The organism is Vibrio neptunius (assembly GCF_000967495.1).
Taxonomy (GTDB): domain Bacteria; phylum Pseudomonadota; class Gammaproteobacteria; order Enterobacterales; family Vibrionaceae; genus Vibrio; species Vibrio neptunius.
In genome coordinates, this window is the sequence record NZ_JXXU01000001.1 from 172421 (window position 1) to 230091 (window position 57671).

Sequence of the window (57671 nt, forward strand, 5' to 3'; positions counted from 1 at the left end):
ATTGACAAGCTCTACAACCTGCTGAATGTAGATAACCAATTTGCATTCAACTCAACAGAAGTGAACCCAAAATACATGGGGCACCTTGCCCAGGCAGCCAACATTTTGCGAGAGCACAAGTCACTAAACCTGACCGTTACTGGCCATGCAGACTCGGTTGGAGATGAACTTCAGAACCAAAAATTAGCGATGGGTAGAGCAAAACAAGTGAAACGCTACCTAACTATTTTTGGTCTGGAACCAAGAAGGATCGAGGCTAAATCTCTTGGCGAATCTTTACCTCTTTTTGAAGGAGAATCCGACGGAGTTCGACTCACCAATCGAAGGGTCAGCATTGAAGTTGTGGAAACCAACGAGCTAGCAGAGAACAAGTTGAATGGAGGTTATTATCATGTGGATTAAACTCATATTAATTACCCTAGCCTGCTTATTTTCTTTTTCTGCTAACGCTGAGTTAGAACGCGTTCAAATCGGCGACATGATTCAGGTTAATCTGCCGGGCGAAGAAACGTTAAACAAGGGCTTCCAAGTCGATAAACGCGGTAGAATCAACTTACCTGAAGTTGGCGCTCTGTACGTGGCAGGATACACAGAAAACCAACTCCAACAATCAGTACTAAACGCCCTCAGTAAAGTATATCGAGATCTGTCTACTGCATCGGTTTATATCTCAGAACAGCAAGTGCTTATCTCTATTCAGGGATATGTAAACTCTCCCGGTGAGTATACTTTATCAAAAAGTGCTGATGTTCAAATGGCTATCCATGCCGCTGGTGGTTTACGCTCGGGTGCCCAGTTAAACAACTTGCTTCTTAAGCGTGGAAAGGAAAAGTTTCCTTTCAATTACAAAAGCTTTTTGGACACAGGCGATGAGACTCTGCTGCCTAAGCTTAAATCTTTGGATACCATATTTGTCCCGGCTTCACCTCTGGTGGGTAACATTGAGCAGCAGTTTGATGCCAGTAAGCTAGCCAATTCGGGTGATAGCGGAGACAACAGAACCGCGATTAAGGTATTCGGTGAAGTCAACGCACCGGGTTCCTTCACCTTCAAAAATACGGCAGATTTAGTCGATATTCTAATGCGTGCTGGTGGAGTAACCCGATACGCTTCCGTTGAGCAGATCCGTGTCATCAGCAATAACAAGCCTCAAATTTTTAACCTGAAAGAGTATCTCGACAGTGGTGACACATCACTTCTTCCTGTCCTTCAACCGGGTACCACGATTTTCGTCCCTAAACAGGAAGAAGAAATCCGTGCAGGTTCAAACGTTATCTACATCATGGGTGAAGTAAAGAGCCCAGGCGCTTATGAGGGCAAAAAAGGCGCTTCGTTTATGGATATTCTGGCCAATGCAGGCGGACCAACCCGTTACGCAGAATCCCGTCAAATTCGCCTCATCAAGGCAAACGGACAAGTCATCAAGTTTGATTTAACGGCTTACACAGAAGGTTTAACCACCAAAGCGCCACCTCAAATCAACCCAGGTGACGCTATATTTGTGCCTGAAAAAACCGACATGAACGAGAAATCGTGGTTAAAGATCTCACCAGACCGCGCTGTCAACGTCATCGGTGAAGTCGTTCGGCCAGGACGTATAGAGTGGTCTGATGAAATGGACATGATGCATCTTCTGGCGCATGTGGGTGGGCCAACTCTGCGGGCTGATACATCAAAAATAGAGGTGGTGACACCCAACGGCAAAATGGAGACATTCAACCTAGACGAGTTTATCATCAACGGAGCACCTATGTCGGAACTGCCTACTATCAGCGCCGGTACCATCATTCGCATCCATGATTTGCCACAAGATCCTTCTGACAATAAATCACAGTGGGTACGCCAAAGTTCTGATGCCTCTATCTATGTCTTCGGTCAAGTCAACGCTCCGGGTCGCTATCGTTTTACAAAAGAAATGCATTTTCTGGATATTCTGTCTGCAGCCGATGGCCCAACTAAAGATGCCGACATTCATAACATCAAAATTACTCACAGAGACAAAACTTACTCAAAGGTCAGCAAACTTAATCTGTCCCTTTATTTCGAAACTGGGGATGAGAGCCTGCTACCAAAAGTGACAATGGGTGACACAATCTACATCCCAGAGAAAGACAAAATTTGGCTGGATACCAGTAAAGAGTCAACAGTTCGCGTGCTTGGCGCAGTGAACAGCCCTGGGCGCTATGTGTTTGATGACAACATGACCATTCTTGACATTCTTGCAGAAGCTGGAGGGCCATCGGAACGAGCCTATTTAGAAAAAATTTCAATCGTCAACATGTCCTGTTGCCAAGGTCAAGCTCGTACTTTTGACCTCGTAGACTTCAGCAAAACAGCTAACATTTACAAACTTCCCGTGCTACGTGCAGGTGACACAATTTACATTCCAGACCGTAGCGAGAGCATCCTTGAAAGAGCGCGAGTAGGCCTTGAAGACATCCTACGATTGACAACCACCATTGTATTAATAGGAGCGTTGTAATGATTATTCCTGCTACATTGACAGAGGTAGAGCAGATCTACCTCGCGGCTGAATTGGCCGAGGCACGTTCTGTGTGTCTCACTGGGTGCAACTCAGGTGACGGCGTCACGTCCATTGCTTCCGCTTTGGCTGAGCGCTACTTACTCGGCGGACATAAAACCCTTCTGGTGGATCTAAACTTGTTTCATCCGGCATTTGAGCCCGCACTCTCCGTTACCGATCAAGGCGATGATATAGGTGTGTTGCTGGAACACAAATCTTCCCACCAACTTTTCACCGGTTTACCTGTCCCGGAGCAAACGTCGACTCTCCTCGCTTACAAAGATCCGAGTGTGTTGAGTGGTTCCGTTGATAAATGGCTGCAGCACTACGATAGAGTCATTTGTGACACCTCACCTTTACTTCATGTAAACCGCGGAAACATTCCCGCTCAGGTCGTTGCAAGTGCGTGTGACCAAACCGTATTGGTCGTCATGGGTGGGAAAACGTCGACTGGTCAAATTCAAAAATCGCAACAACTACTCCAAAGCCCGAAGATCTCATTATTAGGTTCCATTTTGAACTTAAAGAACCAAGCGACATTGGGGCAAGAAATGGCAAGAGAAATCCGAAGATTAAGGTTTATCCCCCAATCATGGAGAGAAAAATGGGCGCAAAAACTGGTTACTAACGAGTTTCTCGCTCACTCTGCCTAAGGATTGATTATGAAAAACTTTTCTTACTTTGCTCTACTAACATCCCTTTCTGTGCCCTTGCATGCTGAGCCCATTACTTTCGGTGTTGTTCCCCAGCACTCTGCGAGCAAGCTTGCTAAACAATGGGCGCCGATCATCGAATACCTCTCCGCGGCAACAGGGAAAAAGATTCTATTTAGCACAGCATCAGACATTCCAACGTTTGAAAAACGTTTGAAAAATGGTGAGTATGACATCGCTTATATGAACCCCTACCATTACACTGTATTCAGCGAAACAACAGGGTACAGCGCGATTGCAAAAGCCAAAGACAAACAACTCAAAGGCATCATTGTTGTCCGCACAGACAGTGATATTTCCCGACCTGAAGACCTGAATAATGCTCAGCTGGCCTTCCCCTCACCGGCAGCTTTTGCAGCAACTGTATTGACTCAAGCTTATCTGCAACAGAACCAGATAACGTTTGAGCCATCTTACGTATCTTCTCATGATTCAGTCTACTTAGCGGTTGCGAAAGGCTTCTTCCCTGCAGGGGGAGGAATCATAAGAACCTACATGGCGTTACCCGAGGAAACTCGGCAGAAACTGACTCCGATTTGGACCACCAAAGGCTATACCCCTCACGCCATCGCCGTTCATCCCAACCTAAATAACGAGGTAAAAGACAAACTTCAGCAAGCGCTTATGGGATTTGGCGTTTCCCCTGAAGGGTTAGCACATCTAGAGGCACTTAAACTGAAAGGTTTTGTATCAGCACAAGATAGCGATTGGAACGACGTTAGAGCACTCAACATTAAATTATTGGATTAGTCAGGGGGGACCCGCTATGTCATTTAGAATGAAAACCATACTTGGGATCGCCTTTATTGAGGTCATTATGCTCGTCGTACTCACGGTCAGCGCGATGAGCTTTCTCTCCAACTCTAATGAAAAACAACTCATCCAACGAGCGAACTCGACCGCTTCCATGTTCGCACATGCGGCAAAGGATGCAATGATAGCCACTGACATTGCCACCTTGGATGACTTGGTAAAGGAGTTTATGACCATCGAGGACATCGCTTACATAAGGGTGATGCGGGGTGACCAAGAACTATCATGTGATGGTGATAAAGCCCTACTCCAGAGAACGATGTCCGTTGATTACACTTTAGGTTCCGTCAATGATGGAATTTTCGACACTCAGGTGCCAGTTATAAATGGAGGGGCAAACTACGGCACGATAGATATTGGTTTCGAAATCTCCGCAATCAATTCCATGTTAACTAGCGCTCAAAAAGCAATAATAGCGATTGCTTCTGTCGAAGTGATCTTGGTCGCCATATTCTCGTTTTTCCTAGGTACCTATCTAACCCGAAGCCTAGTAAAGCTCATCGAGGCAGCCAATACAGTCAGTGAACAAGGACCAGGATTCCGACTTAACGATCAATCGAAAGACGAGCTGGGGGACGTCGCGCGAGCCTTTGACGATATGTCTGTAAAACTCGAAAAAAGCTATCATGACCTCAAACACGCTCGATTCGAAGCCGAACAGGCAAACGTTTCGAAAAGCCGTTTTTTAGCGTCGATGTCACATGAAATCCGCACACCGATGAACGGCGTTTTGGGCATTTTGAACATTCTTGAAGAGTCTCGACTCACTCGAGAACAGAAGAAACTAGTCAACACAGCAACAGAGTCAGGTCAGTTTCTCCTCAGTATCATCAATGATATTCTGGATTTCACAAGAATGGAGTCCAACACATTGCGATTAGAGCACAAGCCATTCAATTTTCGCCAATGCGTAGAAAATGTTGTTGAAACATTTAAACCATCTGCAAAAATTCGCTGTCTTGATTTGCACTGTATTCTTGACGGCTCAGTGCCTGCAAATGTTCAAGGCGATGAAAACCGCGTTAAACAAATCCTTCACAACTTGATTGGCAACGCTCTGAAGTTTACCAAAGAAGGTAGCGTTACGATTCAAGTCAGCACTGAGATCGTCGAAGGGAATCAAGTCAAGATCGTGTGCAGAGTCATTGATACTGGCGTCGGAATAAACCGTAGCGCAATGGACTATCTATTTGACGAATTCACTATGGTCGATCAAACCTATTCAAGGAGTCAGGAGGGCTCTGGATTGGGGCTCGCGATATGCAAGCGTCTTTGTGAACTCATGGACGGGAACATTGAGGCCGAGAGCACACCATTAATGGGCAGCACTTTCTCCTTTTCAATCAAACTTGAACTCGCAGACCAGCTTATTTGTTCCACTCACCAAAATCAAAGCCACAACAAACTACAGGTATCTGATGCGAGTATTCTAGTGGCAGAAGACAACAAAGCGAATCAATTGGTGATAAGCGAAATGTTCAAACGTATCGGTGTCTCAATGGATATTGCCGAAAATGGCCTGCGCGCTTTAGAGATGGTCGAACAGTACCACTACGACCTTATTTTTATGGATATATCGATGCCAGAAATGGACGGTATGGAAACCTGTAAAAACATACGTTCAATGGCTGATGAAAAAGTTCGTCACATCCCCATCATTGCATTGACTGCCCATTCTCTATCCGGGGATAAAGAGCAGTTCCTCGATGCAGGGATGGACGACTATTTGTCAAAACCGATTCGTTTGTCACAACTAATTGAAAAAATTAATCTATTCTTAAGTGATGGTGCGAACAACTCTGCTGAAAAATCTGATAATTTAGAGCAGGAATCGCAAATTCTCGAACAAACCGTTAGCAATCATCCTATGAATCAGAACACACAAGTGGATTTAGAACTCGTCGACGAAGAAGTTTTAGAGCAAATGATAGAAGACACCAGTGCTGATGTTCTCCCAATGCTGATCGATCATTACATACAGGAGTCTAACGCACGCTTGGTTAAGATATATCAAGCAATGGAAGAGCGAGATAAAGAAACCCTCGAGTTTGAAAGCCATACATTGGGCAGTTCTTCTCTGGCACTGGGTAATCGAGTATTGTCTAATCTTGCACGAAAGATTGAGTGCATGTGTTTAGAGAATCATGAACAACAAGCATTTGAACTCTCTGAAGAACTCAAAGAGCTGGCTGAAAAATCACTAGCTGCTCTTGAATACAGAAAAACGCTGGGCTTCATCGAACCAGCTGGCTAGATACAACAAGGTAACGTCACATGAGAGCAAAAGTACTACTTATTGAAGACTCCACTTCTCTGGCAGTCCTTTACAAACAGTACGTAAAAGATGAAGCGTTTGACCTGTTTCATGTTGAAACGGGTCGTGATGCTAAGGCATTCATAGAACGAAACGTACCCCAGCTTGTGATTTTGGACCTCAAGCTTCCGGACATGAATGGCGAAGATATCTTGGACTGGATTAACGAGCACCAAGTGCCGACCTCTGTCGTCGTTGCAACCGCACACGGCTCAGTAGATATCGCGGTAAGCTTGCTCCAGAAGGGAGCGAAAGACTTTCTCGAAAAGCCAATTCAGGCTGACCGCCTCAAAACGTCGATAAACCTTCATTTACAACAAGCCAAACTCGAGCACCTAGTCGAAGATATCGAAGCGAAATTCGATAGAAATCGTTTCCATGGATTCATTGGTTCCTGCCTGCCCATGCAGGGCGTATACAAAATCATCGACTCTGTTGCTCCAACATCAGCGAGCGTCTTTATCATAGGAGAAAGCGGTACCGGTAAAGAAGTGTGCGCGGAAGCGATCCACAAAGAAAGTAAACGAAACGATAAGCCTTTTATTGCCATCAATTGTGGTGCCATCCCTAAAGATCTGATGGAAAGCGAAATTTTTGGCCATGTCAAAGGGGCATTCACAGGTGCGACTACCGACAGAAAGGGAGCGGCATCGTTAGCGCATGGTGGAACACTTTTTCTTGATGAACTATGCGAGATGGAACTCGAAATGCAGAAAAAACTGCTGCGATTCTTGCAAACGGGTACTTTTACTCCGCTTGGTGGTTCAAAAGAAATGAAGGTCGACGTGCGTATCATTTGTGCGACCAACCGTGACCCATTGTTAGAAGTCGAAGAAGGACGATTCCGTGAAGACTTGTACTACCGTGTTCATGTTGTGCCGATTGAGATGCCACCATTAAGAGAGCGCGGAACTGATGTCGCCACACTTGCAACACATTTCCTTAAGTTGTTCGCCAAAGAAGATGGTAAAAAGTTTAATGGTATCAACCGGGATGCTGAGTCTTTGCTTAAGCACTATTCCTGGCCGGGTAATGTGAGGCAACTGCAGAATGTTATTCGTAACATAGTCGTTCTCAATGACGAAACAAAGCTCTCTGTAGCTCATCTACCTGAACAGATATCCAAAAGTAATAAAACCACTAAGCCCAAAGTGCAAGCATCGATGAGCTACAAAGCCCCTGCGCCAACTGAACCTGTTACAGCGATAGACACGCCTATACCTGTTTCCAATGCACAGCCTGAAAATCTCGACACACAAAATACCGCGCCAATAACGATACGCCCGATGTGGCAGATTGAAAGAGAAACCATTCAGCAGGCAATTGATTTTTGCGATGGTAACGTCCTCAATGCCGCGGTGTTACTCGAGTTAAGTCCATCAACTGTATATCGTAAAAAGCAAGCATGGGAAGCAGAAGAAGATGAGCAGCAATACGCCGATTAACGTATGGCTTGTCATTGATAGTCTAACGTTTGGAGGGATCGAAACCTATGTGCTTGAGCTTGCTAAGGGGCTCAAGCAACACGAAGTGAACGTCGAGGTACTCCTAGTAAAACGTTATCATCGGCACTCTGCCCTAGTCGAAAAGTTGGATAAAGTATCCATCCCTTACCGTTACTTATCTGACCTATCTTTTCTCCCTTTGCTCGCTCTTATCCAAAAAATCAGGCGATCGTCACCGACGCTTATTCATGCGCATGGGTATAAAGCAAGCTTACTGTCTAAATGTGCACGTGTTTTTACAGGCGTGAAACAAGTCACCACTTACCACGCAGGTGAAACACCAACAGGTAAAGTATGGTTCTATGATTTTGTCGACCGATACACCGCTTTTGTTTCTACACTATCGCTTGTCGTGAGTGAGAAAGTAAGTCACAAAATTCCCACAACTACCCTTAGGGTGAACAATTTCATGGACGATTCAAAATCCAGTCTAAGCAACGGAGAACAAATCGCTTTTGTCGGTCGATTGAGTCATGAAAAAGGACCAGATAGGTTTCTTCAGTGTGCTAAAAGTCACCCAGATTTATCCTTTCATATCTACGGCTCTGGCCCTTTAGAATTAGAAATATCCCAATTAGCGCCACAAAATGTTCAACTGCACGGCCATCAAGATGATATGGACGTCGTATGGGATCAAATACATGTGCTCATTATTTGTTCTCGATTTGAAGGCTTACCTATGGCAGCTCTTGAAGCAATGTCAAGAGGGTGTATTGTCATAGCGTTAGACGTTGGCGACCTACCAAAGCTTATTATCAACGGTAAAAATGGTTTTTTAGTCGAGACAACAGAGCAAATCACTCATGTACTACACGATTTAGAGCTGCTAACCAACGAAGAAAAACTGAAAATTTCCGAACAAGCCATTTACACAGTTCGAAACCGATACTCCTCCTCTGCCATCATTCCTAAATTGCTAAAACTCTATAAGGAATCTGGTCGTCAATCTGCTTCTCATATTGAGAAAAATACCTTTTAAAAATAGTGCTCTTTATTTTTCTAGCTTATTCATATAGTTAGATTACCTTAGAACTTGGCATCTCAATTGCGTTGTCCCTTAATAAAATGGCATAGGGGAATAGCAATGAAGAAAAAAATACTGTTTGTTCACTACGGTAATGACTGGATTCGTGGCAGTGAACAATGCCTCATTGACCTTATGGAACAATGTTCCAACCAAGGGTTCGCGGTACACCTTTGGACCAATAATTCTTCATTACACCGTTACGCTTTACGCAATAGTATCGCCTCCCAAGCCGACACATTCCCTATTCTACTCGGGTGGCTGGCCCCCAGATTCGACTTTCTTGGATGGGGCTACTTAGTTCGAAAAGCCTGCAAAATCCTTACAAAAGAACGTATCGACATCGTTCATGTCAATAGCGGAGCTCCTTGTCAATGGATGGTCCTAGCGGCTCGAATCAAACAAGTACCTATGGTGACCCAGCTCCACAGCCCCTACCCGGCTAGAGATCGAATGACATTAGGGTTGCACTTATCGCCACACATCATCTCCGTGAGTGAGTATGTCGCCAGTCAACTCAAATCAGAAGGGTACCCAAGTGCACATTTGTCAGTGATTCACAATGGACTGCACGTTGACAAGCTTGGCCAACAACCGATGATTGAAACAAAAAAAGCTCTGGGGATCAATGACAATGATTTCTTGTACGCGACCGTTGGTTCCCTCATTCATCGTAAAGGCATCGACCGGATTCTTGTCGCGTTGAGACACCTGAACTTCGAATATCCTAACACCCATCTTGTAGTGATTGGAGACGGCCCACTAAGAAACGAACTTGAGAAGCACGCCAAACATTTATACCTAGAAAACAGAGTGCATTTTGTCGGTGAGCAACGCAATGTTGTGGGTTGGTTGAAAGGTTGTGATGCCTTCGTCAGTGGAGCGAGAAGTGAAGCTTTTGGACTTGTTATTGCCGAAGCAGCTATTGCTCAAATTCCCGTTGTCGCACCTTTTGAAGGTGGTATCCCAGAGTTTGTTCAACACGGCAAGACAGGAATTCTCTACCCAAACAGCGGAGTGGGTCCATTGAGTAAGGCCATGCGAGTATTAGTGGACAACCCTGACTTTGGACAACAGCTCGCCAGTCATGCCAGTCAACACATTGCAACCAAATTTAATGTTTCGCTTTCAAGCCGTCGCATCATCGGTGTTTACAAGAAAATTATGCTATCCCACCAACCCTCATTCTCTTTCTGGCGCACATTTATCCCACTAAAAACCTATTTGGCGAAGCGCATAGCGATGGGAGGTCAGCATGGCTAATTCAAACGTGACTAAAACACTTGTCTTCGACCCAATAACATTCAAGGGCGGTTCAAAAATTGCCACTGTAGAGGCGTTAAGTTTGTGCAGAGCAGATATCAACCAATTCGTTATCGTCACAGCAGATGTCGATTACTGGAATAGCACGAAACTTGTAGCATCGCACTCAGTTGATATCGTTGCATTACCGCTGATTAAACCTTTGGCTAAGCAGCATTATGGGCTCTTATATTGGCTAAACCAGTGTTATATTGCCCTTTGCCTTCTCTTTATCTTAGTCAAGTATAAGGGCATTGAAAGAGCCATCGGTGCATCTGGGCCTGGTATGGACATGGCACTTTACATTGTAAAGTGGTTAAAAAACATTGAAATAGTTCAATTTATCCATGGCCACATTGGCAATTCAAGATCTATTGGCTATTGCTTAACCGTAGCTGACAACGTGTTTTACTTGCCGTCCTGCAGACCGAGTATTTCTTCAGCGCTGAGCACTTACTTGGAAAGTAAAACGTCCATAAAAGACTCTGGCTCTGTTGTCAACATGTACCTGATGTCCCCCAAATACCATACCTTCGTTAATGGTTTACCCGTAGACAGATGGCCAACACGCTGCCAAATAGATTTTCCCGTCTGCTTTTGGGCAGCATCTTTGCTCAAATGGAAAGGACTGGATTTGTTTGTTGGGGCACTTAAACACGCTGCAACCATAAAGCCAATCGCATCTAACATCTGCTACATCAGACCCGTTGATACTGCGATTCCGACAAGTACCGCTCCGGTTGTGCTCAAACACACCAACTGGTACCAAGATCCTCAAGAGCTCGATACGATTCGAAGCCAATCCAATATCTTTGTTTCCACCAGCCATCAAGAGCCGTTTGGTTTGTCCATTCTAGAAGCGTTGGCAGCAGGAATGTGCGTGGTAATTCCTCAAGATGGTTCGTACTGGGACGAACAGTTGACACACAATCTCAACTGTATCAAGTATGTAGCTGGTGACGCTGCTTCGTTATCTGACGCCCTGATATATGTCGTGAAAAATCGCGACATTTTCAAACGCTGTATAGATAACGGATTAAAGATAGCCCAAGAGTACAGAGCCGAACAACACTACTTCGACTTCGTCAAGATCATCGATCCTAATCCCTACATCAAACTATCTCGTGAACCTAACCCTCAGAGCCACTAAGGAAGTTGTTATGCGACATAAAATTTTGCAGTGGTTGAAACAAGACAATGTCACCAGCATCATGCTTTATGCTGTAAGCCTACTTATGATGAAGGGCGCATCACTCTTCATGCTGCCCCTGATGACCAGTTACTTAACACCATCGCAATTTGGCCACCTTGAACTACTGTCTATTACTACGGTTTTTTTTAGTCTGTTGGTTGGTTTAGCAATGCACGAAAACCTGTATCGATTCATCGGTACCGAAAAGAATGAAGCGCTTCGTTTCTCTAGAGCGCGCGAATTGTACTCCAGCTCTCTGTTCACATCCTTTGTAATAGTCGGGTTATTGGCAGCTGGTTATTTGGCAATATCCCCAACGGCTTGGACCATCAATACTGAACAAATGGTGCTGCTTGCGGTAGTGATAACCGTCGAGGCGCCCCTTGCAATCTGCTTAGCGTGGTTAAGACTAAACAACAAAGCCGTCACCTTTTTTAAGATAAGCTGTGTCACTTTGTTGATCCAAGTCTCACTGGTGATTTTGATACTCACCAGCAAACCAGACGTCACCTTACTCTTTAGTGTTGGCGTTCTATGTGCCCTAATTCAGATAACGTACCTCCATTGTCACAACAAGTTTTCTTTTAAGCTGCCAACTCTTATCCAGTACAAAGGCTACATCCAATACTCGTTGCCATTGATGCTATCAGCAGCGGTCGCATTTGGGCTTTCTGGTGCTGAACGATGGATCATCGCTGAAGCACACTCGTTGGAGAGCTTAGGTATCTATGCGGTTGCTGCTAAGTTTTCTCTCGCTTTAGGGATACTGATCCAGCCATTCCACATGTGGTGGATGCCAAAGCGCTTTGAAGTCCTAGAGACTCATGGTAAAGAAACCGCCGCCAAAAACACCCAACTTGGTATTATCGGTTTGTGCATGTTGAGTGTCATTGTTATGTGGGTCAGCCAATGTTTTATCGTTCTCACTCTGCCGACGGGTTATCAATCAGCGGGTCAACTTGTTGTCCTGTGTATTGTGATTATGTTGCTCAAGGAAATGGTAGAAATGCTCAATATCGGTGTCTTGTATGCTAAGCAGACAAGTAAACTTTTTGCCATCAACGCAGCTGCGACAACAGTAGCACTGATCATCGCTTGGCTGAATAGAGAGGCTGGTGTTGCCGCTATCTTGCTCAGTTTGTGTATGGGCCAGCTTATTCGTCTTGTTCTCATCTACCGCCTAAGCCAGTCACTGTGCCATGTTCCCTATCGACATGGTGCATTGTTAAGTTTTGTTCTAATTAGTGCTGTATTCACGATCAGTGGGTGGTTCAATCATTCTTTGGAAACAGCAGGACTCATGCTTGTGCTTCAACCTTTAGCGCTTATCGCACTACTCCACAAGCTAAAATTCATTGCTCTGACTGCAAACGTTGCACAAAAGGTTCGTCGCCACAATCAATTGGAGCGACCGTTATGATACAAGCAGATAAGCTTTTTCCAGCCGTTATCACCTCAGGGGTGTGTCTATTTGTCGCGCTTATCTGGAAGCTCATCCCTCACCCTGCCCTAGCCATTGTGCTCTGCATGATGCCTCTTGGAATACTCTTCGTTCTCAACCAGACTTTTTGGTTGGTCAGCTTGTTCGTCCTATTTTCATTTTTCAGAATTCACGAAGCCATCCCAGCCCTCTACTCGCTCAAGATCCCTTTGCTACTTTCAGTTGGCGCATTGAGTGCTCTTTTGTGGCACAGCTTAATCAGCAAAAGTCTTCAGATGTTCTGGCATCAGAGCTTAACTTGGTTTGCAGTGTTTTGGCTATTGGTCCTCGTCGGTGCAATCTTGTCCTCCAACCCAGGTTTGGCCATTACCTACTTCAAATCAATCTATTGGAAAATTATCGTCATGACTCTGGCCATCGCATGGCTCGTGAATAGCGTTCTAAATGTCAAACGCATCAGTATCCTCATTGTGTTAGCAGGAAGCCTAATCGCACTTGTTGCGCTATCGAATTCGATCAACGGTATAGGCCTAGTCGAAGGAACACGTGTCACCATCGGTCGCCAGCTTGGCTCAGTTTTGGGTGACCCAAATGACTTGTCACTAGTACTTATGTTTCCCCTCGCCTTTGCCATCAGTTTAATGACAACAAAACATCTTGGCAGCGTTCGAATTCTCGGTTTAGTCGCGACGATATTGGCATTGAGTGCTGTTATCGCCACCCAAAGCCGAGGTGGATTGCTCGGTTCAATCGCGGTATTTGGAATATTCGGCTTACGTATTATACGTTCCAAGTTTCTGCTCGCTTTGATTGGAACCGTCGGCTTACTTATTCTGTTTGCAGCTGCGGGGATTTCGGACAGACAATCAGGCGGTGCTGCTGAAGAAGGCATTGATGCTTCCGCCATGGGCAGACTCTATGCTTGGGAAGCCGCTTTCGGTATGGCTGTCGCCAACCCGTTAACAGGCGTTGGATTGAACAACTTTTACGCCAATTACTTTTTCTATAGCCCTCATTGGGACGGACTAAATCATGCCGTGCATTCTACCTGGTTTGGTGTACTCGCAGAAACGGGCTTCCTTGGCCTTATTGTATTTATTGGGTGTATCTATTCACTGGTAAAGACAAGCAAACAAACGCTATCACTTTTAGATGCTGTGCCAGATAAATACTCCCCTTACCTTCATGCGACTGCAGCAGCCGTATATGCTGGCATCATGGGAACCATAGTATCAGGCACATTCCTCACTCAAGGCTTTACTTGGCCAATTTACATTCTTGCCGCTCTATGTATCGCCCTGAATCGTATTGTTCAAAACCATTCTCAAAATGAGAATACGCCAAAAACTGAATAAATTAATATCTAAACCTCTGTTTTATAATCAGTTAATTTTTGGCACGTTCCGTGTAACACCTCCAAGGTAAACATTCAAAGTTGGAGGCCGTTATGCTGGCGACACACATTAACGAAGTCAAAATTTGGCTCAAAGAGAATCCAAACCCCATTTATCGCAAATTGTTTGTCATTTTGAAAAACATTCGCGCCTGCGATCTCCCAACCCCAACTATCTTCAACAAGACTATCTGTTTTATATACACAGGCGTTCAATCCCTTTTCGCCAATATGATGCGAGTATTAATTCATACTCCTGCCTTTAAAGGGCGTCTGACTCAATTTGGCAAGCGACTTTATCTGTTTGGTGGTGTACCACTCGTCACTGGCCCCCTGAAGATTTATTTAGGTAACGATTGTAGGATTTCAGGCCACAGTACCTTTAGCGGCCGCACTCAATCATTAGAGACAGAACTTATCATCGGCAGTAACGTCGATATCGGTTGGCAAACCACCATTGCGGTTGGTCGGCGCATCGTCATCGGCGATAATGTGAGAATGGCCGGAAGAGCGTTTCTTTTTGGGTATTCAGGCCATTCGCTACACGCCGAAAAAAGGGCATTGGGTGCAGGTGACAGCGAAAAGGACGTGGGCAACATCACTTTACATAAAGATGTTTGGCTAGGTACAAATGTCACTGTTTGCCCAAACGTTACAATCGGCCAAGGTACCATTGTGGCGGCTGGTAGTGTCGTAACGAAAAGCCTTCCTCCATTCGTTGTTGCTGCTGGCAACCCCGCCAAAGTGGTACGTAAACTCTCGCGTAAGGAGATGGCATAATGCGTGACTTAATCGTATTTGGCGAAGACTTCGGAGGCTTGCCTTCAAGTACACAGCATATCGTTTCTCGACTCGCCACTGATCGGAAAGTGCTGTGGGTTAACTCAATCGGCCTGCGTCAGCCTAAGTTTAATAAAAAAGACTTAGTTCGTGCTTTCGCCAAGCTCCTCGGCCAAGGCAAACAAGGCTACTCGTCTAGCAACGAGCGACTAAGTACTAATATTACGGTCGTGAACTTAAAAACCATCCCTGCTCCAAAATCTTCGTGGGCAAGGGAAATCGCAAAGTCCATGCTACTCACTCAACTCAAACCTATTATCGAAAAGCTGGGGCTAACCAAACCAATCTTGTGGACTTCTCTTCCGACTGCAGCAGATTTATGTGGCAACCTAGATGAAGCTGCAGTTGTGTATTATTGTGGCGATGATTTCAACTCGCTTGCTGGTGTTGATCACGAGACAGTGAGTAGTCATGAGAGAAAACTGGCTGAGAAAGCGCATCTTATCTTGGGTGCAAGCAAGGAAATCTGCAAAAAGTTCGACGCGACAAAGACCGCTTACATCCCTCATGGCGTAGACTATGAATTATTTAACACCTCAATAAGCCGTGCCCGAGACCTCCCTTTAAATGGCAAGCCTATCGCTGGTTTTTACGGCAGTATATCCCAATGGCTGGACTATTCATTGATCGCTCAAGTCTGTTTAGATAACCCACACTGGAACTTCGTTTTTATCGGACCGTTGGAGCTAAACCACAATCCTCTGCCGAATTTCCCAAATGTATTTTATTTAGGCCCAAAACCACACTGTGAGTTACCTAGCTATAGCCAACACTGGGATGCTAGCATGCTGCCTTTCTTGTTCAATGATCAGATTCAAGCTTGTAGTCCATTAAAATTGATGGAGTATCTTGCAACTGGAACACCGGTTGTCACGACACCGTTTCCAGCGCTTGCTCCTTATCGTTCACACGTCAGAATTGCCAACAACGCCACAGAATTTAGCCAATCACTCAACAAGGTTCTCAGTCAAGGTAACACTGATACCAAGATTGTTCGTCGCGACAGCTGGGATGCTCGAAGTCGAGTTGTTAACCAGCTTCTGGAGTCACTATGAATGAACTGAAACTGCGCTTTATCATTATACTTAATGCCGCTTGGAGACAAAGGTACGTGATTGTTTTACCGATGCTGTTGATGCCTTTTGCTGGATATTTCGTCGGTAAAATGGCTCCAGAGAAATACGTATCCCACACCAGTATGCTGATTCAGGAAACGGCAAAAATGAATCCTTTTCTGGAGGATATCGCGGTTTCCACCATGCTAAAAGAGCGTTTAGCCGCCCTGAGTACCTTACTCAAAAGTCGGCACATTTTAAAATCCGTCGCCAAAGAACGCGGGATGATTAACGATTCAATGTCCCCTTTTCAAGTGGATCAAGTCATCGCCGAACTTGCAGCGAGTTTAACGGTGACTCAGCCAGGCAAAGACTTTCTTAAAATTCAACTATCGTCTAAACAACCTCAGGGTATGAAAGAGCTATTAGAATCGGTAAGCGAACACTTTATAGAGCAAATGTTGGCTCCGGAACGCTCATCGATCAAAGATTCAAGCGAGTTTCTTACCATGCATATTGATAAGCGAAGAGAGGAGCTCGATTTAGCGGAAACAGCACTTGCTGATTTTAAGAACAAAAATGCTTCTGTCACACCTGAAATGCAGAGCCAGAGTCTGGCCAGACTAGCCAGCCTAAAGCAAAACCTGGCCGAGAAAGAGGCCGAACTTTCTGGGGTTGAGCGTAGTTTGGGCTCACTCGATCAACAACTATCAAAAACCAACCCTGTGGTTGGCAAAATTGAAGACCAAATCATCGAGATTCGTAGTGAGCTAACTTTGCTAAGAGCAAAATACACTGATAGTCACAGCGCTGTGCTCGGTAAACAGAGGGAGCTCCGCAGACTCGAGAACGAACGTTCCGAACTACTCAAAGTTGAACAACCAAATATCAGTAGCGAACAACTATGGGATATTGCGAGCAGTAATACTTTGTCCGAGATTGGAGAAATTCAACCTTTACTCGTTACCCAGCTACATAGCCTTCAGTTAGTGCGAGGTAGATTTGAATCCTTGAGCGAAGAAACCAAAAGCCTACGTAAAATGATTGCAGAACTTGAGCAACAAGCGAATCGCTTTGGTGACAAAGCAAAAGATATGTTCCAGCTACAAAGAGACGTTCAAATCAAGAGACAACTCTATGATGAGCTGATTCAAAGGTATGAAATGGCTCAGCTTACCGGCTCACTGGGCATCTTTGAGCAAAACAAGCGAGTCAAGATCATTGATTTGCCTTATACACCAAGCTCACCTGCCAACCTTCCCATAGTCATATTTATTGTCGCTGGGTTCGTCGCTGGTATTGGCCTTGGCTGCGGTATTGCCACACTTATTGAGCTCTTTGACACTTCAGTTCGAAGCGCGAGTGAGTTGCAGTCTCTAACAGGCAAGCAGGTGATCACTGCAATTCCTAAAATAAAACCGTTTCAATCATAACGAATCTCAAAATAAAACACCTCACACATAAAAACTTAACACACTGTTATATAAGAACATTTTTTTGGCACAGGTTATGCAATTTCTAGTTTAAACCATCGCACACCAAGGAAATCGCATGATCAGTCAACCGAAAACAACCATTCATGTTGTTCAGCATTTGGCACCAGGCGGATTGGAAACATTGGCTATCAACATGCTCAAGTTCGCTCAATCAGACGAAGATGTTTTCCTGATAAGCCTCGAAGGAAGTCGCTGCGAAACATTGGCAAACTGGCCTAGCTTAAACAGTGTTGCAGATAAACTTATCTTTCTAACTAAGAGACCTGGCTTTGATTTCGAGGCGATATCTAAACTGCGTAAACTTTTCAAACAGATGAAACCGAGAGTCGTTCACACACACCACATTGGGCCTCTAATTTATGGAGCGACTGCAGCTAAACTTGCAGGTGTTCAGCACATAGTCCACACAGAACACGACGCTTGGCATCTTAACAACCCAAAACATCTTATTTTGCAAAGACTTGCCTTAAAACTATCCCGTCCCAATCTGGTGGCAGATGCGGGGCTAGTTAAAGAGAAATTAGATGAGAAGCTTAACTATGCCAATATCACTTTAATAAAAAACGGCATAGACTGTGAAAGATTCAAACCGGGATCTCAGGCACAGGCTCGCGGTGAGCTTGGACTACCTGCGCATGGAAAAATCATAGGCTCCGCTGGGCGCCTCGAAAAAGTAAAAGGTCACGATACCCTTCTCAAGGCACTCCCTCTCATTGATAGCAATGTGATTCTCGCTATTGCTGGCATAGGAAGCCAAAAGGACGCATTAACACGACTGGCTGAAGATTTATCTATCTCTCATCAAGTGCGATTTCTTGATTTGGTCGACGACATGCCAGCCTTTTATCGGGCTCTCGATGTGTTTTGTATGCCATCAAGGTGTGAAGGTTTCCCCCTTGCTCCACTGGAAGCTCAAGCGTGTGGCGTTCCTACAGTCGCGACAAACGTTGGTGGTACCAATGAAACCTTATGTCCTATAACAAGTCAGCTTGCCCAAGCAGAAAATAGTAGTGAGCTTGCTTTGAAGCTATCCCAAATGTTGCTTGAGTCCCCTCAATCCTCACCACGCCAGTTTGTTGTCAACAATAATGACATTCGAAAAATGGTGGATGCCTATAGAGCAATAACACAGGAGGAATACGCATGATTGATCTGACTATTGGAATTTTCTTCACAATCTGTGCTGGACTCATCATCTATCACCATGTCGGCTATCCGCTTGTACTTGCTTGGTATTCTAAGCGCCACCCTGTGGAAGAAGTAAAGCCAATAGAACGTGGTTACAAGAGTGCTCGTTCAGATAGACAATGTGCTGACATTACCATTCTTGTTCCTGCATATAACGAGGAACAGTGGATCGCAGACAAAATTCGCAACTTAGCCTGTCTGGACTACCCGAAAGAGCACTATCAAGTCATCATTGCTTGCGATGGTTGTACCGACAATACTGCTCAAGTGGCTCAGGACACGATTCAAGAAGCCTTTTGCTGTGATACACATTTCGAAATTCGAGTCTTCGAACAGAACCGCGGCAAGGTCGCACTCGTGAATGAGCAGATGTTAACAATATCAAGCGACATTACTGCATTGAGCGATGTGTCAGCTCTGATTTCTGTCGATGCCCTGCTGGTCGCCAACCAGCACTTCAAAGATAAAACTGTTGGTGCTGTAAACGGACATTACCAGTTACTTTCTAAGGGCAGTGAAGGTGAAAGCAAATACTGGCAATACCAAAGCAGAATGAAACTGCATGAGGCGAGTTTGGGTAACACACTTGGCGCTCATGGTGCTTTCTATTTGTTCAGAACTCACTTGTTTGAACCGCTCAAGCAAAACGTTATCAACGACGATTTCATTATTCCGATGGAGATTATTCGTAAAGGATATCGAGTCGATTATGACAAGGACATGATTGCATTAGAGCTTGAAGCAACCAATACCGACAACGATTTTAAACGTCGACTCAGAATTTCTGCTGGCAACATGCAACAAGCACTGCATTTGGCGGAATTGTTTTTGCCACGATACAAAGGCGTCGCTTTTGCCTTCTTTTCAGGCAAAGGTTTAAGGCTGATAACACCGTACCTCATGATTATGTGTCTGGTGCTTTCTGTCGTACTTATTCACCACCCAATATTTTTAATCGGAACCATTGCACAACTCGCTGTTTACTCAATTGCGATTATGGGGCATTTGTTCCCATACATATTTAGCCATAAATACTGTCAGTTAATCACATACATAGTAGCAGGACACTTTGCCAACCTAATTGGTGGCTTACGCTATTTGTTCGGTTTCGAAGCCACTCGTTGGACAAGAATTCAATAATAAGGAGCATCTTATGAGCAACGTATCTTCTTTATATTCAATCTGGTTAGCAAAACGTATCTTCGATTTTCTATGCGCTGTAATCGGGCTTTTGATGCTGTCACCTATCTTGCCCGCGATTGCCTTAGCCATAAAAATCGACTCCAAAGGCCCTATTTTCTATAAGCAGCTACGTGTGGGTAAATCAACACCAGAACAAATGATGTTTTTTGAAATCATTAAGTTTCGTACCATGTATGTCGATGCAGAAACGCGTACAGGTGCAGTCTGGGCGACAGAGAACGATCCAAGAATTACTCCAGTCGGTCGTTTCCTGAGAAAGACACGCCTAGATGAGATCCCGCAGTTGTTTAACGTCATCCGAGGCGACATGTCATTAATTGGCCCACGCCCTGAACGCCCTAGCTTTTATAACAAGCTAGAAACGGCCATCCCTTACTTTGCTGACCGTACCTATGGAGTAATGCCAGGCATCACTGGGTTGGCGCAAGTTAATCAAGGTTATGACACCTGCATCGATGACGTTCGCAGAAAAGTCGGTTTTGACCATAGTTATGCCTTATCACTGCGTTCGCTGAAATCTTGGATTGTGATGGATGTCAGCATCATTACCAAAACACTCATCGTCATGGTTGACGGACGGGGACGATAAATTAACAATCACAGGAGAGCTTTCCCGCTCTCCTTTTTCTTTATGGTATAAAAAATCGCCAATTCGATTAGTTGTGAAGCAAACAGTTTAAAAACCAATAATTTGCTCTTGCACGACTCAAAAAGTCTCGGTAATATCCATCTCGTTCTTAAGGAATGGGTCCGTAGCTCAGTTGGTTAGAGTACTACCTTGACATGGTAGGGGTCGGCGATTCGAGTTCGCCCGGACCCACCACTCCTCGCATTTTAATGCAATAAGAACAAAAAATTTGGGTCCGTAGCTCAGTTGGTTAGAGTACTACCTTGACATGGTAGGGGTCGGCGATTCGAGTTCGCCCGGACCCACCAAATTTACAACAAAGCCCGCTTATTGCGGGCTTTGTTGTTTTTGCAGATAGCTCATTAGATTGAGTTAATCTAATGCGCTTCTTCTAGCCTTTTTTCATTGTCGAGTAATGTAAACTCACGGCTAGAACGCTCAACCGTGTTCTGATATCCATCATAAGAACACTCTCCAATATCGTTTCGCGGGCATATGGAAACATGATTCTTATCGATCATCTCTATTCCACAGTTCGGACAATATCTATCCATGGCAACCTCCTGACGTTGTTTACCTTATGTATACAGGTCATATCCTGCACTAGATACTCTAGCCAATGTTAGCATCGAAGCCAAAGAGTCTGCTATCGGGATCACCGCTTTATACACTCTATTACACTATTGCCTGCATTTATTCTTATGGTTGCACAACAAACATGATTTGAAGCACAAGCTAACTTTCGATTGCAAACTCGGGCTTGGCTTGTAACGTTCTTGCAATATAGACAATGATCAAGAGGTTCACGATCAGTACTGCCACTCCAACTATCCCCGGATGATAAATCAGACCATACACTTCAAATGGCACGTAGATGACGCAGCCGATCAATGCTAACCATTCTGTCCAGCGAAATCCTTTCCACAACCCATAAGCCTCTACCCACCGAATAGCAGTGTACACCAATGCACCCAACATCAACCATGGAACATTTCCCTGAGGAAATCGGCCTATGGCCTCTATAAATACACCAGGCCAATGGTGCGCTGGATTTAAATGAGCATGCAATACCAGAGATTCAGCCCACTGCTGCAAATCTTTCCCGGCTAAAAGGTGTAACCCCAATGCAACCACTAAAGACAATAGCCCTTTCAGCGCTTCGAGAATCGCAATCAGTTTTAACCCAGGCTTCACTTGTACTTGCATCTATCTCAACGTCCTCTCGTCATCCGCTCTCATACATTACCCAACAAAAAGTAACACGTTGATAAATTGCTTCATGAAGATTGTGTCAATTTTTCAATTTGACACAACTAGCTTAATCACGCACAGAAAAAGAAAGGAGGCCTAATATGATAGGCCATTCGATTTGGCTACTCTAATAAGGATTAGATGCTACGACACTCTGCTGGGTAAATGTTGGAAATCCAGCGGGTCGCCATTGATTAATGTGAGTCAAAAATGAGCTGTCTTTCACTTTGATTGATGCTGAACCGTAGTCAAAACTATTAAGTTTATTGCGCATGGCTTCATTAGAAAGACCGTCGCCAGCAAGTTCGTACCAAGAAGTAATTGTTGGGGTAACAAAACGCCCATAATGATTTTCTGCAATCTCGTTGTCTTTAGCGAAACGAATACAGTGCGTCAGAATACCATCTTTGTGGTAAACCACTTTAAGATGCTGGGCCTCCATTGGTAATTGCTCTCTTGGCCGAGTGTCCATATCTCCATGACAACTCACTGAGCCATATGCTACAGCGCCATCAATTGTCCAGACGATCACCGACTCCCAATCATGGCGATGGCCACCTAACCCAATCCCCGGAATTGCCTGATCTTTTTCATAATAGGTATCATAGGCATGAGCGCAATACTCCTGCCCATCATTTCCTTGCATGCACGCGTAACGGTGAAGAGTATTTGAGATATCGAGAAAACCGGCATCTCTGCAATTTCCATTGAGTGCACCAGATGGTTTCAGACCTGGGTTCATTTCTCCATAACGACTGATACCCGCTGCGGGATAGCAGCCATCTCCATCCCAATCAAAAATAGGGACCTGACTCGATATATCCATTAAACTAGGCAGTGCTTCATCTAATCGCGGTAACTCCGCTGCACTAAGAGAAGTAGCAGCAATGAATAAAGCGATTGTTATGGTTTTTTTCATATAAGCCTCTGGAGCAACGTCGTGTAAAGTGGTGCTTTTGCAACCAGAACAAACATAGGCATGATAAGAGTTAATCGCCACAACTCTCTCTCAATTCTTTAATTCTTCATATTTGTGCAACAACTTCTAGTTCATAAAGTGGATTGTTATCTGTCAGCAGCTCCATAAACAAAAAGGCCGCAACACTTAATGTTACGGCCTCTATCGTCAGTATGACGCTTTACGCCTCTTCAACGACTTTCTCTGCTTCGATGTTCGCATATAGTGAGTCAACTATCTCTTTAGAACGAACGGCAAGTACTGAAAGCAAAGTATCGCTCAGACCATGCGATGACTCGCAACAACCTTGAAGGAAAACATTCACTTTACATGATTCCTGCATAGGTAGACGATAATGGCGCTCAACCTGTTTGTCCGACATTAGTGGTTCTAGTTTGTTCAACATTTGATTGAACTGGTCATAACGATAGCCAGTGGCAAGGACAACCGCATCGTAATCGTGCCAATTTTGCTCGCTATGAATGCGATCATTAAAACGGAGTGCAATCTTACCTTCTTTCTGCCCGATTTCTTGAATATCATGACAGCGTAGATGTTGGTGCTTGCCCTTGCCAGTTACGCGCTGAAGATATAGACGCTCATAAATCGCGCTAAGCTCTTCTGTATCGACCACTGAATAGTTTGTGCCATTGAAACGAGAAAGGATGGTTTTACGCTCTTCATCAGTGCTCTTGTATACGTGATCGGTAAACTCAGGGTCAAAAATCTCGTTTACGAATGCACTGTCATCAGCTGGATGTAAGGCAAAGTTACGGTTGACTAAGTGTACTTCACCGTCTTCATAACGGTTTGTCAAATCAACGAAAATCTCGGCAGCACTTTGACCAGCACCCACAACCGCAATCTTAGGTGTCTCTGTACCAGCATTAAACTGTTCACGCCACACCTTATATTTCGAGGAATGGATCACCTTCTCGTCATTCAAGCCATTAAACAGCTCCGGAAGTTTCGGCATCCCGCCCATACCAATCAGAAGGTTTTTCGCCACACGTACGGTTTGTTTACCGTTAATATCCGTTGAGACAACGCGAACTTTGGTAATTTCGCCATCGACTTCAATCGGCTCGATATCGACAACGCGTTGACCGTAGGTCACGACTGAATCAAACTGATTTGCAACCCAAGTCAGATAGTCATTAAATTCCACACGTGAAGGATGAAGAGAACCCAAGTTGATAAATGAACTCAAGCGGTCGTGTGAATGTAGGTAGTTTACAAAGGTATATGGGCTGGTTGGATTGCGCAAAGTTACCAAATCTTTCAAACAAGAAATCTGCATTCGAGTGCCATCTAGCAACATGCCACCATGCCATTCGAAATGAGATTTTTGCTCTAAGAAGCAGTAGCTTAACTCTTGGTTCTGCGCCGTTTCTTCCAACGCAATCGCAATTGACAGGTTAGCAGGGCCAAAGCCCACGCCAAGCACATCATATTCCTTAATCTGGTCTGTCATTTTTGTAACCTCATGTTTTTCCGTTGAGCTCTCTGGCTCTCTATCCCCAAGACACCCTAAACAGGACTGCGATACTAAAAGCAATCGCTAAAAAAGGTATCTCTCAACTGACACATTAGAGCCGCCCTCTTATGAGGGAAGTCGAATTCTTTTAGTTTGGCGAAGCCAAATTTCTGCAGGTAACCAATCATTTTAGCGTTATCTGCTCTAGGCTCGCTGACGATTTTCTCTGTCCGAGGATCGGACAGGTAAAGGAAGTGGCATACTGAAGGAAGCCAAGCCGCTACCTTATGACTGCCGCGGTGATGCTCTTCACCAACCAGCATGTGAATACCACGATCGTAATCGCCTGCTGAATAATACGGCGCGATGCGATCTTCTTTTGTCCAATAGGCTTCGATGTAAGCAAAGGGTTCGTTATTTAGGCACACGATCAATAGCTGATTCTTATCATTGACCAACTGCTCTTCTAAATAAGCTTTATGCTCATCTAAAGTACCTGTTTGCTCCCAAAACGCAGCCACTCGTTCACTGTTTTGCCATCTGGAAAACAGCTCAGCATGCTGCTCTACCTCAAGACCAACAAGAGACAGCGTCTGCTCTAGCTCAGGAATGTAACGGCTGTACAACTCGCCTTTTTGCGGTCTTGGACGTAGAGGATGATAGCCATTAGAGGCAAGTATCTGCTTATGTGGAATCACGCGACGCTGCTGTTTTAGCCAAAGCTCTGGCAACTGCAGTAACGCTTCTCGCCAAACCAAGCGAATACCTTCTCGGGTGACATGAGTGATGTCGTTTAATGATGAGAAAGTAAACTCGCCAAGGTCAATACAACGTATATCCGTTCGGTGTTCAAGCATAAGGACACAAGCTTGAACCTCTTCCTTATCGTTGATGGCACTGCTGGTCACACGCCAATAACCATCACTTTCCTTGCTCAGTGTTAACTGACCACTTGGCATCTCAACGCAACATGTATCCCCTTGTTGCTGAACACTCTGCCCAAAGGGCAGAGTGTTGAGGGTATCGCTATTACCAGTCATAGCTCAGGCTCGCGATAATATTGCGGCGGTCACCGTAGTAACACCAAGTATTGCTCGTACAGGTTGCTATGTACTCTTTGTCAAAAATGTTTTTTGCTGCAACCTGAAACTTATAGTCATCAATTCGGTAGCTAACCGTTGCATCGTAAAGTGTATAAGAAGGGACTGTGTTTACGTTATCATTGTCAGCATATGTGTCATCTATATAACGCAAACCACCACCGATACTAAGGCCTTCAAGGGTACCACCAAAGAACTGGTATTTAGCCCAAGCCGAAGCTGTAGTATCAGCCACTTGCTGGGGTTGATTTCCTATTATGGCCGAGTTTGTATCATCTTTGATTTCAGAATCAACGTAAGATAAATTACCAATCAAAGTAAGAGCTTGAGTCACATTCGCTACTGCACCAAGTTCCATACCTCGATTACGTATTTCACCGATTTGCTTGATTTCTGAATTAACCGATTGGACAACATCCTTTTTAGTGGCTTCGTAGACAGAAAAGTTAAAGTAACCATCAAAGCTTCTCGGTTGATACTTCACACCTGCTTCGATTGCTTCGCCCCGTTCTGGTTTAGCCGCTTGATTGTCCACTGTCTTAATAACTGGCTCAAAAGATTGAGCGTAAGTCACATATGGAGTGAAGCCATTGTTCATAACGTAGGCAACGGCCGCACTAGAGGTCCATTCTTCGTAATCAGCTTTGTAAGTTTTTCCTGTGGACTGGTTGCTATCTTCGTTTGACGTGTCGTCATATCGTAGACCTGCTTGGAACACCCAGTTGTGATACTTAATCTGATCTTGTACGTAGAAACCAAGCTGGCTGTTCTTAGTACTTGTTGTTTCCATATCGTCTTCGGTGACTTGGGTGACACCGTTAAGCAATACAACATTATTTGTATAACTAGGGTTGAAGATATTGAACGTTGGGTCAGGTATGCTCCCTACGCCAGGTAAAGTTTTAGATTCATTACCATTAGCTATAGTTGGATTGTTTGCAAACGTTTTGCTGTCTATATCTATACTCTGATAATCAATTCCTGTTAGTAAAGTATGGCTAAAATCACCAGTTTTAAACTCATAAACTAACCTATTATCAATATTGAAAGCATCAGACTGCCCTTTTTCAATAGATGCACCTCGTGAAATAGTTTGGCGTGATCCCGTGGGGTCCAATAGAGCACCGATATTAAGGCCTTGGAAAGTAGCATCCGCTGAATAGCCAGCAAAAAACATCTGACGTAAATCAATATCCATTCGACTATAGCGAGCAGATTGACCAAAACTCAAAGCGCTATTGAACTGGTGCTCGAACTCATAACCCAAGGATAACTGTTCACGTTCAAACTTTTCCCAGTCTGGGTTGCCAAGGGCCACATCATCAGCAATATTACCGTTAGGATTGCTTGTCAATGTTCCTTCCATTGGCAAAAACTGCAGATATGGATCAGAATCATCTTTTTGATAACTAGTTAAAAAAGTAATGCTACTGCTGTCGTTAATGTTCCAAGCTAAAGATGGAGCTATTAAAATACGCTCGGCATCGACGTTGTCCACTTTAGTTCCATTCTTGCGACCCATAGCGACTAGACGAAAAGCAAGATCTTCATTTAGTTCACGGTTAACGTCTAAGCTAATCTGAGTTCTGTCATATGAGCCATACTCAACGGCCACTTGACCTGAACCGCCATCAAATTGAGGACGCTTGCTTACCGTATTGATCAACCCACCCGGTGGGTTTTGTCCGTACAAAACAGAGGCAGGGCCACGCAGAATTTCAACTCGCTCCAGAGCAAACGGGTCAATTTGCCAACTGTAGAAACCTGCTGAATATAGACGTGTTCCATCTTGGTAAAGACCATTATTCGCTTGCTGAAATCCTCGAACAACAAACCAATCTTGCTTGTTATCCTCACCATAGAAGTTAGCTTGGATACCCGGGGTGTATTGAAGAGCGTCTGAGATGCTGATTGACGCGCGATCATCCATTTGTTCGCGAGTAACGACCGAAACCGCTCGTGGCGTTTCATGGATAGCTAAATCTGTTTTGGTGGCTGTACGACTTTTTTGTCCAAGATAACTGAAATCTGGGCCTACGGCACTATCGTGCTCCTGACCAACTACCACTACTGTTTCATCTTCCGCTGCGTTAACTACGCCAGCAGACAGAGCGAACGCTACTGCCAAACAAGCTGGGCTCAGCATAAACTGCCGATTCATGTCTTTCTCCTTAACTTTCGGTTTTACCGAATATTATATTAATAATTATGATAACCATTATCATTAGCATTACGAATGCGAGTGGATTTTAACGACTTTTACAGAAAAATGGAATCTATAAATTAGTCGTTATGGTTCTATAATGTATTGATTATTAATAAGTGGCGTAATTTCTCGATCAGTACACTGTCTTGCACTATTCCTAAATGATCCGTATCCAACACTTCGTTGCTTAACTGAGCGTTAACTTTGGAAAATTCCGAACTCAGCAGCTTGTGTCGACCTAGAGGCTGTCCAGCCCAATATGCAGTTAGCTGGGTATTAATTTTAGGTAACTGATACTCGTGACATAGCGATCTCATGTGCTGCTCTACCGCCCAGCTATACAGCATTTGCTGTGCACTTTCAGACAGATAGTGATCAAAGTTTTGTGACGCTAACCAAGATGAAAATACGCTTGGCCAATTGTCAGGTGTTGATTGGTCAAATCCTGCAAGACAGGTTTGCTTTTGCCCTTCCGATAACTTACCCAAGAGCAATTCTAAGTGCTCGATCAGCTTGGCTTTTGCTGCCGGTGATTCCCATTGGTCTTCTGCGATTTCAGTACCTGGAACATAGCAGTCCAACAGCCCGAGGAAAGCAACACTTTCACCAGCAGCTTCGAGACGAGCTGCGATTTCTTGACAGAGCGCGCCGCCAAGCGACCAACCAATCAATGTGTAAGGCCCTGATGGCTGTATTTGACGAATAGTCGCGCAATAAGTATCAGCCATTGCGCTAAACGAAATGTCAAAGCGATTTGGATAAACGAAGCTCTGAGACTGAACACCATAAACGGTGCGTTTGCCCGCCAATGCTTGAGCTAATTTTTGATAACCAACTGTTCGGCCCGTCACCGGATGAATACAGAATACAGGTAAAATCCCGTCAACATCGGTATTAAGCTTCTCGATCAATTTGAGGTCAGCTTTGGCTGCTATCGCTTCGCCTTTTTGGGATTTTGGTGCCGAGTGTACCAATTCAAGCTTTTCTTTCCATTTAGTCGCTTTAGTCTCGATATCTGATTGCGAATAATGACTAGTTGCATATTCAAAATCAGCGCTCAATACACCATCCACAACTTGGGCATTGATGACCAAAGGCGTCAACATAGTATTATCATCTGCTTGATCACGCGAGTTTGACGACACTGGTTGACACCAATGAGCAAAACTATTGCCTTGATACTGGCCTAGGTAATTGAAGGTTATCTGCGCAGTTTGTTCTTGAGGCTCATCCTCTAAGTAGCGCAGCCCATAGCCAATGCCTGAGTCTTGGTTCAATAGCGCCATACGCTCGGCGATATCGTCTCGAGAATCTGAGGTATTCAAAGTCATAGGATATAGGCTCGTCATCCAGCCCACCATGCGGCTGAGATCTAACCCTTCATAGACAGACTCGTCACGACCATGACTTTCTAGATATACGCTTTGACCATCTTCTTTGCTTCCCATAATTGCTGTCAAAGCAGAGACAAGTTCAACTGTGATATTTTCACAGCTCAGTAAAGCTGACGTCACCTCTCGGCTTAGCTCAACCTTTTGTGAGCGCTTGTTGCCATAGATTGCTTTAGCCTGTGTATCTTCCGCATGCAAAGCTTGTTGATCCCAAACTGCTTTTCTAGCTTTGCCTTGTTCTGTTAATGACCATTTGTTGAGGCTATCCACTGCCATATCCAAAGAGGTGTAAACAGGCGGTAGGTCAACTGTTTTCGTTGAATTTTCGTCACTAGAAAGCGTTTGCTGATAAGCACGCCATAAGTCATCCATCAGGACTCGCCACGAAACGCCATCTACAGCCAGATGATGAATTACAATCATCAAGCGAGATTTCTGCCTGTCAATTCGAGCATAGCCTGCCTGAATCAGTCGGCCTTCTCCAATATCAAGGCTTGTTTGCAACTCGTGAGCAAACACTTCGAATGCTTCTAAGCTGTCTAGCTGAGTTTTCCATAGAAGATCATGGGAAACATGCTCTACGTATTGCTGCTGCCATTTACCTTCAGTTTGAGAAAACGACAATCTTAACGCGGGGTGGTGCTCCACTAACCCTTTAAGCGCAGTAACCAGTGCCTGAATATCCATATCCTGCTTCAACTCAACACACACATGCTGGTTCCAGTGATTTGGCTGAGCAAAGTTTTGCGCCATGAAATGAGCCTGAATTGGCATCAGACCAAATGGTTGTTTTGGTAACTCTCTTTGCTCTTGCTCAACTGCTGCTTCAAGTACTTGTGCTAACTCGCTCAGTACTGGCGCTTGGAATACTTGCTTTGGAGATACGTTGAGACCTGCCAGTTTTAATTTGCTCACTAGCTGAAGGCTTAATATAGAATCCCCACCTAACGCAAAGAAGCTATCTTCTCGGCTGACAGAATTAATACCCAGTAGCTCTTGCCAAATCTCCGCAAGGAGAGTTTCTTTCTCACCCTCCGGTGGCAAACCTTGCAACAGCTCAGATTTGAATTCTGGTTCCGGCAGCGCTTTTCTATCGACCTTACCTGCTGGAGTTAACGGCAATTCTTCTAGCACCACGAGGTGCGCTGGCACCATATACTCAGGCAGATGTTCGGCAAGCTCAGATAATATCGAAACGCTATCAGCCTTATTTGCATCAGCGCCATGCAGATACCCCACAAGGTGGGTCATAGAACCATGACGATGCGCCGCAACCACACATGTCTCAACGCCGGATATTTGCTGAAGCCTTGATTCTATCTCACCCAGTTCAATTCTGAATCCACGGATTTTTATCTGTTGGTCAACACGGCCAAAATATTCCATGACACCGTCTTCCCGCCAACGAACTAGGTCACCAGTGCGATACATACGCTCACCATTATTGGTAAATGGATCCGGCATAAATCGTTCTGAGGTCATATCTGGCTTATCCAGATACCCGCGTGCCAGGCCGACTTCTTCACCAATATACAACTCCCCTACTGCACCTTCGGCAACTTGGTTAAGCAAACCATCTAACACATAAAGCCTACGAGCCCCAACAGGTTGACCGATAGGTGCATAGGCACTGGTCAGCTTATCCTGTGGGTAAGCACGCCAGATCATTGGTGTCACTACGGTTTCCGTCGGCCCATAGCCGTTGATAATACGTGGTGGGTTTACAACAGATTGCAAGCGGTCATAGGTTTCACGAGTAAAGGCTTCACCACCCAAAGTCCAAGAACGTACATTCAATTGAGGCTGAGTCGTCTCAATCCAGTCCAATAAAGGCCCGACATAACTTGGAGGGAAACAGGCTATCGTAATCCCTTCCTGCTTGAGGACATCACAGGTCTTCTCCGCACTCCACAGTTGCTGATCGCGAATCACTAAACGAGAGCCAAATGCCAATGGCACTGTCCAGCGCTCTACCGCCCCATCAAAACTGATCGAAGCAAAGTGAAGCTCAACGTCATCTTGCGTCATCCCATACTGAGCCCCAATCGTCTGCACATGCATACTCAGGCCATCATGGGCAATCGCGACGCCTTTAGGTTTACCCGTCGACCCTGATGTGTAGATGATGTAAGCCAACTGCTCCGGCAAGAGTTCTACTTCTGGCTTGGCTTTTGAGAGACCTTGCCAATCTAGCTCATCCATATAAAGCGGTGAAACAGAAGAGGTCTGATCCGAATGGGAGAGGACGTGTGAATCAATCTCATCCCAACGTGAGCGCAATGATTGCTCGCTGATAACCAAGCTCGCAGCAGAATCCTCGATCATGTAAGCCAATCGGTCGGTCGGATAATCAGGGTCAAGCGGTAGAAACGCCCCACCGGCCTTCATAATGGCGATCATCGCTATGATCATATCGTTGCCGCGCTTAAAAAGAACGCCCACAGCTTGATCGCGAACGACACCCTGCTCTACCAACTGATTCGCCAGCTGGTTCGATTTTTCTTCCAGCTGTTTAAACGAGACACTTTGCTGGCCGTGTTTTAATGCAATGGCTGACGGTTGCTCAATACCCTGGAGGTCGAATAACTCAGTGACGGGTTGATAACGCCACTCACCTTCTGGCTGCGACAGTTGCGATAATCTGGCGAGCTGAGCCTCATCCAGTGAGTTAAGCGCAGCCAACGGTGTATTCAGGTTTTGTTCTGCTTGCGAGACCAACAGATTCAGAGTGCTAGTAAGCGAAACCATCATCTGGGGATCGATACGATCTTTGGCATAGGTTAGCGTTACCTGAGTACCCCTCGAAGATTCCAACACATCCAAAGCAACATCAAACAGTGCGAAGTTGCCTTTTAGCGCCAGCGGTTTTGCCGCTAGACCCGGAGCAAACTCGACTGACTCGGTTTGATTGACCTGATGATTAAACAACACTTGAAAGTAAGGCGTTTCGCCAACCAACCTTTCCGCCAACAATGAAGAAACCACACGATCAAATGGCAATAGCTGGTGTTGCTGAATCTCCAGCACTTTGCTGTGAGCTCTAGTCATTATTTGACCAAAGCTCTGCTCAGGTTTTAAGTCTTGCGCAACCACATTAGTGTTTACGAAAAAGCCAATAACGTCAGATACTTCTGGTCGGGCGCGGTTAGCCATTGGCATACCAATATTGATATCGTGACGCCCTGTCAACTTGAACAGCGCAGCCTGCCAAATGGCTAGCCAGAAGCTCGAAGTGGTGACGTTATTTTGCCTTGCAAGGCGTGCAATGCGTTCAGAAACATTACTATCAAATTTAAGGCTTTCCTGCTGTGCTTCTCGGCGCTGATTAGGTGCAATATCGCCTGTCCACTCAAACAGTTTCTGTGGCTGCTTATCACCTAACTCTTGCTGCCAGAATTGAAGATCCTCATCCCCTTTGCCCGCTTTTAGTAGTGCATCCTGCCAGACAGAAAAGTCACTGTACTGGATGCTCAATGGCTCTAGAGACGCCCCCTGATAGGCGGTGACCAAGTCCTGCATAAACAATCCAATAGACCAGCCGTCAGACACAATATGATGCATCACAATGATCACATGAGTTTTATCTTCAGATGCGCGAATACACGCCATTCGCACCGGCATCTCATGAAGCAAATCAAATGGCTTGGCAATAAATTCTGATGTCCATTCGCCTAGCTGGTTTTCCGTTAAGTGTCTGCCGTCTTTAAGCTCAAAGTGAGCAATACAGTGCTGGTCAACATGCTGCTTCGGCTCACCTTGGTCCGAAACAACAAAGCGCGTTCTTAGCGCGTGGTGTTTACTCATGACTTCAGCAAGCGCCAGTTCCATTTTATCGGTAGAGAGCTCACCAGTTAGCTCAAAACCACCACTGATATGGTAAGCACTATTGCCTGCATCAAGCTGATAAATGTCCCAAAGTCGTTTCTGTGCCGGAGAAAGAGGCACATCGTGCACCTCTTCTGCTGGGACAATCGGTAGCTTTTCAAAGCTCATCCCTTTGGCGTCAAGCAGAGCGATAAATTTCGCCTGCTCTTGCTCACCAAGGTTTAAAAAACGTTTTGCTAATGCAAATTTGTCTATTTTTGGTTTTTGTTGTGCTTTTAAATTTGATTCTTGGGTCATAACAATTCCAACTCGTCCATTAGTGCAGCCATGGCGTCGAGTTCATCCTGTTCTTGTTCATTGTTTGCCTGATACTGAGATTGAAGTGCATCCGTTAACGCCTGTAGCGTCCCAGCGGCAAAGAAGTCTTTTAATGAGATCGCCAAATCGAGCTCTTTTTGTGCTTGAGCGACGATACGTGTGGCTAACAGAGAATGGCCTCCGAGCGCAAAGAAGTTATCATCTAAGCCCACTTTTTCTGAGCCAAGGACTTGCTGCCAAGTGTTGGCAAACCAAATTTCCAGTTCACTCTCTGGGGCGCGATACTCCACTTGACTCCACTCTGGAGAAGGCAGCGCTTTGCGGTCACGCTTGCCATTTGGTGAAAGAGGCATTTCATCCAGTGCAACGTAGATGGCCGGAACCATGTAGTCGGGAAGGTGGTCATTCAAATGCGCTTTAACAGCGGTTTCTTTTTCTGAATCCCAATCACCACAAACCACGTAGGCGACAAGCTGCGTACCTGTTTGATGCTCATAAGCAATGACTGCAGATTCATCGACGTCATCATGTTGGTTAAGAACATTCTCAATTTCTTCCAACTCAATACGAAGCCCACGAATTTTTACCTGATGATCCAATCGGCCCAGATATTCAAGTCTGCCATCTGGCATGCGAACCACCTGATCACCGGTCCGATACATACGAGAACCCAAGTTCCCATCTTGCTTTCCTGATGCAGTAGTAGCAAACGGGTTTGGCACAAAGCGATCGGCCGTCAAATCTGGTCTGGATAGGTACTCGCGCGCAAGGCCATCACCCGCAAGGTATAGCTCACCAGGCACACCGACTGGAACTGGATTCCAACAATCATCCAATACATGAAGTTGGGTGTTGCTAATCGCATGACCAATCGGGATGCGCTTACCAACGGGCAATTCACATTGCCAGTAAGTCACGTCAATAGCCGCTTCAGTCGGACCATAGAGGTTATGCAGCTGACAATCTGGCGCACCCGTCAACACTTTTTCGGTCAACTCAGCAGGTAGAGCTTCACCGCTACAAATAATACGGCGCAGGCTGCTGCACTCTCCAATATCCGTTTCACTTTCAAAAGCATGAAGCATTGAAGGAACGAAGTGGATCGTCGTTACGCCCTGCTCTCGAATGGTGTTATGCAATAACTCAGGTTGTCGGTGGTGATCTGGCTCAGCAATGGCCAATCTCGCACCGTACATAAGCGGCCAGAAGAATTCCCACACAGAGACATCAAAGCTAAACGGTGTTTTCTGAAGGACACAATCACTGGCATCTAACTGATACTCATTTTGCATCCAAGCCAAACGGTTGTGCAGTGCCGACTGGGTATTTACCACGCCTTTTGGTAGCCCTGTAGAACCGGAAGTGAAGATGACATACAGCGACTGATCCGCCTGCCAATTTACCACTGGAACCTCAGTGCTCTGCTCATTGATTTGCTTTAAGATCTCAGCCTGATTTAGCGCCACATACTGACATTGAGGATTTTCTGGCCATTGTGGCAAGGTCTCACTATCGGTCAGTAAGATGGATACGCCCGCAGACTCAAGAATGTAATTCAAACGTTCTGCTGGATAACTTGGGTCCAATGGCACATAAGCACCACCAGCACGAGTAATCGCATGTAGGCCAATCACTAATTCAAACGAACGTGGTAAACCAAGGCCAACTCTGGTTTCTTCACCCACTCCTTGTTGGCGTAACCACTGAGCCAACTGATTCACTTTGCTGTCGAATTCAGCATAAGTCATCGACTGCTGCCCCATTGACAAAGCAATCGCCTCAGGTGTGCGTTTTGCTTGGGCTTCAACAGCAACTGGCGGTGGAAGCATTTCACCCCATGATTTCTTCGTCGCGTTGAATGCATCAATTTGTGCAAGCTCGTCAGAATCAACCAACTTGAGCTCAGACAGCATCGCGTTAGGATTTAATGCAACTTGTTCAAGTAATTTGAGCCAATGACCAAGTAACGCTTCGACAAATGTTTGATCGAATACTGGCGCAGCGTAGTTAACAAACCCACTCCATTCGCCGTCATCATAAGCCTGAACATCTAAGCTCAATTCTAACTGAGCCGCAACCACGCCCGGATCAAACGCTTCTGCTTGCAACCCTCCCCATTCAGCGAGAATAGAACGTTCAATGCGTTGGAAGTTGAAACTCGTCTGGTACAACGGATGGTGCTGCAAATTACCCGTTACACCAAGAGACTCCACTAGTACCTCAAATGGCACATCCTGATGAGTTAACGCCTGCTCGGTAAAGCGTTTTGTCTCATGGAGCAAACGTTCATAGCTCATGGCTGCGTCTAACTGCGCTGGGATCACCAAATTGTTGATGAAACAGCCTTGCATCTGCTGAGTATCCGGCTGTGTTCGGCCCGCAACAGGGATACCGACTCGAATTTCATCACGCCCAGAATACTTGTGCAGCAATAAGTGCCACAGGCTTAACATAACGTTAAACGGAGTCGTTGCACTTGTTGCAGCAAGAGTCTCAATCGCGTTGACCTGCTGCGTGGTTAGAGTGAAGTGATGACGCTGACCGGTCGTTTCGAGCTGATCTCTCGCGACATCGCTATGGAGAACAAGCGGCTCAATATCTTTTGCTAACGCCGCTTTCCACCATGACAGTGACTCTTTGGCGATATCTGAGTTTAACCACTCTTGCTGCCAGCTAGCGTAATCGGCGTAATCCAGTGTGTCAGTCTCAATATTTGATGCAAACTGCCCAGAATGACTGTACGACGAGTAAACCGCCGACAGCTCTCGCATTAGGTTTTGAATCGAAATGCCATCAGAGATGATGTGATGGACAACCAGAAGTAACTCAAATTCCTGTTCTGAATGCTTAATTGAGTATGCTCTCAATAATGAAGGCGATGACAAATCAAAGGTTTCACCAATCCAGCTCAGGCGCTGAGCCTCTAGGTCGGAGAACTCATCAGCTGAGTATTCTGCTAATGCGATTTGACATGCGTCGTCACCAGAATGGATAGACTGCATCAGCTCGCCATCTACCTGCACGAAGCTGGTACGCAGAGCCTCATGGCGGCTAATCACAGTGCGCAGCGACTGCTCTAGCCAGTCTCTATTCACGTCACCTTTTAACTTAAGGCCAAGCGGCATGTGATAGGCAGCGCTTTCAGGCATCAGCTGTTGAACAAACCATAAACGCTTCTGCGAAGCACTTACTGGCATGGTTTCCATGCGCGGCACAGGTTTGATCGTAACTGCAGGTTCTTTGAGTGATGTACACTGAGTTGCCATCACATCTAGTCTTGGAGAATCAAAGACACTCTGTAGTAAAAGACGAATCTGGTGTTTTTGCTGCAAACGTCCAACTAGCTGGGTAGCAAGTAATGACTGACCACCCAGAGCGAAGAAATCATCATTACGACTAACATTCTCCAGCCCAAACAAGGCTTGCCATTCTTGTGCCAGAAGCTGCTCAATCTCACCTTCTGGTGCTTCATAGGCTTTGTGCTGAACATGATTATCAGGCTGCGGCAGTTTTTTCTTGTCGACTTTACTTGCTGGCGTCAACGGCATTGACTCCATGACTACAAGCTGTGAAGGCACCATATAGTCAGGTAGCACTTTCGCCATTTGAGCGAGAATATCATCGCAGTTTATTAGGTCAGCCTGACCTTCTACGTAGCCGACCAAGTACTTTCCAGCTGAACCTTCAAAGGCAGTGACGGCGCTCAGTTTACTGCCACTGATACTTTGTAATCGTGACTCGATTTCACCTAACTCGACACGGAAGCCTCGAATTTTTATTTGGTCATCTGCTCGACCCAGATACTCCATCACGCCATCTTCGCGCCAGCGAACTAAGTCGCCAGTGCGATACATGCGCTCTCCATTATTCGCGAATGGATCGGGAACGAAGCGCTCGGCCGTTAAGTCTGGACGATCAAGATAACCGCGAGCTAAGCCAACTTCTTCACCAATGTACAATTCGCCACTGACACCAGACGGAACCGGACGAAGGTCGCTGTCCAATACATACAGACTACGCGCACCGACAGAAGTACCGATAGGGGCGTAAGCACTTTCTAGCGGCGTTTCAGGATAAGCCTGCCAGATCATTGGCGTCACGACAGTTTCCGTCGGGCCGTATCCGTTGATAATGCGCTTCGGATTCAGTACCTGCTGAAGCTTGAAATAGGTCTCTCGTGTAAAGGCTTCACCGCCTAGAGTCCAAGAGCGTACGGCTAATGCTGGCTGTTCAACCTCAATCCACTCTAGCAGTGGTCCAACATAGCTTGGCGGGAAGCACGCGATGGTCACGGCTTCACGCTCAAGCACTTCACATGTTTCTTGTGCACTCCAAAGCTGCTGGTCTCGAATCACCAGTTTTGAACCAAATGCCAGAGGCACAGTCCATCTCTCTACTGCACCATCAAAACTGATTGAAGCGAAGTGCAGCTCGATGTCTTGTGGTGTCATGCCATATCGTTGGCCAATGGTTTGAACATGCATGCTCAGACCAGAATGAGAAACACACACACCTTTAGGTTTACCCGTTGACCCGGAGGTATAAATCACATACGCCAGCTGCTCTTCTAAAATTTCAGGACGATTTAAAACAGGTTGCTGAAGATCGATATCAGAATACGCAATGATGCTATCTCGCTGACAAATCTCACGTGCCAGCTGTTGCGAACTGTCGTCTGAAATTAACCACTGTGCATCGCTATCTTCAACCATGTAGGCCAGTCGGTCTTTAGGGTATGAAGGATCTAAAGGTAGGAATGCAGCTCCGGCTTTCAAGACACCGATCATTGCCACCAGCATGTCAGTTCCACGGGCAAACATCACACCAACCCGTTGGTCTCTTTGAATGCCGCGTGCGATTAGCTCAGCGGCCACACCATCGCTGAAGTCATCCAGCTGTTGGTATGACATAGCAAGCCGTTCCGAGCCACTAGGTGATAAGACCGTTCCCCCAAGAGGATTCGCCACAAGCGCTTCGCTATCTGGTTGAGCAAGCACCTGCTCTTTTAACAGTTCAGTAAAGGGTTTGTAAGCCCAAGGTTCAGACGCTTTTACATGACCAGACAAGCGAGACTGTTGCTCGGCGTCCAATACATCAATATCACTCAGGTTGTGAGTCAGTTTATCGACAAGCTGCTCAAGATAATGAGACGTCGTTGCTGACAGCGCATCAATATCTGACTGTGAGAATTTCGCTGAATCGTACGCAAAAACAATGCGTAATGATTCGCCTGGCAATACTGCCAGCGTTAATGGGTAATGCGTAAACTCATAACTGTCAGGCTCGCCAATTTTAAGGCCAGTTTCACTAAATAGGCTCTCATCCAATGGGTAGTTTTCAAATACCACCAACGAATCAAACAGATTCTCACCATCAAGCGGAGATTGCGCTTGTACCTCTGACAAAGAGACATGGCTGAATTCACGCTGTGCGCTCGCCTGCTCTTGTATATCAGCAAGCCATTGATTGGTTCTCTCCTTCCAGTCCACCATCGATGTAACAGGCAAGGTATTAATGAAAAGCCCAACCATGGCTTCACTGTTTGCCAGTGACGAAGGTCGACCAGCAACCGTATTGCCGAAAACAGGCTGAGACTGACCCGTGTAACGTTGAAGCGTCAGTAGCCATGCGCCCTGAATGAGAGTGTTTAGCGTGATGCCAGATGACTTCAGTTGCGACTGCCAACTGCTTAGTACCTCAGCACTGTAGTCCACGTTGTGGCGCACATGCCCTTGTTTATCTGTGTTCGAACCGTATTGTTCAACCAAGATTGTTGGCGCTTCAACACCATTCAGATAACCACGCCAGTACTCTTGAGCACTTTCTGGTTCTTGCTGTACAACCCATTCTAAATAATCAGCAAAATCATGGCTGACAATAGGCAGGCTAATATTTTGGTAGTGAGCAAACAATTCGCTAAGTAAAACGCCGGTGCTCCAACCATCCATCAGAATGTGGTGGATAGTGAAAATACAAGCGATCTCATTGTCGCCCGTTGTCACTAGATCGACTCGCCACAAAGGTTTTAGCTGCTGGCCGCTCGCATCTTGCTCCAGTTCGAAACCTTGTTCAATGAGTGAACGTTTATACGACTCCAGTTCAAAGCCTGCTTCCTCTCGCCCATCAAAGACTCTGCTCGTGATGGGAAGGTCATCCCAAACATATAGGTGCGCGTGACCTTCTACTTGATGCAGCGTACTACGTAGAATCGAATGGCGCTTCATCAAGGCTTTCCAACCTTCTTCTAACTGGGCAGCATCAGCACCCGATATAGGTAAGGTAATTTGGTTAACGTAGGTGCTTGTGTCTTGCGATAGCTGAGCGTGGAAATACAAACCTTGCTGGAGCGTAGACAGTGGTAGAATTTGATTCGGAAGTTGATGAGCCTGAACACTTACATGGCTTAGCGTAGCAAGACTCAGATGAGTATTTGGCGCATCAGCTTGTGTCAAAACGGCGGAGTTAGACGTGCAATGTTCCGTCACGGCTTTGATCGCCGCTTCAAAGTGATGAACATACGCATCACACTCAGATTTCGACAGAGCTGAAAGTGAAAACTCCAATTCGACATCAAAGCCTTCATCAGTTTCACTGATATTCAATACAATTACGGCATCTGCTTTAGCGTCTTCTGGTCGCCATAGGCCAAACTCACCCAGTTCAGCCCCTTTCACATCAGCCTGCGTTGCTCGGCCTAGGAAGTTAAATAGCACATCAACATGGTCTTGATACTGCCATTGCTGCTGAGCTACACCCGCTGAGTAACTCAAGCCACCATCGGTGATTGCATGTGAGCTATCTTTTACACTCGCTAACAGTTCACTGATACTCTCACTTAGCACAACTTTTTGCGGGAACAGCGCAGTATGCCAGTTAACACTGCGTGAAAGATCCAATCCAAACGACTCACTGAATCGACCATGGCTTTCGCGATGAATGACAATCTCGCTTGCAGAGGTTATTTCTTTCACTGCAAGTGCAGACAATGCCATCAACGTCTGTTCCTTGCTCATTCTGGCGAAGGCTTGAGTCGAGGCAAGTAGTGGCTCGGCGAGCTCTTTAGTTAAATGGTAACTGTGCTTGTGAATTCCTTTGCTTTCGCTTTCTTGATCTTTAACTTCAGTTAGCTCAGCTGGGACAGCAGGTTCTGCTCGCTGAGCATTCCAGAATTCGGACTGTTTATGACTGATATGTATATTCTCTAATGCCTCATACCAATCAGCCTGATTGTGAGTTTTAGAGGCAAACGCATAAGAGTCAACACCCATTTCTTGCTGGTAACTTCCCAGTAAATCTTGAATTAGCACAGGCCAAGAAAGCGCATCAATGACAAGGTGGTGAACGGCAACCAGCATTTCGCCCGTCTCAATATTCAGGCCAACCGACAATTGTTTACCAACAGACGGATTAATCGCACTCTGCACAGCATCGATGTCTATCTGCTCGGCATAAAGGTGGAATGCAAAATCTGCGGTAGTTACATATTCAGCTAGATACTCTGCCGCGTCAGATGTTGTTGTATTAGGAACTTCGAAAGAAAGGCGCAAACTATCGTGATGTTGCACCACTTGCTTAAGTGCTCGGACAATCGCGTCTGCATTAACCGGAGCTGGCAAGTTGAGTTTTGCGTACTGGTTACATAGTTCAAGCTGGCCATTTTTATCTAGCTTGCTTTTATGAGAATAGCCTCGTTCAACGAATCGCTTCTGCATTGGCAGCAAGGCTACTTTGCCATTCAGCTCACCTTGTTCAGCAGGTTTGATTTGGCTATCGAGAACACACAACGCCATTTCAGCGATAACTGGATGGTCAAACACTTGCTTTGGTGTCAGCATCAAACCTCGTTGACGAAGCTTACCCACCATTTGCAAAGCGGTAATGGAATCTCCGCCAAGTGCAAAGAAATGGCTGTCAGAACCAATAGACTCAACTTTAAGTAGCTCACGCCATATTTCAGCCAGCTGATGTTGGATGTCCCCTTCCAGCGGCGCACCCGCTTTCTGTTCTTCATCCCAATGCGGTGCGGCAAGTTGCTTGCGATCCACCTTACCAGCTGGTGTCAGAGGAAGTGTCTGGCTAACAATGATACGTGACGGCACCATATAATCTGGCAATTGGGAGGCTAATTCTATGCGCCATTGAGATTCAGATTGTTGCTCTGTTTCACTCAATTGAACATAACCAACTAGGCGCTTTCCTGTCGGCGACTCGTGTGCGACAACCGCACAAAACTCAGCATTAGCAAGCGTCTGTAGGCGAGATTCAATCTCTCCAAGCTCAATACGGAAACCACGAATTTTTACTTGTTGATCGGCACGGCCAAGATATTCAACAACACCATCGTGTCTAAATCGAACCAAATCACCAGTGCGATACATACGCTCGCCGTTAGCGGCAAATGGATCCGGAATAAAACGTTCAGCGGTCAAATCAGGTCGTTTCAAGTAACCACGAGCAAGGCCAGACTCCATGCCGATGTATAGCTCGCCAACCGTTCCAAATGGTACCTGCTTAAGGTTCTCGTCCAGCACATACAACTTACGGTCACCAACAGGCTGACCAATCGGCGCGTACGAGCTTTCCAGTTTATCTTCTGGATAGGCACGCCAGATCATCGGAGTAACGACCGTTTCTGTTGGGCCGTAACCATTGACGATGCGAGGTGGATTAACCACCCGTTGAATTCGTTCAAAGGTTTCTCGGGTAAATGCCTCACCACCTAGTGTCAATGAGCGAAGAGCCAAATCCGGCTGAGTTTGTTCAACCCAATCTAGCCAAGGTCCTGCATAACTTGGCGGGAAACAAGCGATGGTGACTTTCTCGTCTACCAATACTTGAGTCGTTTTTTCTGGTGTCCACAACTGTTGGTCACGAATAATCAGCGTTGAGCCAAACGCCATTGGAACAGTCCAACGTTCCACGGCGCCATCAAAACTGATAGAAGCAAAATGCAGCTCTGTGTCTTCAGGCGTCATGCCATACTGCTCGCCAATCGTCTGGACGTGCATTGTCAACCCGCGATGACTGACTGCCACGCCTTTAGGCTTACCTGTTGAGCCAGAGGTGTAAATCAAATACGCCAGCTGGTCTAAGTGGATATCTTGATATGAACACTCACCAAGCTCAGATGCTGGAACCTCAGTTGCTAACAAAGATTCAATAGCAATACACTCTTGAGCACTTTTAGAACGGATGAAAAGATCTTTAGCCTTATCCATCAAGTGCTGCTGAGTCAGTAACTGCTGAGCTTCGCTGTCTTCAAGCATAAAGCTAATGCGCTCAGCAGGATAATCCGGATCAAGCGGCAGGAATGCGCAGTTTGCTTTCATGATGCTCAGCATGGCAACCAGCATATCGGTGCCACGCTCCATCATCACACCGACAACACTTTCTGATTGAACGTCTCTTTGACGTAATGAGTGCGCGACTAAATTCGATTGAACCTCTAATTCAGCGTATGTTATCGTTTTATCGCCATGTTTTAAGGCGATTTTTTCAGGACGCAGTTTTGCTTGTTCAGCCACCAGCGCCATAAAGGTCACTGGATTCCATGTTTGTTGTACCGCTGAGTGCGCTTCCAAGGCCACTGTATCTGAGCTAGAAAGCGCGTTAGTCTGTGCTAGAGACTGTTGAGGAGATTGGCAGATCTGGTTAAGAACATTTTTGTATGTGCTTAAGATGCTGTCAATTTGAGCTTGAGTGAATTTCTCTTGTGCGTAGACAAGTCGCAGCGATAGTTGCTCTCCTGCAATAGCATCAAGGACAAGCTCAAAGGGGGTTTCGGTCACTGGGAATTCTTCAAAAACACCTTTAACTGTGTTGCCATCCTCGCCGATGCTTTTAACAACGAGCTTATGCCCGTGACTACGATAATTGAATGCAACTGTAGGAAGAGGCGTCTGGCCCAAAAGCTTCTCAATAGGTAAATGAGAGAACTTCAATGAGTTGCGCAGATTGCTTTTCACCTGCAGCACAACTTCTCTCAAGTTCAACTCTGGATTTGCCTGAACACCCAAGACAGCATTATTAACGTAAAAACCGATATTCCTCCTGTTCGCAGAGTCTCGATTCAATGCTGGCACGGTGATCGTTGGTTGAGAATTGTTGGCATACGAAGACAAAGTCAACAACAACGCTGAAGAAAGCACTTCGAATTTAGTCGCACCAAAATGTTTGGCAGCCTTTTCGACCAAGATTGACTCATCAATGCCCAATGACTCTTCTATATGACCGGCGGTATAAGCGCTCTGCTCCGGAGTCGTCTTGCCTTGAAGAATACAGGGCTCCTCACCCATTAACTTCAGAGCTTCCCAGTCCGCCTTCTCTTTTACAGGATCGAAGTCATTTTGACTTTCAGAAAAATCAAAGTAACTGATCCCTTTTGGGCTTTCGGGTGACTTTCCCGATACAAATCGAACAATAGAGCTTACAAACAACTGTAGTGACCAAGCATCGGTAATCAAATGATGCGCAGCAATGCTTAGAGCAAACCTATCTTCAGCCAACTGGTATAGGTGGAATCTACACAGTAGCTCATTTCCTAAATTATACGGCTGATAAGTCTTAGCTTTGGCTTCTCGCCTTACAATGTCAGCAGCATCGGCTTCATCAGTCAAATCAACAAAAGCCACTGGGATTCGGTCATAATGCGTAGACTGCTGAGGTTGTCCGTCCCTTTGTTCGATCTTTATACGCAAGACTGGGTGCATTTCTAATATCTTAGAAAGTGCATTCAGGACTTTTTCTTTAGTGATTCCCTCACCCGATAGCCAAGCAACACCACCTAAGTTATACGCAATACTGTATGGCATGAGCTGGTGAAACAACCATAGACGTTGCTGAGAATGAGAAAGTGGACTCCAACCACCATTGGCCGGAGTCATCGTGATATCATCCACTGACATACATATACCTAAAAACTGTTAAATGTCAGGTACCTAAACACTAGGTACCAAAATTAAGCAAAAAAGTGTAGTGTCACTAAGCCAAAGCTTCTCGTAGACTTTTCGGACGCATATCAGTCCATACTTCATTTATGTGGGCAAGGCAAGTTTCTTTATTGCCAGTAACACCAACGGCTTTCCATCCATTTGGAATTGGATGATAAGTAGGCCAAATGCTGTACTGTTCTTGTGGGTTGATAACGACGGTAAATTCTGTGTTTGGGCTGTCAATACTCATAATATCCTCAACTAGATCGTTGTTCTTATTGTTTTGATTTTCTGGATTGTTGTTTCGTTAAGCGACGACACTTTCTACTGCTTGTTGAGCTTGTGATTTATCCGCAGTATCCAGTTCTGTCAGTTGCCCACTGTCCATTTTGAAAATGCGATCGGCCGCATCGAAGTAACGGTCATCGTGGGTAATAGCGATTACAGTCACGCCACGCTCCTTCAGCAGAGGCAGTAACTGTTGGTAAAAGACTTTTCTAAAGCGAGGGTCTTGATCCGCAGCCCATTCGTCGAGAAGCATGCAGCCTCGCTGTTCAGCAACGGCCATCAGTAACGCAAGACGCTTGCGCTGTCCTTGTGAATAACGAACATCCGACAAGCGACCATTCTCTTGCGTCACTTTGTGGCTCATTTCCAGGCGATCCATCCACTCTTTGATATCGGCCTCTGGCACATCTTGGCCTTGTCCATTGGTGATCTGGTGGAACAAATAGAAGTCACTGAATACGGTAGAAAATTGCTGGCGATAGTGAGGCCAGTTGAGCTCAGTCATAGGTTGACCGTTCAAGAGAACATTTCCTGTATGCGGCCGATAAAGACCTGTCAGCAAGCGAGCAAACGTTGATTTTCCGCTTCCATTACCACCAATGATGAAGATCATCTCACCTTTCGAAGCTTTAAAATTAATTGGGCCAACTTTAAACGGACGGTCATCGCCATCAGCGCGGTATTCATAAGTCACTTGCTGGAGATCGATAGCTTCAAATAGTTCTGGCTGCTCGTTAGCCTCAGCAAGGTTTTGATTGTCACTTAGGTCGAGTGATTCAAGTTTACGCATAGAAATATTGGCACTAATCAGACCCGGCAACGCACCGACCGCAGCCATCAGCGGCATGCGCATAAACAAGATGACCAGAGCAAAGGTAGAAGCAACGTCAAAACCGGCCCAACCTAAACCCAGCGCCAGATAAAAGTTGAGACCAATCAGTGCCAGTACAATCGTGTTAGCCATGTTGGCAGCAAAACCGTTGTAGATGTCTGCTCTTGTGACTTCGTCTCGATAACCCGCGGCATTTGGAGCAAACTCATCCTCGAAATAACGACGAGCGCGACTAGGGTTAAGTGATAGCTCTTTACGACCATCAATTAATGCCTGATAGTCGTGATAAAGCTTGTCTTCCAAATCACGAACCTGACGGACGTGGAAAGTGATACGAGTCACCAACCAATAGCCGATAACGCCAGTCACACCTAACATCAGCAGGCTTACTCCAAATAATGGTAGTGAGAGAAACGCAAGATAAGACAATGCCACTACGGTAAGTACTAAGCCGTAAATCATTTCCGGCAAGGTAACGAAGGCAATAGTAATGTTACGAATGTCGGTGTTCAGTGAGGCTAGCACCCCGGCACTACCAACATCTTCTATTTGTTCAATATCTGTGTTGATCAGTTGCTTAACTAATTGACAGCGCTTGGAATAGACAAATTGGTGGCCCAACTTGTGCAGTGACACCTGCGCAACAGTCGCCGTGATCAATAGCAACACCAGCAATCCAGCAAATTGCCAAATGGCACTATGAACACTGGCTGTCTGGCTCAATAGTTCATATTGAATAAAAGCAATCACGCCAATACTGAGAAAGGCACTAGCCACACTCAGCAAAATAACCAAAGCGAGTGCTTTATGTTGTTTATGGGCCAACTGAAAAAGTAATTTCATCTCAAATCCATGTGTTAATTATTATTGTGATTATCATTATCAACAAATTTTAAAGAAGTATTAAGGAAAGCTGAGCATTACCTCCCTCATTACTAAAATTTAGAGCCTGCGAAGCCCCCACATCAGGTACATGCCGCCAATCAAAGACGCCACCAAACCAGCTGGGACTTCTTGTGGGTACAATATTTGGCGTCCTAGCCAATCAGCCAGAAGCATTAATCCCATACCAACAAGCGCTGAACAAAACAGATGTTCTCTAGCTCGGCTAAAACCAAAAAAACGAGCGAGATGCGGTGCCATCAAACCGATAAAACTCAATGGGCCAACAACGAGAGTGGCACTAACTGTCAGCAATGCAACCAGCAGCAATAGCAAACCTCTCGCCTGCCCTACTCTAACTCCAAGTGCGCGAGAGCTGGCCTCTCCCAAAGGCAAAATGTCCAGCCAGCGAGACGTTAAGAAACTGAACCCAACAAGTACAAAAGTCGCAACAGCTAACGGAAGTAAGGTCGCCTCTGTAACATAGTACGTTGAGCCAGAAAGCCATGCTAGGACTTGGTAGCTCCTGGGGTCACCGCCCGCCAACACGAAGCTTTGTACCGCATTCATCAGAGCAGTAATAGCAACACCGGTCAGCAGCACACGTTCTGGTTGGAAACCAGACTTGCGGTTCAAAAGAACAATCACAGACAGCGACGCCATCGCGCCCACAAGTCCACCTAAATACAAACCAACGAGACTAACGCCAATGCCAGAGAACATGGCAATGATCAAACCCAAAGCGGTACCCGAGCTGATGCCAATCACTTCAGGGCTCGCCATCGGGTTACCACTTAAACGCTGGATCACAGTACCTGCGGTAGCCAGCATCACACCTGCTAAAGCTGCGGCAACAAGTCGGGGCCAACGCCATTCGAGCAAATCCCACTCGCCTGAGAACACTAGCCACTGCCAACCGGAGCTTTGAATGGAAGTGGTACTAAAGATAAATAGAGCCACTGGAATAACGAGCGCAATCAATGCGATGGAATGACGATTAAGGCTCTTCACCCGCTCACTGTGACGTGTCATGACCGTTTGCGTCTCGGTTTGACTACGCATCGACAACCTTGGCAGCAACCACAATAAAAGAGGAGCACCTAATGCAGCAGTTGCGGCACCAGTTGGCACAATCATAGCGGCAATACCTGGCAGCTGCTGGATAAGCAGATCCGTAAGCGTTAATAGTAAACCACCTAACAGCATGGAGACGATTAACTTAGGCACAAGACGATGTACACCGGTTGCGCGAGCAATTGCTGGAGCAGCGAGGCCTACAAAGCCGATCACCCCGACTTTAGCAACCACCCATGATGTCAGTAAGACTGCGAGACCAAGACATATGACGCGCAGCTTCGCCAAAGACACGCCAAGACTTTTCGCACCTTCTTCAGATAATTCCAACAAGGTTAACGGCTTAACGAATAAGAATGAAATACCAATCGCTAACCCAAGCCTTGGCGCGAGGTAAGCAATATCTGACCACCCTGTCTGGACAAGTGAGCCCGCCCCCCAAATCATTAAGCCTGCTAGCTTATCTTGATTCATCATCAACAGGACAGTGCTGACGGCGCCGAAATAGAGGTTAATGACCAAACCCGAAACCACAACAACTGTTGGTGACAGAGCACGACGCCATGACAGTGCAAACACCAGTGCCATTGTTCCCACACCACCAAGCAAAGCAATCAGTGATTTAGAAAACGTCAGTAACCAAGGGGCATACAAGGTTGCCATCATCAGTGCAAAACTGGCACCGCTTGCCACGCCCAAAGTGGATGGTGACGCCAAAGGGTTACGCAATACTTGCTGCATTAGTACACCAGCAGCAGCCAAAGCCGCACCTGCAATCAGTGTCGTGAAAAATCTAGGCCACCAAGTTAAGTGTAATCTAACCGATTCTGGCGACATCCAATCTGCTTGGAAAAGGCTATTCAAGCCTGCTGAAAAATTGCCCGAAGCATTCAATTGGAAGCCTGCTATTGTCAGCATAAATACCGAGAGTATCGCAACAAGACTCAGAGATAAGATTTTCATCGGGTGACCTCCTCATTCAGTGCAGAGGTGACCAAATTAGCGAAACGCATCGCTGAAGGTAATCCACCAAAACTCCATGTTGGTTTTACGGTGATTACCGGACGACCTGTTTGTTCAATCAAATATTGCCAATACTGGTCTTGAGCTAAATGCTCAGTCACGCCGGCAGGAAGAGGTTCTATGACGATAAATTGGGCATCAATACCCTGTAACTTATCCAAACCTGTGAGGGCAAAACCCCATGCGTTAGTGGCTTTGTCCCAAGCATTTTGAATACCTAATTGATTCAATGCCACTTTATAGATGCTGTTCTCACCAAATACTCGAACATGCTTGGTATCCATGAACTGCACTAAAAGCACTGGAGGCAGATTGTCTGGCAGCGCTGCCTTGAGGTCATCTAACTGAGCTTCACTATTAGCGATAAGCTGTTCAGCTTGCTTATCAGCATTAACCTCTTTTGCCATACGACGTGTAAAATCCGTTACGGCATCCCAGTTAACTTCACCCACTTTATACAAACCAAGAATTTTTACCGGCGCAATACGAGACAGTTGAGTCTCAAGCGAAGCGAAACGGGGAGAAAGGAATATGGTGTCGAGATTAAGCTCAGATAATCTTTCTAGGTTGGGTTGAGTGCGCAGGCCAACATCCACAGTCTCATCCGGTATTTTCGGACTTCTCACCCAGTCGTTGTAATCCGATTGCTGGGCCGACGCAACTGGGTTAACGCCAAGAGCGATCATGGTTTCAGTCTGAGACCAGTCAATGGACATCACTCGCAACTTGTCTTTTGAGGGACTTGAGCCAGCCATTGCCGGCATTACGACAGTCAGTGCAGTAATACCTGCGATTATCGTTCGTTTAATGTTTAGCATGGCATGGCAACCGGATAGCCAGCAGCATGATCGGTGATCTGCATTTCGATGCCATAAATATCGTTTAACTGCTGTTCGTTGAACACCTCAGATACCGGGCCTTGCGCTATCATCTCCCCGCTGTGAAGGGCCACGATATGGTCGCAGAAACGAGCAGCCATATTGATATCGTGTATCACGATAAGAACGCCTAATTCGAGTTCAGTTACCAGTTTCTTTATTAGTTCAAGCATTTCTACTTGGTGAGCGATATCCAGAGCAGACAAAGGCTCATCCAAAAGCAGATATTGAGTTCTCTGGGCCAAGAGCATAGCCAACCACACTCGCTGACGTTCTCCTCCTGACAAAGTATCAACCAATCGGTCTGCATACTTTTCAGTATCCGTCATCTGCATCGCTTGTTGAATGAATGCTTTATCTTGCGAACCTAAACGTCCAAGTAAGCCGTGCCATGGGTAGCGACCAAAACTCACTAGGTCTTTTCCTGATAGGCTATCAGTAGCAGGCAAATGTTGAGGAAGGTATGCAATTTTCTGTGCAAATTTCTTATCAGACCACTTTGAAACTGATTTTCCTTGCAGCAAAACATCACCACTTGTGGACTGTTGCTGCTGTGCAAGAAGCTTAAGTAGCGTTGATTTACCTGAACCATTGTGACCAACAAGAGCGTAAATCTTGCCTGGTTCAAAATTCATATCAAAATCTGACAACAAATCTCTGCCGCCAACGCTAAATGCTAGTTTTCTAGCTTCGAGCATATCCTTTCCCTTAAACTCTCTTTTTACATAGGGTTAATCAATAAAAAACGACTGATTAACAAGACGGAAGTTATATAACAGTAAATAGACAAATGCAAACCATTTTCATTTGCAATTATATCCACAGTTGGTAAGGTATTTATCTGATATATAAGGCCGTATATTGGTTTAAGAGCTGCGGATTTAAGAAATGAACACGCAAATTGAAAATTCTAAAAGTAAACCAAGCTGGCTGCAAAGACTCTCAAACATACCCTTTACGGTTAATCAAATGGAGCTGATTGTCTTCATCGTGGCCTATGACAAGTCACTCTTCCCTAAGTCACGTTACCCAGTTGAGACGCTACCCTACTCCATCCAGAAGGCGAACGTTTCACGACAAGCTGAGTTTGTCGCAGGCCGCGTTGCCACCCAAAATGCTCTCACTCGTCTTGGAGAGTCACATAAAATAGGCATAAACTTAGATCGTTCTCCCGATTTTCCAGTTCATCTTCACGGCTCAATTTCCCACTGTGAAAACTACGCGGTTTCAGTGGTAGAGAGGAAAGAAAAGCTGGCGGCTCATCATATTGGCGTCGATATCCAACGTCTCCTTTCAAGTCAAGAAGTGCAAGATACCAGCTCATTTATTGCACGAGAACAAGAGATAAACTTGCTCGTTCAAACGGGCCTGAGTCGCAATGAAGCGGTCACTTTATTGTTTTCAGCGAAAGAAGCACTCTACAAAGCGATCTACCCTCAAGTTGAGGAGATCCTTGAGTTCGATGTTGTTCGATTAGTGAAAAGTGGTGAGCACTGTTTAATGTTCGAATCGAACCAGTACCTGGTTTCGAAGGGAGTTTCTAGGACTTTGGAAAGTCGTTATACATGGTTTCAACAGTGTGTGATTTGTCTATCTAAAGTAGCGGCATAAAGACGGCAGTGCTAGCCACTGCCGTATTCGCTGAACCTAATGACTTATCTGATAAGTCCGAGCCACATTTTCTGCAACGTTGGCTAGATTACTTGCCGCTTCATGAAACGCCTCTTGCAGTGACATTGGTCTAGGTAAACAGGCATAAACAGCATCAATACCATGCTCGTAGACCGCTTGAAAATGACTTCCGGTACATCCTGCAATGGCTATAACGGGAAGATTAAATTGCTTAGCGAGTTTCGCTACACCCACAGGAGTTTTTCCATGAACCGTTTGGTCGTCAATTTTGCCTTCACCAGTGATCACTAAATTTGCGCCAATCAATTTCGATTCTAGATTAACCGTATCTAAAACAATCTCTATGCCGGGTTTTAAAACCGCATTTGCGTAGCCAAGCAAAGCCGCGCCCATTCCACCAGCGGCACCAGCACCAGCCGCAGTAAGCACATCAACACCAACATTTTTTTTTGTTACTTGGCCAAAAATCTCTAAAGATTGATCCAGCAAGGTCACATCTTGCTCAGTTGCCCCTTTTTGTGGCCCAAAGACAGCGGATGCACCTAGAGCACCACAAAGAGGGTTGTCTACATCACATGCGACGACGACTTCACATTGGTGTAGTCGCGGATCCAGCTTGGAAGTATCAACCCTTGCTAGGTTCGCTAGGTTTGCACCGCCAACAGGCACAAACTCTTCACCTGTTTTATCTATAAAGGTAACGCCTAATGCAGCAAGCATTCCTGCACCAGCATCATTAGTCGCACTGCCACCCAATCCGACAATTAGTCTACTAACTCCTTGACTTAACGCGTGCTTAATCAGTTCACCGGTACCAAAGCTAGATGTAATTTTAGGGTCTCGCTTTTCTGCAGGAACAAGGTGTAAGCCACTTGCCTCTGCAATTTCGATCACCGCGGTTTTGCCGTCACCCAGCACACCATAACAAGCTTGCACAGTCTCACCCAATGGTCCTGTTGTCTCAGTGAACACTTTTTGTCCTGATGTAGCGTCTATTAAAGATTGAACTGTTCCTTCGCCACCATCTGCCACTGGCACTTTTAAAAACTCAGCATCAGGCCATACTCTTTCCAATCCCATCTGTATTGATTGAGCCACTTCTACTGCGGTCAAACTTTCTTTAAATGAGTCTGGTGCAATCACAATCTTCATACTGGCTTAATCCTTTCTACTACCGGCGACAGAAATTATGTAACAAAGCCAGCGCTGAGTCATTGTGCAAATACACAACAAAATAAATTAAATTAAACTTATTTATGGTTAAAATGCACAATTCAATTAAGTTTACCAAGTTGAATGGCCAAATAAAGCTGCGCCATATGAGAGAAATCTGTTGTTTCAAATCCTGTGATTTCAGTGATCTTGTCTAAACGGTATTTAAGAGTATTCCGATGGATAAACAATTTAGCTGCCGTACCATTTGCGCTGCCATTGGCATCAAAGTAGGCCTCCAAGGTCGCGGTAAGCTGGCCTGATTTATCATGTTCGGCCAACATCTCTGTCATTTGTGACAGTTGCTTTCCCTGCCAGGTTCCGTGCAACGGCGCTAACAAAACAGGCAATTGATAGTCATCGAGAAGGTACACTGTGTCCTTAGGACGCGCCGCTTTCCCTATTTTCATTACCTGAAGCGCGGACTGGCAAGCAGTTTGCCATTCCTCAAGACTGTGAGCAAATTTACCCGTTGATACCTTTAAATTTCGACATGGTGTTTGCTCTAACCAGTGAAACCACTCATTCACGCTATCCGAGCTTAAAGGCTGTTCTGTTGGAACAAAGATGATTAAATGGCGTGATGACAAATGTGCACAAAGGTGATGACCCGGCTTTTGATAAAGACGTTCTGTGAGTGCTACTGTGGAACTGTCTTGAGTAGGCATTTCGACAAGGAGCAGATCCCATGAGCTACTCGGATCCACCGAGATTTGTTCAGCCCCATCTCGCATTTCGCAAGGAGAAAGGCGCCCTGCAAGACAGGCTAATATGAACTCATCTCTATATCGTCTATCACGTTGAACTTTCTCCAACAAGTCCGCTTGGTCGATGATTAGTTCAGCCGTCATTGCTACAAGTTCAGCCATACCACGAATCTGATTAGGTTCCCCAGTGATACCAACCACACCTAGAATTGTATTTTTATGTTTGAGCAGAAGGTTAACACCGGGTCTAACGCCAGAGAGGAGTTTGCAATCTTCAGTGGTCACTTCGACTGAAGCTTTTCTGCTTAATGCCAACAATGCCCCATCATGTGTCTGACCAATACGCGAGCTTTCTCCACTTGCGACCACAAGACCTGCATTGTTCATCACATTAATGTTGTAGCCAATAATCGGCATTGTGCGATCAACAATTCGTTGAGCGAGTTGAGCATCTAGCATGATCTTCCCTGAACTCTCTTATATTTGTATTTGAGAGAGTCTGACAGATCTATAACTTTGCTCCTACAAGATTTTTATTGTTTTGCAAAAAAGTGACAAACGCCCCCCTCTCGGCGATTGTACTGGTTTGCTTTCCTACCAAAACGAAGATTCATCAGTTTTGATTGCCTGCTTTACGACATAATTTGGGTCTTTAAAGACCTCAACAAAGCTAAATACATATAATTTAATCATATTTTAATAACAATAACGCTCTCAAAAATTAATATATCAAACATTGATTTTTAATTAGGTAAAAACAATGAAAACTCTAATATGCCGTTCTACTCAGTCATTTTTGGATATGTGTGATAATAAACTCGTTGCAGGTGCAAATGTACACTGCACGTTTAAATTGCTAAAAGATGATGCTGCATGGATGCAAGACTATTTAATTGAAAAAGGAGGAAGGACGCTTTCTGTAACATCATTTCTTCAGACATTTAAATAATTAAAATATTTATGATTTTTAAGGGGCTTCATTTCGTTCCCCCATTTCCGAAGCCCTATTTTTAATCAGTTTGTCGTAAATACGTCAGAAATACCATAATTAAGCTCTACATATCGTTACAAAGCCTATCTAAGTATAGCGCTATGATTGTGCATCAGATCACTAAACAAGTACATAATTATACTAATTTAGATATAAATTACTCTTCATTTATCAAAATAATAATTAAAACATAAAATGATAAATACGATTAATACATGTTACTTTAAAAGGAAAAAATATGACAAAACAATATATAGACAGTTTTCGTATTCCTGTTGGTAACTGCGTTCTCTGTCGAAGCGACACAGGTGCGGAAATAGTATTAGATACAAACAAATCCTTTTCTATCACTCTCCCAGAGAGTAGCGTACTGAAGAAACTGATAGCTGAAAAAGATAGCGTCGTAAGCAAAGATGACTTAATTTCTGAAGCGTGGGGAAGACCAGATATTATTGGCCCCAATTCTCTCCCCGTAGCCATCACAAACTTAAGAAAAGTCCTAGAGATGGACAACATAAAAATCGTCAATGTTCCAAGGAAAGGTTATCGCCTAGATTTATCTGAACATGAACCGACATTGGAACCTATTGAAGAAGAAAGCAATAATATTAACCTTGGAATCTCAGGGTCTATATCAAAAGTCAAACTATACCTATGCTTTATATCGACTATAGTTACTGTTTATAGCATTTTCTATATTGCTTTCTCGTGGGTGAATCTTGATTGCTATACAGACAGTCAAACCACTGTATGTACTATTGAGGGGGAGGACTTCAATCCTCAAATAATGAACAACAAGTCAGGTCGTTATTTTTACTCGTCACAATCTGGCCTTATGGAGGTAGAGTAAAGTGGTCAAAAAGCTCGTATCTATTTCCTTCGTCGCTATTGGAGCACTATTGCTCGTTATTTCATACGCTTTCTTGAACGGCTCGACCTGCCAGTATTCAATCAGTCTGCATGTTCCAGACGATGAAAGAGACGTTTTTATGACCTGCTACCGAGGCAAGGTCGTCGCTCTGCAAACCAAGCAAGACCAACAAGGGAACTTCTTATCTAAATGGAAAGTTGAAGCGAGACAATTGAGAATTGGTGAGCAAACTATCTATTTCGTTTACTCAAGGACAAAGCTCATTGATGACAAACAAGAGGACACCAATGACCACTACAATCAAATATCCTCCGGCTATAGTTTTTTATTCTACCGCTTGATACGCCAAGGTAATGATATTTATATATTTCAGTCTTTTCCACGCTTCTACATTCACAAAGGACAAATTGAAGGAAAACTTGATTTCTGGGAGTAACACCCGTACGTTTAGCAGGGTGGCGGATTACCCTGCTTCGCCAGAAAAAGCGTCCATCAAGTGTTCGAGAAACAAGGTGAGGCGTTTAGGTTGATAATTACGGTCACGATATACAGCATAAAGTTCAGAGTCATTCACAGACGAGATGGGTTTAAAGTCGACGCGAAAGTCTGGTAACAGGACGCGCAATCTCCCCGCACTAACATCAGCTTCGATATCTAATCTCGATTTTAGCGCAATACCAGCGCCTTCCCTAGCCCAGCAACGTATCACCTCACCATCATCCGAGCAACGAAAGCTCGATATTTGCTGGGACAAACTCGACTTGGACTCTCTATGCTGAAAGTACCACAGCTTCATTTCCTGTTCGTTGCGCAGTAAAGATAAACATTGGTGTAACTGAAGTTGTTTAGGGTCACTCAGCAAACCGAAACGGTCAATATAAGCAGGAGAAGCGACTAAAACACGCTCGCTCACGGCCAGTTTTCTGGCAATCATTCCACTATCTGGAGGAGAACCATAACGAATCTGAACATCGACGTTGCTTTCCGACAAGCTAGATAAATTATCATGTAACAATAGATGAGGCACAACTTTGGGATATAGGTGCTGAAAGGTATCGATAGCGGGCATCACAAACTGCTTTCCAATATCTTTGGGGGCTGAAATTCGGATTAGTCCTTCCACCTGAACGACCGTGTTTTGCAATTTTGCTTCCGCTTCACGAACACTTTCTAATATCTGCAAGCAAGAATCATAATAGCTGTGACCAGAATCTGTTAAAGCAACATGGCGAGTGCTGCGGTTGAGAAGCTTTACGCCATGCCTCTCTTCAAGGGCTTGAAGCCTTGCGGTTACACTTGCCGGCGACAACCCCATCTCCCTACCTGCACTTGCTAACCCTTGATGCTTTATAATCAGGGTGAATAACTCCATATCCGCCAACTTATCCATTTTCTCTCTCACCATTGTTTTTAGTTTTGGTAAAAAATAGAGCATTTTTAAGTGATTATTATAATAATCAAAAACCACATAATGTAACCCCATGGTGAATTTTAAACACACCCTCTAGGACTGGATGTTCGCTATATCTGTACGTAGGTTTGGCACTGCTTAATCTTCATTGCCGAAATATGAACCGAGTACCTGTTCCGTGGACATCAGTAAACGCTACATAGGTTGTCATGCATCGCCTACACTTAAACAACGATATTCTTCGGACATACTCATTCTACCTATCTTGCCATGCGAAATAAAAAGCCTGTCTTACTATCAATGTCGTGGTTCACTTTTGCGTCAAACGGTTCCATTTTAGTGATATGCAGAGTCAAAGTTGGGTTTATCTTTGGGCCTTTTATGCACTAGTTAGGTGGCTTAATTGGCTTACGCGGTACGTACTATTGGACAGCACAAAGTCCTATTTGTCCAGTGTGACAAACTTTATTTTCAATGTCACTCAGTCGCCAACCTTCCAGCATTGAAATGGTCTGTCATCAAGCACAGTATTGAAGGGCAGGAACTCGCTATAAGAGTCAATTTCTCAGCCTTGAAATATCTGGAGGGGCTATCCAATAACGTTTATCTTAGAGTTGCGTTGCAGGCTCGTGGCAACATCGCGATATGATCATCGATTAAAATAAAAGCCGACTCATGGTCGGCTGTTGTTATCTATACTGGCTCGAACTCTGCGTTAAAATGCCTCAAAACAGGAGGTTCATAGGTAAACTTCAAGCCAGTCATACTTGGCGCTCTTTCTTTCACTTCTTTGAAGGCATCAATCACATAATCGAGATGCGCTTGAGTGTATGTTGCCCGCGGCACAGCAAGCCGCAGTAGTTCCGTAGGACAAGGCAATTGCTCTCCTGTTTCTGGATCTCTGCCCAGCAGTAGCGAACCAATTTCAGCGCCACGTATTCCTGCGGTCTTGAATAGCTCACACGCTAATACATGGCCGGGGAATTGATCCGACGGAATATGAGGTAAGATCTTGCTCGCATTGATAAAAGCAGCATGTCCCCCAGCTTGTTGGCACTCGATCCCCAGACTTTCCAGTCCATCAACCAAATAACGAATTTGCTGTAGTCGAGACGCCAGCCATTCTTCACGCATACCGTCATAGAGACCTACAGCCAATCGCTCCATAGCTCCGCCTTCAAGGCCACCATATGTCGGAAATCCCTCTTGTAGGACGCATAACGTTCGACATTCTTGGAAAACATCAGACAAACGATCGTCTTTGAAACCCAACAGACCGCCCATAGGAACCATAGCGTCTTTCTTTGCCGACATTGATAAGATGTCTGCGTATTGAAACGATTCACGCGTGATCTCGGCGATGGTCCAATCTTTGAATTTTGCTTCACGCTGTTTCACAAAGTAAGCATTCTCTGCGAACCTTGCACAATCCATTACAACAGGTATGTCATAACTTTTTGCAATTTCATAAACGGCTTTTAGGTTAGCGATAGAGACAGGCTGCCCACCCGCAGAGTTACAGGTAATAGTGCTCACAATGTAGGGGACATTTTTGGCACCAATGTCCTCTATAGAAAAGACGAGCTTTTCAATATCAAAGTTGCCTTTAAAATCCGCTTCTACTGATGTATCAAACGCTTGTTCTGTCGGAACATTGACCACTCTACAACCATGTCGTTGGGTATGACCTTGGGTGGTATCGAAGAAATAGTTTGAGATCGCAGCCATATGCTGTCGCTCTAGACCTTTTTCTCGCTCACGTTTGTTAATTAATGCTGGCAC

General features: G+C 45.2%; 38 protein-coding genes and 2 tRNA genes (2 of these 40 running past the window's edge). 23 read left to right on the forward strand and 17 right to left on the reverse strand.

The features are described from left to right. From TW84_RS00780 to TW84_RS00870, 19 genes are all read left to right on the forward strand, one after another. On the forward strand, nt 1–402 hold the final stretch of the coding sequence (locus TW84_RS00780) for an OmpA family protein (protein WP_045973711.1). Its footprint begins 438 nt before the window's first position; 402 of the gene's 840 nt are visible here — the last part of the coding sequence; its start codon lies beyond the left edge, outside the window; the stop codon is at nt 400–402. Continuing rightward, nucleotides 392–2482, forward strand: coding sequence for an SLBB domain-containing protein (locus tag TW84_RS00785; protein WP_420806535.1), 2091 nt, complete (start codon nt 392–394; stop codon nt 2480–2482). Before TW84_RS00780 ends, TW84_RS00785 begins: the two co-directional genes overlap by 11 nt. Next, on the forward strand, nt 2482–3177 hold the full coding sequence (locus TW84_RS00790; protein WP_045973713.1) for a P-loop NTPase family protein: 696 nt from the start codon (nt 2482–2484) through the stop codon (nt 3175–3177). The genes TW84_RS00785 and TW84_RS00790 overlap by 1 nt, the downstream gene beginning before the upstream one ends. A 9-nt stretch (nt 3178–3186) precedes the next feature. Then, nucleotides 3187–3987: a phosphate/phosphite/phosphonate ABC transporter substrate-binding protein gene (locus TW84_RS00795; protein WP_045973715.1), complete on the forward strand. Its 801-nt coding sequence runs from the start codon at nt 3187–3189 to the stop codon at nt 3985–3987. 16 nt (nt 3988–4003) lie between these two features. Next, nucleotides 4004–6304, forward strand: a complete 2301-nt coding sequence (locus tag TW84_RS00800; RefSeq protein WP_045973718.1) for a response regulator — start codon at nt 4004–4006, stop codon at nt 6302–6304. Between the two features lie 20 nt (nt 6305–6324). Further along, nucleotides 6325–7809 (forward strand): sigma-54-dependent transcriptional regulator, encoded by a 1485-nt coding sequence (locus TW84_RS00805; protein WP_045973720.1) that lies wholly within the window; start codon nt 6325–6327, stop codon nt 7807–7809. Further along, nucleotides 7787–8848 carry a glycosyltransferase family 4 protein gene (locus TW84_RS00810; RefSeq protein ID WP_045973722.1) on the forward strand — a complete coding sequence of 354 codons (1062 nt, stop codon included), beginning with the start codon at nt 7787–7789 and terminating at the stop codon, nt 8846–8848. Before TW84_RS00805 ends, TW84_RS00810 begins: the two co-directional genes overlap by 23 nt. 105 nt (nt 8849–8953) lie before the next feature. After that, nucleotides 8954–10156 (forward strand): glycosyltransferase, encoded by a 1203-nt coding sequence (locus TW84_RS00815; RefSeq protein ID WP_045973724.1) that lies wholly within the window; start codon nt 8954–8956, stop codon nt 10154–10156. After that, complete coding sequence (locus TW84_RS00820) at nt 10149–11345, forward strand: glycosyltransferase (RefSeq protein ID WP_045973725.1); 1197 nt, start codon at nt 10149–10151, stop codon at nt 11343–11345. Before TW84_RS00815 ends, TW84_RS00820 begins: the two co-directional genes overlap by 8 nt. A gap of 10 nt (nt 11346–11355) precedes the next feature. Then, nucleotides 11356–12807 (forward strand): lipopolysaccharide biosynthesis protein, encoded by a 1452-nt coding sequence (locus TW84_RS00825; protein ID WP_045973727.1) that lies wholly within the window; start codon nt 11356–11358, stop codon nt 12805–12807. Further along, nucleotides 12804–14183 (forward strand): O-antigen ligase family protein, encoded by a 1380-nt coding sequence (locus TW84_RS00830; protein WP_045973729.1) that lies wholly within the window; start codon nt 12804–12806, stop codon nt 14181–14183. The genes TW84_RS00825 and TW84_RS00830 overlap by 4 nt, the downstream gene beginning before the upstream one ends. 92 nt (nt 14184–14275) lie before the next feature. Continuing rightward, the gene (locus TW84_RS00835) at nt 14276–15001 is read left to right on the forward strand and encodes an acyltransferase (protein WP_045973731.1); all 726 of its coding nucleotides are present in this window, start codon (nt 14276–14278) and stop codon (nt 14999–15001) included. Beyond that, nucleotides 15001–16116, forward strand: coding sequence for a glycosyltransferase (locus TW84_RS00840; protein ID WP_045973734.1), 1116 nt, complete (start codon nt 15001–15003; stop codon nt 16114–16116). The genes TW84_RS00835 and TW84_RS00840 overlap by 1 nt, the downstream gene beginning before the upstream one ends. After that, complete coding sequence (locus tag TW84_RS00845) at nt 16113–17549, forward strand: GumC family protein (RefSeq protein WP_045973736.1); 1437 nt, start codon at nt 16113–16115, stop codon at nt 17547–17549. Before TW84_RS00840 ends, TW84_RS00845 begins: the two co-directional genes overlap by 4 nt. Nucleotides 17550–17667: 118 nt before the next feature. Further along, complete coding sequence (locus TW84_RS00850) at nt 17668–18759, forward strand: glycosyltransferase (protein WP_045973738.1); 1092 nt, start codon at nt 17668–17670, stop codon at nt 18757–18759. Next, a complete protein-coding gene (locus tag TW84_RS00855) occupies nt 18756–19940 on the forward strand; it encodes a glycosyltransferase family 2 protein (protein ID WP_045973740.1) in 1185 nt (394 codons plus the stop codon). Before TW84_RS00850 ends, TW84_RS00855 begins: the two co-directional genes overlap by 4 nt. Before the next feature lie 13 nt (nt 19941–19953). Beyond that, nucleotides 19954–20592 (forward strand): sugar transferase, encoded by a 639-nt coding sequence (locus tag TW84_RS00860; RefSeq protein WP_045973742.1) that lies wholly within the window; start codon nt 19954–19956, stop codon nt 20590–20592. 157 nt (nt 20593–20749) lie between these two features. Beyond that, nucleotides 20750–20826: transfer RNA gene (locus TW84_RS00865), tRNA-Val, on the forward strand. A 36-nt stretch (nt 20827–20862) separates the two neighbouring features. Beyond that, a tRNA-Val gene (locus TW84_RS00870) sits at nt 20863–20939 on the forward strand. 69 nt (nt 20940–21008) lie between these two features. On the opposite strand, the gene TW84_RS24790 is transcribed toward TW84_RS00870, so the two are convergent. The 13 genes from TW84_RS24790 to TW84_RS00930 all read right to left on the reverse strand — a co-directional run bounded on the left by TW84_RS24790 (nt 21009) and on the right by TW84_RS00930 (nt 49763). Next, the gene (locus TW84_RS24790) at nt 21009–21185 is read right to left on the reverse strand and encodes a hypothetical protein (RefSeq protein WP_167336320.1); all 177 of its coding nucleotides are present in this window, start codon (nt 21183–21185) and stop codon (nt 21009–21011) included. A gap of 181 nt (nt 21186–21366) precedes the next feature. Further along, a complete protein-coding gene (locus TW84_RS00875; protein ID WP_045973743.1) occupies nt 21367–21837 on the reverse strand; it encodes a DUF2127 domain-containing protein in 471 nt (156 codons plus the stop codon). 172 nt (nt 21838–22009) lie between these two features. After that, nucleotides 22010–22801 (reverse strand): NPP1 family protein, encoded by a 792-nt coding sequence (locus tag TW84_RS00880; RefSeq protein WP_045973903.1) that lies wholly within the window; start codon nt 22799–22801, stop codon nt 22010–22012. Between the two features lie 220 nt (nt 22802–23021). Continuing rightward, nucleotides 23022–24314 carry a lysine N(6)-hydroxylase/L-ornithine N(5)-oxygenase family protein gene (locus TW84_RS00885; protein WP_045973745.1) on the reverse strand — a complete coding sequence of 431 codons (1293 nt, stop codon included), beginning with the start codon at nt 24312–24314 and terminating at the stop codon, nt 23022–23024. A gap of 74 nt (nt 24315–24388) precedes the next feature. Beyond that, nucleotides 24389–25357: a GNAT family N-acetyltransferase gene (locus tag TW84_RS00890; protein ID WP_045973747.1), complete on the reverse strand. Its 969-nt coding sequence runs from the start codon at nt 25355–25357 to the stop codon at nt 24389–24391. After that, on the reverse strand, nt 25347–27578 hold the full coding sequence (locus TW84_RS00895) for a TonB-dependent siderophore receptor (RefSeq protein WP_045973750.1): 2232 nt from the start codon (nt 27576–27578) through the stop codon (nt 25347–25349). Before TW84_RS00895 ends, TW84_RS00890 begins: the two co-directional genes overlap by 11 nt. A gap of 137 nt (nt 27579–27715) precedes the next feature. Then, nucleotides 27716–33136 (reverse strand): non-ribosomal peptide synthetase, encoded by a 5421-nt coding sequence (locus TW84_RS00900; protein WP_045973752.1) that lies wholly within the window; start codon nt 33134–33136, stop codon nt 27716–27718. Further along, nucleotides 33133–44061 (reverse strand): non-ribosomal peptide synthetase, encoded by a 10929-nt coding sequence (locus TW84_RS00905; RefSeq protein ID WP_045973755.1) that lies wholly within the window; start codon nt 44059–44061, stop codon nt 33133–33135. The genes TW84_RS00900 and TW84_RS00905 overlap by 4 nt, the downstream gene beginning before the upstream one ends. Before the next feature lie 76 nt (nt 44062–44137). Further along, a complete protein-coding gene (locus TW84_RS00910) occupies nt 44138–44338 on the reverse strand; it encodes an MbtH family protein (protein WP_045973757.1) in 201 nt (66 codons plus the stop codon). Nucleotides 44339–44395: 57 nt separating this feature from the next. Then, nucleotides 44396–46051: a multidrug ABC transporter permease/ATP-binding protein gene (locus TW84_RS00915; RefSeq protein WP_045973758.1), complete on the reverse strand. Its 1656-nt coding sequence runs from the start codon at nt 46049–46051 to the stop codon at nt 44396–44398. Between the two features lie 99 nt (nt 46052–46150). Further along, on the reverse strand, nt 46151–48127 hold the full coding sequence (fhuB, locus tag TW84_RS00920; RefSeq protein ID WP_045973761.1) for a Fe(3+)-hydroxamate ABC transporter permease FhuB: 1977 nt from the start codon (nt 48125–48127) through the stop codon (nt 46151–46153). After that, nucleotides 48124–49005: an iron-siderophore ABC transporter substrate-binding protein gene (locus TW84_RS00925; protein ID WP_045973763.1), complete on the reverse strand. Its 882-nt coding sequence runs from the start codon at nt 49003–49005 to the stop codon at nt 48124–48126. The genes fhuB and TW84_RS00925 overlap by 4 nt, the downstream gene beginning before the upstream one ends. Further along, the gene (locus tag TW84_RS00930; RefSeq protein WP_045973765.1) at nt 48999–49763 is read right to left on the reverse strand and encodes an ABC transporter ATP-binding protein; all 765 of its coding nucleotides are present in this window, start codon (nt 49761–49763) and stop codon (nt 48999–49001) included. Before TW84_RS00930 ends, TW84_RS00925 begins: the two co-directional genes overlap by 7 nt. A gap of 190 nt (nt 49764–49953) precedes the next feature. Between TW84_RS00930 and TW84_RS00935 the strand changes: the two genes are divergently transcribed. Then, a complete protein-coding gene (locus TW84_RS00935; protein WP_045973767.1) occupies nt 49954–50676 on the forward strand; it encodes a 4'-phosphopantetheinyl transferase family protein in 723 nt (240 codons plus the stop codon). Between the two features lie 36 nt (nt 50677–50712). On the opposite strand, the gene TW84_RS00940 is transcribed toward TW84_RS00935, so the two are convergent. Both TW84_RS00940 and TW84_RS00945 read right to left on the reverse strand, forming a co-directional pair. Continuing rightward, nucleotides 50713–51849: a glycerate kinase gene (locus tag TW84_RS00940; RefSeq protein ID WP_045973769.1), complete on the reverse strand. Its 1137-nt coding sequence runs from the start codon at nt 51847–51849 to the stop codon at nt 50713–50715. Nucleotides 51850–51971: 122 nt separating this feature from the next. Continuing rightward, the gene (locus TW84_RS00945) at nt 51972–53075 is read right to left on the reverse strand and encodes a sugar diacid recognition domain-containing protein (RefSeq protein ID WP_045973771.1); all 1104 of its coding nucleotides are present in this window, start codon (nt 53073–53075) and stop codon (nt 51972–51974) included. A gap of 770 nt (nt 53076–53845) precedes the next feature. Here TW84_RS00945 and TW84_RS00955 point away from each other — a divergent pair. Further along, the gene (locus TW84_RS00955; RefSeq protein WP_045973775.1) at nt 53846–54457 is read left to right on the forward strand and encodes a winged helix-turn-helix domain-containing protein; all 612 of its coding nucleotides are present in this window, start codon (nt 53846–53848) and stop codon (nt 54455–54457) included. 1 nt (nt 54458) lies between these two features. Further along, nucleotides 54459–54914, forward strand: a complete 456-nt coding sequence (locus TW84_RS00960; RefSeq protein ID WP_045973778.1) for a hypothetical protein — start codon at nt 54459–54461, stop codon at nt 54912–54914. Nucleotides 54915–54941: 27 nt separating this feature from the next. Here TW84_RS00960 and TW84_RS00965 read toward each other — a convergent pair whose 3' ends face one another. Further along, nucleotides 54942–55868, reverse strand: a complete 927-nt coding sequence (locus TW84_RS00965; protein ID WP_045973780.1) for a LysR family transcriptional regulator — start codon at nt 55866–55868, stop codon at nt 54942–54944. Between the two features lie 424 nt (nt 55869–56292). On the opposite strand from TW84_RS00965, the gene TW84_RS00970 reads away from it, so the two are divergent. After that, nucleotides 56293–56538, forward strand: a complete 246-nt coding sequence (locus tag TW84_RS00970) for a hypothetical protein (protein WP_045973782.1) — start codon at nt 56293–56295, stop codon at nt 56536–56538. Between the two features lie 44 nt (nt 56539–56582). On the opposite strand, the gene tnaA is transcribed toward TW84_RS00970, so the two are convergent. After that, a protein-coding gene (gene tnaA / locus TW84_RS00975; RefSeq protein ID WP_045973904.1) for a tryptophanase crosses the window boundary here: on the reverse strand, nt 56583–57671 show its 3' portion. The gene runs 318 nt beyond the window's last position; the window shows 1089 of its 1407 coding nt (coding positions 319–1407); the start codon falls outside the window, past its right edge; its stop codon occupies nt 56583–56585.

What these genes read in the sequence shown, in the direction of transcription:
- TW84_RS00795 (WP_045973715.1), top strand. Translation starts at nt 3,187, where the DNA reads ATGAAAAACTTTTCTTACTTTGCTCTACTAACATCCCTTTCTGTGCCC.
- TW84_RS00910 (WP_045973757.1), bottom strand. Translation starts at nt 44,338, where the DNA reads ATGAGTATTGACAGCCCAAACACAGAATTTACCGTCGTTATCAACCCA.
- TW84_RS00900 (WP_045973752.1), bottom strand. Translation starts at nt 33,136, where the DNA reads ATGACCCAAGAATCAAATTTAAAAGCACAACAAAAACCAAAAATAGAC.
- TW84_RS00940 (WP_045973769.1), bottom strand. Translation starts at nt 51,849, where the DNA reads ATGAAGATTGTGATTGCACCAGACTCATTTAAAGAAAGTTTGACCGCA.
- TW84_RS00895 (WP_045973750.1), bottom strand. Translation starts at nt 27,578, where the DNA reads ATGAATCGGCAGTTTATGCTGAGCCCAGCTTGTTTGGCAGTAGCGTTC.
- TW84_RS00825 (WP_045973727.1), top strand. Translation starts at nt 11,356, where the DNA reads ATGCGACATAAAATTTTGCAGTGGTTGAAACAAGACAATGTCACCAGC.
- TW84_RS00860 (WP_045973742.1), top strand. Translation starts at nt 19,954, where the DNA reads ATGAGCAACGTATCTTCTTTATATTCAATCTGGTTAGCAAAACGTATC.
- TW84_RS00955 (WP_045973775.1), top strand. Translation starts at nt 53,846, where the DNA reads ATGACAAAACAATATATAGACAGTTTTCGTATTCCTGTTGGTAACTGC.
- TW84_RS00840 (WP_045973734.1), top strand. Translation starts at nt 15,001, where the DNA reads ATGCGTGACTTAATCGTATTTGGCGAAGACTTCGGAGGCTTGCCTTCA.
- TW84_RS00890 (WP_045973747.1), bottom strand. Translation starts at nt 25,357, where the DNA reads ATGACTGGTAATAGCGATACCCTCAACACTCTGCCCTTTGGGCAGAGT.
- TW84_RS00935 (WP_045973767.1), top strand. Translation starts at nt 49,954, where the DNA reads ATGAACACGCAAATTGAAAATTCTAAAAGTAAACCAAGCTGGCTGCAA.
- TW84_RS00810 (WP_045973722.1), top strand. Translation starts at nt 7,787, where the DNA reads ATGAGCAGCAATACGCCGATTAACGTATGGCTTGTCATTGATAGTCTA.
- TW84_RS00800 (WP_045973718.1), top strand. Translation starts at nt 4,004, where the DNA reads ATGTCATTTAGAATGAAAACCATACTTGGGATCGCCTTTATTGAGGTC.
- TW84_RS00850 (WP_045973738.1), top strand. Translation starts at nt 17,668, where the DNA reads ATGATCAGTCAACCGAAAACAACCATTCATGTTGTTCAGCATTTGGCA.
- TW84_RS00815 (WP_045973724.1), top strand. Translation starts at nt 8,954, where the DNA reads ATGAAGAAAAAAATACTGTTTGTTCACTACGGTAATGACTGGATTCGT.
- TW84_RS00930 (WP_045973765.1), bottom strand. Translation starts at nt 49,763, where the DNA reads ATGCTCGAAGCTAGAAAACTAGCATTTAGCGTTGGCGGCAGAGATTTG.
- TW84_RS00845 (WP_045973736.1), top strand. Translation starts at nt 16,113, where the DNA reads ATGAATGAACTGAAACTGCGCTTTATCATTATACTTAATGCCGCTTGG.
- TW84_RS00830 (WP_045973729.1), top strand. Translation starts at nt 12,804, where the DNA reads ATGATACAAGCAGATAAGCTTTTTCCAGCCGTTATCACCTCAGGGGTG.
- TW84_RS00835 (WP_045973731.1), top strand. Translation starts at nt 14,276, where the DNA reads ATGCTGGCGACACACATTAACGAAGTCAAAATTTGGCTCAAAGAGAAT.
- TW84_RS00965 (WP_045973780.1), bottom strand. Translation starts at nt 55,868, where the DNA reads ATGGATAAGTTGGCGGATATGGAGTTATTCACCCTGATTATAAAGCAT.
- TW84_RS00915 (WP_045973758.1), bottom strand. Translation starts at nt 46,051, where the DNA reads ATGAAATTACTTTTTCAGTTGGCCCATAAACAACATAAAGCACTCGCT.
- TW84_RS00925 (WP_045973763.1), bottom strand. Translation starts at nt 49,005, where the DNA reads ATGCTAAACATTAAACGAACGATAATCGCAGGTATTACTGCACTGACT.
- TW84_RS00855 (WP_045973740.1), top strand. Translation starts at nt 18,756, where the DNA reads ATGATTGATCTGACTATTGGAATTTTCTTCACAATCTGTGCTGGACTC.
- TW84_RS00945 (WP_045973771.1), bottom strand. Translation starts at nt 53,075, where the DNA reads ATGCTAGATGCTCAACTCGCTCAACGAATTGTTGATCGCACAATGCCG.
- TW84_RS00875 (WP_045973743.1), bottom strand. Translation starts at nt 21,837, where the DNA reads ATGCAAGTACAAGTGAAGCCTGGGTTAAAACTGATTGCGATTCTCGAA.
- TW84_RS00880 (WP_045973903.1), bottom strand. Translation starts at nt 22,801, where the DNA reads ATGAAAAAAACCATAACAATCGCTTTATTCATTGCTGCTACTTCTCTT.
- TW84_RS00805 (WP_045973720.1), top strand. Translation starts at nt 6,325, where the DNA reads ATGAGAGCAAAAGTACTACTTATTGAAGACTCCACTTCTCTGGCAGTC.
- TW84_RS00790 (WP_045973713.1), top strand. Translation starts at nt 2,482, where the DNA reads ATGATTATTCCTGCTACATTGACAGAGGTAGAGCAGATCTACCTCGCG.
- TW84_RS00785 (WP_420806535.1), top strand. Translation starts at nt 392, where the DNA reads ATGTGGATTAAACTCATATTAATTACCCTAGCCTGCTTATTTTCTTTT.
- TW84_RS24790 (WP_167336320.1), bottom strand. Translation starts at nt 21,185, where the DNA reads ATGGATAGATATTGTCCGAACTGTGGAATAGAGATGATCGATAAGAAT.
- TW84_RS00820 (WP_045973725.1), top strand. Translation starts at nt 10,149, where the DNA reads ATGGCTAATTCAAACGTGACTAAAACACTTGTCTTCGACCCAATAACA.
- fhuB (WP_045973761.1), bottom strand. Translation starts at nt 48,127, where the DNA reads ATGAAAATCTTATCTCTGAGTCTTGTTGCGATACTCTCGGTATTTATG.
- TW84_RS00885 (WP_045973745.1), bottom strand. Translation starts at nt 24,314, where the DNA reads ATGACAGACCAGATTAAGGAATATGATGTGCTTGGCGTGGGCTTTGGC.
- TW84_RS00905 (WP_045973755.1), bottom strand. Translation starts at nt 44,061, where the DNA reads ATGTCAGTGGATGATATCACGATGACTCCGGCCAATGGTGGTTGGAGT.